We start from the raw sequence: 57,477 nt of genomic DNA on the forward strand, positions 1-57,477 counted from the left end.
GCCGATCTCTGATCCGGGGTGATCTCTGGCGTATCTTTGTTTAAAATGAACACTGATCCCGATTAACGACGTTGGTTCAGCAACCCTGCTGGGCTAACTTTTTTTTGCCTAAAAAAGTGCTGAGCACTGAAACAGGTATTGAGGTGAGTAAAGCTATGGAAAAGGTTCCAATGACAGTACGCGGCGAAAAAATGCTGCGTGAAGAGCTGGAAGCACTAATGAAGCGTCGTCCTATTATCTCTCAGGCCATTGGCGAAGCGCGTGAGCTGGGAGACTTGAAAGAGAACGCTGAATACCATGCTGCCCGCGAAGAGCAGGGGATCTGTGAAGCTCAGATCCGTGACATTGAATACAAACTCTCTGTTGCGCAGGTGATTGATGTCTCGAAAATGGCCAACACCGGCAAAGTGATTTTCGGAACCACAGTGACTCTGATTGATGTCAATACCGACGAAGAAATCCGCTATCAAATCGTGGGTGACGATGAGGCGGATATCAAGGCGGGTCGGATTTCAGTGAACTCGCCGATTGCCCGGGGTCTGATTGGTAAGATGCAGGACGATGAAGTCACCATTACCACGCCGGGTGGCCAGCGCGAGTTTGAAATCGCTGAAGTGGCCTATCTCTGATAGCGCTCGGCCGCGATATTGTTAAGGAATGTTAAGGTTGCTGGCAATTCATGGCAATTTTGCCATGATAGCGGTATAAAAAAGGCCGCATCGGCGGCCTTTTTTATTTGCGAGGAAGCTCGATTTTACGTTCTTCGCTCTGGCGGTATAGCACCAGGGTCTTACCGATCACCTGAACTTTCTCCGCTTTGGTCTCACGCACGATCGCATCAACGATCAAGTCTTTGGTCTCGCGCTCTTCAGCCGCGACTTTTACTTTGATCAGTTCATGGTGATCCAGCGCGAGTTCGATCTCAGCCAGGACGGCTTCGGTCAGACCGTTTGCACCCATAAGGACAACAGGTTTCAGGTTGTGAGCAAGGCCTTTCAGGTATTGCTTCTGTTTGGTGCTTAGATTCATGATGGCTCTATTTTGCTAATCAGGGTTGAAAACAGGGTATTCTAACGCCATCTAGTCTAGATGACTAATTTGTTTAGTATGTGTCACGGCAACGTGGGCCATTATACTTTATAAGTACGCTAACTCATTAGGTAAATCATGAGTAAAAAAAAGCATTCGGCCAGCTCTGGTCGTTGGCTGAAAGAACACTTCGACGATAAGTATGTTCAGGAGGCTCAGAAAAAAGGGTATCGCTCACGGGCGATTTTTAAAATTGAAGAGATCCAGCATAAAGACAAACTGCTCAAACCCGGGATGACCGTGGTCGACTTGGGGGCCGCGCCTGGGGGCTGGTCGCAGTACGCCGCCGAGATCGTCGGTGATGAAGGGCAGGTGATTGCCTGCGACATTCTGCCGATGGACTCACTGCCTGGCGTGAGCTTCCTGCAGGGGGATTTCCGTGAGGAAGCGGTGCTGGATGCGTTGCTTGAGCGTATTCAACCGGATATGGTCGATGTGGTGCTCTCTGATATGGCACCGAACATGAGCGGCAATTTAGCGTCGGATCAACCTAGAGCAATGTATCTTGTTGAACTAGCATTAGATATGTGTAGACAAGTACTTGCACCAAACGGCAGCTTTGCGGTGAAAGTATTCCAGGGGGAAGGCTTTGACCAGTATCTGGCTGAAGTACGGAGCATGTTCAAAGTGGTCAAAATCCGGAAACCGGATTCTTCGCGGGATCGTTCTCGTGAGGTTTATATTGTAGCTACAGGTTACAAACTGTAGTACCCTAAAATTAATCTTTTAGTTATCGCGAGGTTAACACCTTGAGTGACATGGCAAAAAACTTGATTTTGTGGTTAGTCATCGCTGTGGTTCTGATGTCTGTCTTTCAGAGCTTCGGTCCGGGTGATGCGGCTGGCCGTCAAGTCGACTATACAACCTTTGTCCGTGAAATCGGTCAGGATCAGATTAGGGAAGCGCGATTCAGTGATCGTGAAATCACCGTCTTTAAGCGGGATAACACGCGATACGTTACTTATCTGCCTGTCCTAAACGATCAAAAGCTACTAGACGACCTAATTAACGCGAATGTGAAAGTTGTCGGAACCCCACCGGAAGAGCCGAGCCTGCTGGCATCGATCTTCATCTCCTGGTTCCCGATGTTGCTTCTCATTGGTGTGTGGATTTTCTTTATGCGCCAGATGCAGGGCGGCGGTGGCAAGGGTGCCATGTCGTTTGGTAAGTCGAAAGCGCGCATGATGAGTGAAGATCAGATCAAAACCACCTTCAGCGATGTCGCCGGCTGTGATGAAGCCAAAGAAGACGTCAAGGAGCTGGTGGACTACCTGCGTGATCCGAGCCGCTTCCAGAAACTGGGCGGTAAAATTCCGACCGGTATTCTGATGGTTGGTCCTCCGGGTACCGGTAAAACGTTACTGGCCAAAGCGATTGCCGGTGAAGCCAAAGTTCCGTTCTTTACTATTTCAGGTTCTGACTTCGTCGAAATGTTCGTCGGTGTGGGTGCTTCGCGTGTCCGTGACATGTTCGAACAAGCCAAGAAGGCTGCCCCTTGTATCATCTTTATCGATGAGATTGATGCCGTGGGTCGTCAGCGTGGCGCGGGTGTCGGTGGTGGTCACGATGAACGTGAGCAAACCCTGAACCAGATGCTGGTTGAGATGGATGGTTTTGAAGGGAATGAAGGGATCATCGTCATTGCGGCAACCAACCGTCCTGACGTGCTGGATCCGGCGTTGCTGCGTCCTGGTCGTTTCGACCGCCAGGTGGTGGTTGGCCTGCCGGATGTTCGCGGTCGTGAACAAATCCTGAAAGTCCACATGCGTAAGGTCCCGCTGGACGGTGATGTCAAACCGGCTTTGATTGCACGCGGTACCCCGGGCTTTTCAGGTGCGGATCTGGCGAACCTGGTCAACGAAGCGGCACTGTTTGCTGCGCGTGGTAACAAGCGTACGGTCTCAATGGTTGAGTTCGAGCTGGCCAAAGACAAGATCATGATGGGCGCCGAGCGTAAGTCGATGGTCATGACGCAAGAGCAGAAAGAGTCGACGGCTTACCACGAAGCGGGCCATGCCATCATTGGCCGTCTGGTGCCAGACCATGATCCGGTGTACAAGGTGTCAATTATCCCGCGCGGTCGTGCGCTGGGCGTCACCATGTACTTGCCGGAGCAGGATCGCGTGAGCCATTCTCGTGAATTCCTCGAGTCGATGATTTCCAGCCTGTATGGCGGCCGTCTGGCGGAAGAGCTGATTTACGGGGTGAATAAGGTCTCGACCGGTGCGTCAAACGATATTGAGCGTGCGACCGACATCGCCCGTAAAATGGTGACGCAGTGGGGCTTCTCTGAGAAGCTGGGTCCATTGCTGTACGCCGAAGATGAAGGCGAGGTGTTCCTGGGCCGCTCTGTGACCCAGACCAAGCACATGTCTGATGAAACGGCGCGTGCGATTGATACCGAAGTTCGTGCAATCGTTGATCGCAACTATGAGCGTGCGCGTGAAATCCTGGAGCAAAACATGGATATCATGCATGCGATGAAAGATGCGCTGATGAAGTACGAAACCATTGATGCCGGTCAGATTGATGATCTGATGGAGCGTAAAGCGGTGATCCGCGCGCCGAAAGGCTGGAGCGATGAAAGCGATACGCTGAATGCCGAGAAGGCGGATGAGGCGAAAGACGCTGAAGCCCCTGCAGAGCAAAATCCGGCGGCTGAAGGCGCTCAGGCACCTGCTGCTGAAAACAAGGAAGACGACAAGCCACAAGCTTAGTCGTCACCGTGACTCCAAAAACCCCGAGCTGCCTCGGGGTTTTTTTATGGTTGTTTGAGATGGGAGGTAACGAAAGATGATCCTGACCAGTAAAGATAAAACCCTCGACTTAAGTACACCTCATGTCATGGGGATCCTCAATGTAACGCCGGATTCGTTCTCAGACGGCGGTCAGTTTAACCAGCTCGACAACGCCCTGTTTCGGGTTGAGGAGATGCTGGCGGCAGGCACGACGTTTATCGATATCGGCGGCGAATCGACGCGCCCGGGGGCGGCTGAGGTGTCGACCGATGAAGAATTGGCCCGGGTGGTGCCGGTCATTGAAGCCATCCGGCAGCGCTTTGACTGTTGGATCTCGGTTGATACCAGCAAAGCGCAGGTCATGACGGAATCAGTCCAGGCCGGAGCGGATTTGATCAATGACATCCGCGCCTTGCAAGAGCCGGGGGCCTTGAAAGCCGCAGCCAAAGCGGGCGTACCGATTTGTTTGATGCATATGCAAGGGCAACCGCGTACAATGCAGCATCAGCCTCATTATGAAGATCTGCTGCGCGATGTGGGTGGTTTTCTGGCCGGGCGGATTGCCTCTTGTGAGCAAGCCGGCATCCCGCGTGAGCGGCTGTTGCTGGATCCGGGATACGGATTTGGCAAAACCCTGGAGCACAACTACCAATTGTTGGCGCACCTGGATAAGTTTCATCAGTTTGGTTTACCACTGCTGGTTGGCATGTCGCGTAAATCAATGATTTTTAATCTACTTAATAAAAAACCTGCCGAATGTTTGGCCGGCAGCCTGGCCTGTGCGGCCATAGCTGCGATGAAAGGGGCGCAAATCATTCGTGTCCACGACGCACAGGAAACCGTTGATGTGCTGAAAGTGTGTCAGATGACGCTGGCGCAGGAATAAAGAATCAATAGCTAGGAGCTGAGAATGGCTGAACGTAAGTATTTTGGTACGGACGGAATTCGTGGTTTGGTGGGGCAGTCACCAATCACCCCGGACTTTGTACTGAAACTTGGTTGGGCGGCAGGTCGTGTCCTGTCGAAGCAGGGCACCAAAAAAGTCCTGATCGGAAAAGACACCCGGATTTCCGGCTATATGCTGGAATCGGCGTTGGAAGCCGGCCTGGCGGCTGCGGGGTTACAGGCTGCTTTTACCGGTCCGATGCCCACACCAGCTGTGGCTTACCTGACGCGGACGTTCCGCGCAGAAGCGGGGATTGTGATTTCAGCCTCCCACAATCCGTACTACGATAACGGAATTAAATTCTTCTCCTCGGAAGGCACAAAGTTGCCGGATGAGATTGAGTTGGCAATTGAAGAAGAAATGGACAAACCGCTGACCTGTGTTGAGTCAGCGATGCTGGGCAAAGCCAGCCGTATTAACGATGCTGCGGGTCGCTACATCGAATTCTGTAAGGGAACCTTCCCGTCTGAGCTGAGCCTGTCAGGCTATAAAATTGTGGTGGACTGTGCCCACGGTGCGACCTACCATATTGCGCCGAACGTGTTCAAAGAGCTGGGTGCTGAAGTCATCACCCTCGGTTGCGAACCGAACGGTACCAATATCAACGACAAAGTCGGGGCGACGGATGTGGCGGCGCTGCAGGCTAAAGTTCTGGCTGAGCAGGCCCACTTCGGGATTGCGCTGGACGGTGACGGCGACCGGGTCATCATGGTGGATGAAGACGGCAATAAGGTCGATGGCGATCAGATTGCTTATATCATTGCCCGGGATGCGCTGCGTCGTGGTGAACTCAAAGGCGGTGTGGTCGGCACCCTGATGACGAACCTGGGGATGGAAGTCGCCCTGAAAAACCTGGGGATCCCGTTTGTGCGGGCGAAAGTGGGTGATCGCTATGTACTGGAAGAGCTGAAAAACCACAACTGGCTGATTGGCGCTGAAAACTCTGGCCACGTGATCCTGCTCGATAAAGTCACGACCGGTGACGGTATTGTCGCGGGTCTGCAGGTCATGGCTTCAATTGTTGGCAGCAAGATGTCGCTGAAGGATCTTTGTGACGGCATGACCATGTATCCACAGGTACTGGAAAATGTCCGTTTTGCCGGGGATGCCAATCCGCTGGAGTCGGAAGCCGTGCTGGCTGCCCAGGCCGAAGTTGAAGCACAACTGGGCGACAATGGTCGCGTGCTGCTGCGCAAGTCGGGTACTGAACCGTTGATCCGAGTGATGGTTGAAGGCAAAGATGCTGATTTAGTGAAAGAATCTGCACTGGCTATTGCCCAGGCCGTGAAAGAGAACTGCTAAGACAAAGGGCGGCCAAGAGTTGCCCATTTTTTATGGTCTTGCCTAATTCTTGTTCAAGTGATTCACGCTTATGACTTTTTCGTTAAATTTTGCTTGTCATCGGATGAGGCTTTCGCTAGTATTCATCCCGCTCCTTCAGTGAGGGGGTGCGCTGGCGCTGCTGCAGCAAGGCCGGCACAACAATTTAACCATAGGTGGAACCCATGTACGAAATTCTACTTGTGATTTATCTGTTGGCTGCGCTTGGTGTTATTGGCCTGGTTTTGGTTCAACAAGGTAAAGGCGCAGATATGGGAGCTTCATTTGGGGCTGGCGCTTCAGGGACACTGTTCGGCGCGAGCGGCTCTGGAAACTTTTTGACCCGAATGACTGCAATTTGTGCGACGGTGTTTTTTGCCATCAGCTTGGTTCTGGGAAACATGAGTGCCAAGCAAGCAAAAGAAACCAGCAGCTGGGAAGACTTAAGCGCTCCAGCCACTGAACAGGTTGCAAAACCAACTGAGAATGCTCCGGCTCATAGCGACATTCCTCAGTAAATAAAGAATTTAGCCGAGATGGTGAAATTGGTAGACACGCTAGCATGAGGTGCTAGTGCCGTAAGGTGTAGGGGTTCAAGTCCCCTTCTCGGCACCATGATTCGTTGCTTGAAACAGCAACACCTGGACGATATAATCGTCAGCGATTACGGACGCGGGGTGGAGCAGCTTGGTAGCTCGTCGGGCTCATAACCCGAAGGTCGTTGGTTCAAATCCGGCCCCCGCAACCACTTTCCGAAAAAGCGACTATGCTATCAATAGCGTCGTTTTTTCTGTCATGGCCCAGTGCTGTGGCAATCAGGGTCCAGTGATAATAAACCCCGTAATTCGGGGTTTTTTATTATCTGAAAAATGACCATTCAGGTATCTACTGGGCTTTAGTGCCCTTTTTTTGTTTCCGGGGGGTTGTCTTGACAGCTTTAGAGATGCAATTAACTGAATTGCTTGAAGCACCTGTGGTTGCTTTGGGCTATGAGCTGGTCGGCCTGGAGTTTATCCGTGCCGGTGAGCACTCGACATTGCGTGTTTTCATTGACCATGAAAATGGGATTACGGTGGAAGACTGCGCTGATGTGAGCCGCCAGATTAGCGCGGTGATGGATGTTGAAGATCCGATCACTGTTGCCTACAACCTGGAGGTTTCCTCCCCTGGTCTGGAAAGGCCGCTGTTTAAAGCAGCGCATTATCAGCAATTTATTGGCCACGAGGTCAGCCTGGTATTGAAAATGGCGATGAATAACCGCCGCAAGTGGAAGGGTGACATTGCTGCCGTTGACGGTGAGATGATCACATTAAAAGTCGATGGCAATGAAGAAACCTTTGCACTGAGCAATGTTTCCAAGGCCAACCTGGTTCCAAAATTCTAACCGCTAAATTGGGGCATTAGAAATGAACAAAGAAATCTTGGCTGTCGTTGAAGCGGTATCCAATGAGAAAGCTGTACCTCGTGAGCGTATCTTCGAAGCACTAGAGATCGCGCTGGCTACAGCGACTAAGAAAAAATACGAAGCAGAAATTGATGTCCGAGTGGCGATTGACCGTAAAACGGGCCACTTTGACACGTTCCGTCGCTGGAAAGCGGTTGAGGAAGTGGCTCATCCAACGCTGGAAATGACTCTGGAAGCGGCACAGTACGATGATGAAACCATCGAGCTGGGTGACTATGTCGAAGAGCAAATCGAATCGGTAACATTCGACCGCATCACGACGCAAACGGCCAAGCAAGTGATCGTTCAGAAAGTTCGCGAAGCTGAACGTGCGCAGGTTGTGGAGCAATTCATCGACAACGAAGGTGAGCTGATCACTGGTATCGTCAAGAAAGTGAACCGCGACGCCGTGGTGGTTGACTTGGGCAACAACGCAGAAGCGGTGATCCAGCGTGATGACCAACTGCCGCGTGAAAACTTCCGTCCGGGTGACCGCGTTCGCGGCTTGCTGTATGCTGTACGCCCTGAAGCGCGCGGTTTCCAGCTGTTCATGACACGTTCGAAGTCGGAAATGCTGTCTGAGCTGTTCCGCATCGAGGTGCCGGAAATTGGCGAAGAGTTGATCGAACTGATGGGTGCAGCCCGTGATCCGGGTTCTCGCGCGAAAATCGCGGTGAAAACCAACGACAAGCGTATCGACCCGGTTGGTGCGTGTGTGGGGATGCGTGGTGCCCGTGTTCAGGCGGTTTCCGGTGAACTGGGTGGCGAGCGTATCGATATCGTGCTGTGGGATGAGAATCCTGCACAATATGTGATCAATGCGATGGCGCCGGCTGAAGTGAGCTCCATCATTGTTGATGAAGACAACCACACCATGGATATCGCGGTTGAGAAAGACAACCTGGCACAGGCGATTGGCCGCAGCGGTCAGAACGTCCGCCTGGCGTCACAGCTGACGGGTTGGGAACTCAACGTGATGACCGTTGAGGATCTTCAGAAGAAACACCAGGAAGAAGCACAAGAGTCCATCGAAGTGTTTACCAAGCATCTGGATATCGACGAAGATTTCGCTACGGTACTGGTTGAAGAAGGCTTCACCACACTGGAAGAAATTGCTTACGTTCCGGTTTCAGAGCTGCTGACTATAGATGGCCTGGATGAAGGCACTGTTGAAGATCTGCGTAACCGTGCGAAAGAAGCGCTGACGACCCTTGCTCTTGCGCAGGAAGAGTCTTTTGAAGGTGTTGAGCCTGCGGAAGATCTGCTTGCCCTGGATGGCCTGGAGCGCGATATGGCGTTCAAACTGGCGGCGAAAGGTGTATGCACGCTGGAAGATCTGGCTGATCAAGGCACCGATGATCTGGTTGATATCGAGGGCATGAACGAAGCGAAAGCGGGCGAGCTGATTATGGCCGCACGTAATATCTGCTGGTTCAGCGACGAAGCCTAAATTTTATAGCAAGGGAGGAGCAGCATGTCAGAGGTTACCGTTAAAGCATTAGCCGAGGAAATTGGAACACCGATTGATCGTTTGCTTCAACAGTTTGCCGATGCTGGTATCAGCAAGAAAGCTGAAGAAAGCGTAAGCCAACAAGAAAAGCAGTCGCTGTTAGCCCACCTGAAGAAAGAACACGGTGGTGCGAGCAGTACTGACGAGGCTCCGACACGCCTTACTCTGCAACGGAAGACCCGTAGCACGCTGAGCGTGTCGGGTTCAGGTGGCAAGAATAAAAGTGTTCAGGTCGAGGTGCGCAAAAAGCGCACCTATGTCAAACGCTCTGCTCTTGAAGAAGAGCAGCGTACTGCTGAAGAAGCAAAGCGTCAGGCTGAAGAAGCTGCGCAGCGTGAAGCGGAAGAAGCCGCAAAACGCGCAGCGGAAGAGCAGGCTAAGCGTGAGGCAGAAGAGGCGGCGCAACGTGCCGCTGAAGAGAAGCGCTTAGCTGATGAGAAAGCTAAGCAAGATCCAGAAGTTAAGGCCAAGCGTGACGCAGAGGATAAGCAGGAGCGTGAAGCTGAGGAACAGCGTTTAGCCAAAGATAAGGCCAAACGCGCCGCTGACGAAATGGCTAAGAAAGAAGCAGAGGCGCTCCAACGTCGCCGGGAAGAGGAAGCCAAGCGTAAAGCCGAAGAAGAGAGTCAGCGCCAGCTAGAAGAGGCACGCAAGATGGCAGAACAAAACGAGAAAAACTGGTCAAAACCTGATCAGGATACAGTAAGTATGGAAAAATCTGATTACCACACGACAACGTCCAGCTACGCACGCGCAGCTGAAGACGAACAGGATCAGAAAGAAGAAGGCGCTCGCCGCCGTAAGAAAAAGAAAGCTGGCGCGAAAACTGACGAGCGCAGTGAACGTGGCTCTGGTGCCCGTGGTGGCCGCAACCAGCGTCCACGCGGCAAAAAGCAGATGGCGAAGCCGACTTCTATGCAGCATGGTTTTGACAAGACCGCAACGGTTGCCAAACAAGATGTTGTGATCGGCGAAACCATCGTGGTTTCTGAGCTGGCCAGCAAAATGTCAGTGAAAGCGTCAGAAGTCATCAAAGTGATGATGAAGATGGGCGCAATGGCAACGATCAACCAGGTGATCGACCAGGAAACAGCAGCGCTGGTTGCTGAAGAAATGGGCCACAAGGTTGTTCTGCGTAAAGAAAACGAGCTTGAAGAAGCCGTTCTGTCTGATCGCGATGAAAACCTGACGGCCGTACCGCGTGCGCCGGTTGTGACCATCATGGGCCACGTTGACCACGGTAAGACTTCGACGCTGGATTACATTCGTAAAGCCCATGTTGCTTCTGGCGAAGCCGGTGGTATTACCCAGCACATCGGTGCATACCACGTTGAAACAGACAATGGCATGATCACCTTCCTGGATACGCCGGGACACGCCGCCTTTACGGCCATGCGTGCACGTGGTGCGCAGGCGACGGATATCGTTGTTCTGGTTGTGGCGGCGGATGATGGCGTGATGCCTCAGACGATCGAAGCGATCCAGCACGCCAAAGCGGCCGGTGTTCCGCTGATCGTTGCGGTGAACAAGATCGATAAAGAAGATGCCAACCCGGACAATGTGAAGAACGAGCTGGCGCAGTATGACGTGATCCCAGAAGAGTGGGGTGGCGAGAACATGTTTGTTCATATCTCTGCGAAGCAAGGGACCAACATTGATGGCCTGCTGGAAGCGATTCTGCTTCAGGCTGAAGTGCTTGAGCTGCAAGCGGTAGCTGAAGGCATGGCGAAAGGTGTGGTTGTTGAATCACGTCTGGATAAAGGTCGTGGCCCGGTCGCTACCGTTCTGGTTCAAGAAGGTACGTTGCGTAAAGGCGACATCGTTCTGTGTGGTCTTGAGCACGGTCGTGTTCGTGCGATGCGTGACGAACTGGGTCGTGAAATCGAAGAAGCGGGTCCGTCGATTCCGGTCGAGATCTTGGGTCTGTCTGGCGTACCGTCTTCTGGTGATGAAGCCACCGTGGTTCGTGACGAGCGTAAAGCCCGTGAAGTAGCGCTGTACCGTCAAGGTAAATTCCGTGACGTGAAACTGGCGCGTCAGCAGAAAGCGAAACTGGAGAACATGTTCTCGAACATGACTGCCGGAGAAGTTGCTGAACTGAACGTGGTACTGAAAGCTGACGTTCAGGGCTCTGTTGAAGCAATCGTTGACTCACTGCGCAAGCTGTCTACTGATGAAGTGAAAGTAAACATCGTGGGCTCTGGTGTAGGTGGGATCACCGAAACTGACGCTGTCCTGGCGGCTGCTTCGAATGCGATCGTTCTGGGCTTCAACGTCCGTGCGGATGCGTCTGCGCGTAAGACGATTGAAACTGAGAACCTGGATCTGCGCTACTACTCCATCATCTATCAGCTGATTGATGAAGTGAAAGCAGCGATGGGCGGCATGCTGTCTCCTGAGTTCAAGCAGGAAATCATCGGTCTGGCTGAAGTCCGTGACGTGTTCAAGTCGCCTAAGATTGGTGCAATTGCCGGCTGTATGGTGACGGAAGGCCTGATCAAGCGTAACAACCCAATCCGCGTCCTGCGTGATAACGTAGTGATCTACGAAGGTGAGCTGGAATCCCTGCGTCGCTTCAAAGATGATGTTCAGGAAGTCAAGAACGGCTACGAGTGTGGTATCGGCGTGAAGAACTACAATGATGTTCGCGTGGGTGACCAGATCGAAGTTTACGAAATCGTTGAAATTCAGCGTACTCTTGACTAATTATCAAGGTCATAGCCTTCTGTAAGGTTTACATATTATCCATGGGGAGCTTCGGCTCCCCATTCTTTCAAGAGAGTTATTCTCGAGGAGAGGCATGAATGTCTAAAGAATTTAGCCGCACGCAGCGGGTTGCCCAGCAATTACAAAAAGAGCTGGCTGTGATCCTGCAGCGTGAAATCAAAGATCCACGCATCGGGATGGCGACCATTTCCAGCGTTGATGTTTCGCGTGACATGGGTTACGCCAAAGTGTATGTCACCTTCCTGACCGTGGGTGAGCAGACTGCGGAAGACAGCCTGGAAGCCTTGCGTGAAATGGCACCGTACATCCGCTCGCTGCTGGGCAAGCAGATCCGTCTGCGCGTGACGCCGGAGCTGAACTTTATTTTTGATAAGTCGCTGACCGAAGGGATGCGCATTTCCAATCTGGTCACCAAGGCTGTCCGTGATGATGAAGAGCGTCGCGGTGGGAAAGAGACGGAAGACGAGGAATAAACCATGGCACGTCGTCGTAAGGGGCGCCCGGTTGACGGGGTGATCCTGCTGGATAAACCAACCGGTATTACCTCCAATGATGCGCTGCAAAAAGTGAAGCGTATCTTTTTTGCGGAAAAGGCTGGTCATACCGGCGCGCTGGATCCGCTGGCGACCGGGATGCTGCCGATCTGTTTCGGGGAAGCCACCAAGTTTTCCCAGTTTCTGCTGGATTCGGACAAGCGCTACCGGGTGATTGCCAAGCTGGGCGAGCGGACGGATACTTCGGATTCTGACGGCGAAGTGGTTGAGACCCGCGACGTGAAGGTCGACCGGGGCCAACTGGAGCGTTGTATCGCCAAGTTCCGCGGCACCACCGATCAGATCCCGTCCATGTACTCGGCCTTGAAATACCAGGGGCGCCCGCTGTACGAGTATGCCCGTGAGGGCATTGAAGTGCCGCGTGAGTCCCGGAAGATCACCGTGTACTCGGTCGAATTGCTGCGCTTTAGCGACAACGAAGTCGAGATGGAACTGCATGTGTCGAAAGGCACCTACATCCGTACCATCGTCGATGATCTGGGCGAGATGCTGGGTTGTGGCGCGCACGTGACCTACCTGCGTCGGACCGGGGTATCGAACTACCCGCTCGATCGCATGGTCACGCTGGAACAGCTGGATGCGCTGCTGGCTCAGGCACAGGAGCAAGACATTGCGCCGCGCGAGCTGCTGGATCCGCTGTTGTTGCCAACCGATACCGCGGTGCAGGATTTGCCGGAAGTGAATATCCTACCGATGCTGGCTACGTATATCCTGCACGGGAATCCGGTCCAGGCCGGCCGTGTGCCGGCGACTGGCACCCAGGTTCGGATCACGGTTGGTGAGCCGCGCGAGTTTATCGGCGTCGGTGTGATCGACGAAGAAGGCATGCTGGCCCCGAAACGGGTGATGGCCAACAAGCCGGCTTAACCGCCTTTCGGGGGGATTTCAGCGTGTTTTTCAGCGCGCCGAAATCCGTACGATTGAACAGAATCTTTGCTTGTAGTTCCGCAAGGGGCCAAGTATAATTCGCGGCTCGGGTGTCGGCTGAATCAGAGATTGGCTGCCACAAATTAGAAACAATATTTGTATTAGGAATGAGTTATGTCTCTGAATGCAGAAACTAAAGCAGCAATCGTTGCTGAATACGCGCAAGGCGAAAACGACACAGGTTCTCCAGAAGTTCAGGTTGCACTGCTGACAGCACAAATCAACCACCTGCAAGGTCACTTTGCGAACCACAAGCACGACCACCACAGCCGTCGTGGCCTGCTACGTATGGTTTCTCGTCGTCGTAAGCTGCTGGACTACCTGAAAGGTAAGAATCTGGACCGCTACCAAGACCTAATCAAGCGTCTGGGCCTGCGTCGCTAAGATTGCTTTGGAGAAAGGAGCCTTATGGCTCCTTTCTTTTTTTAGGGCGTCGGATGTTCCGGTCGCCTGAGCCCCGAAACGGGGTTCGCCCCTGACACGGGTGGCTTGAAAGTGGATCACGAGTCGTTTTCGTCGACCTTGAGGTCGCGGCTAATGACAGTTCTTAGCTTGGTCGAGAACTATCATTAGTCGCGATACGTGAAATCACTGCAAAGTTGCCTTTCATCACATGACGCTTTTTGCCGGGTCGGATATACTTAACGGCGCAAACAGAAAGCGGAATAAATAAAGGAAATTCAAGTGAATCCTATCGTAAAGACTTTCCAGTACGGTAACCACACGGTTACCCTTGAAACTGGTGTAATGGCTCGTCAGGCGACAGCCGCAGTGATGGTAAGCATGGACGATACCGCGGTATTCGTCAGCGTTGTGGGTAAGAAAGAAGCCGTTGAAGGCCAGGACTTCTTCCCGTTAACTGTAAACTACCAAGAGCGTACGTACGCTGCGGGTAAAATCCCAGGTGGTTTCTTCAAGCGTGAAGGCCGTCCATCTGAAGGCGAAACCCTGACTGCTCGTCTGATTGACCGTCCTATCCGTCCGCTTTTTCCTGATGCATTCAAAAATGAAGTCCAGGTAATTGCAACTGTGGTTTCTGTAAACCCGGACGTGCAACCAGACATCGTGACCATGATTGGTACGTCTGCGGCACTGGCGATTTCCGGTATCCCGTTCAATGGCCCAATCGGTGCGGCACGTGTGGGTTACATCAACGACCAGCTGGTCCTGAACCCAAGCAACACTGAGCTGGCTGAAAGCCGTCTGGACCTGGTGGTTGCCGGTACGGACAACGCGGTACTGATGGTTGAATCTCAAGCCGATCGCCTATCTGAAGAGCAAATGCTGCAAGCCGTGGTTTACGGCCACGATCAACAGCAAGTTGTGATCAACGCGATTAAAGAATTCGCGGCAGAAGTTGCGACACCAGCATGGGATTGGGTTGCGCCGGTTGAAAACACCGAGCTGAAAGCCCGTGTTGCTGAGCAGGCGGAAGCACGTCTGACAGACGCATACCAAATCACTGAGAAAATGGCACGTTACGAGCAGGTCGGTCAAATCAAGAGCGACGTAGTTGAAACGCTGCTGGCTCAAGACGAGGCACTGGATGAGCGTGAAATCCGCGACATGCTGAGCTCGCTGGAGAAGAAAGTGGTTCGTAGCCGCATCATCGCCGGCAACCCGCGTATCGACGGCCGTGAAAAAGATATGGTTCGTGCGTTGGACGTTCGTACTGGCGTGCTGCCACGTACCCACGGCTCTTCTCTGTTCACCCGTGGTGAAACACAGGCGCTGGTCACTGCCACACTGGGTACCCAGCGTGATGCACAAATCATCGACGAGCTGACCGGTGAGCGTAAAGATCACTTCCTGCTGCACTACAACTTCCCTCCATACTGTGTGGGTGAGACGGGTTTTGTGGGTTCTCCGAAGCGTCGTGAAATTGGCCACGGTAAACTGGCCAAGCGTGGTATTGCTGCGGTGATGCCATCTGCGGACGAGTTCCCGTACACCGTGCGTGTGGTTTCTGAAATCACCGAATCAAACGGCTCGTCTTCTATGGCGTCTGTTTGTGGTACGTCTCTGGCGCTGATGGATGCAGGTGTGCCAATCAAAGCATCTGTTGCCGGTATCGCGATGGGTCTGGTGAAAGAAGGCGATGACTTTGTGGTTCTGTCTGACATTCTGGGTGACGAAGACCACCTGGGCGACATGGACTTCAAAGTGGCTGGTACTGCGGACGGCGTCACTGCACTGCAGATGGATATCAAGATTGAAGGGATCACTAAAGAGATCATGCAGATCGCGCTGAACCAAGCGAAAGGTGCCCGTTCTCATATCCTGAGCGTGATGGATGAAGCCATCAACGCGCCACGTGCAGACATCTCTGAGTTTGCGCCGCGTATCCACACCATGAAGATCAACCCTGAGAAGATCAAAGATGTGATCGGTAAGGGCGGTGCAGTGATCCGTCAGCTGACTGAAGAAACAGGCACGACGATTGAAATCGAAGACGATGGCACCGTGAAGATTGCAGCGACCGAGGGGACTGCTGCGAAAGAAGCGATCCGTCGTATCGAAGAGATCACTGCGGACGTTGAAGTTGGCCGTATCTACACCGGTAAGGTCATGCGTATCGTTGACTTCGGTGCTTTCGTTTCTGTGATTGGCGCCAAAGAAGGTCTGGTCCACATTTCTCAAATCGCTGAAGAGCGTATCGAGAAAGTTGCGGATCACCTGGAGCTGGGTCAGGAAGTGAAAGTGAAGGTTCTGGAAATCGATCGCCAGGGCCGTATTCGTCTGAGCATGAAAGAAGCTGCGACGGAAGAAGCCAAGCCAGAAGCATAAGGCTTTTGCAAAAACCATGATATAAAGGGGCTTATTGCCCCTTTTTCATATCTGAGAATCCGTTAGCTTACGTGGAATGGCATCCGGCGATCACGCGATTGGTCCGGATGATGGATGCCCAACAATTCTGGCTGAACATCGCACCTTGCTGTTGTTTGGGTATAAGCTAGTAAGAAGATTCGTCAGTTTGTATTCACCTCAGGGAGAATTGCATTGATTGCAAACAGGTTCAAAGTCGCCGTTGTCGCGATTTCTATGATGATGGCAGGCTGCAGCGCTGCCCCCCAATCGAATTGGGTTCACCCGCCAATGGCCGTGCCGTTCCAGCCGACGATCCAACAGCAGATCCAGCTGGCCCGGATCGACCAGTTGCTCAAGCGCAATGACCTGGATGACGATACGCTGGCTCAGGTGTACTACGAGCGGGGCCTGCTGCATGACAGCCTGGGATTACGTGATTTGGCGCGTCTCGATTTTAACCAGTCACTGTCGCTGAAACCGGATCAGCCGGACGTGTTCAACATTCTCGGGGTCTATTTTACCCAGAGTGCCCATTTCGATGCCGCGTATGAAGCCTTTGATTCAACGCTGGAACTGAACCTGCGTCACCCGTATGCCCAGAGAAACCGCGGCATTGCCTTGTACTACGGCGGCCGCTACGACCTGGCACATGAAGATTTGATCGCGCACTACCAGCAGAATGTGAACGATCCCTACCGGGTGATCTGGCTGTACTTGGTGGAGCAGGTACTGATGCCCGAGACTGCCGACGAGAGGCTGCGCCAGCGCTTCGAGGCTAGCGAGCAGCAGGACTGGGGCTGGCAGATCGTCCGTCTGTATCTGGGCGATGTGTCTGAATCTGAGTTTCTAGCGCAAATCAGCCGGGAGAGCGAAGACAATGCCATGCTGGCTGAGCGTCTGACCGAAGGTTATTTTTACCTGGGCAAGCAGTACCATCATCGCCAGGATTACCAGTCGGCCCTGATGCTGTATAAGCTGGCGCTGTCCGGCAATGTGTATGAGTTTGTCGAGCATCGCTTTGCGTTGCTGGAGCTGAGTCGGTTGATGGCCGAAGCCCAGGTCGCGCAGGGACAACCGGATGAATCGCTTGAAGAAGCGTTGCCGCTGGACAGTGAATAACACCTGTCGTCGACTTTCCCCGGATAGTCGCTATCAAAAAAGCCGCAGTGATTGCGGCTTTTTTGATCGTCAGTGGTCACTCTAGCGGATTTCCAGTCCGGCCAGGTTGTGCCAGTAGCCGTTACACTGGTGCCCGCCCGGCAGCGGATGGTGCTGCGGGTCCTGCTCATTGGCGCGGAACTGATCCAGCAGCGGCAGGGTTTCGGTGCCGAGCGGACTGAGGCGCACAACATCGACCAGATCGGCCATGCTGCTGAGGTCGTTGATCAGGTTGTAACAGTAGCCGGACTGGGTCTGGATCCCGTTCAGGGTGAAGACTTTCTGACTCTCCTGGCTGTTGACGGTGATCCCGTTGGGGTAGCGGATGCAGCAGGTTTCGCAGTCATCCTTGGCGCGATCTTCGGCCCGGGCTGTAAAACAGCGGGCCGAGTAGGCCAGCGGCAGGTAACCGTAGCTGAAGACTTCGGTTTCAAACTGATCGCGGATCCCCATCGTTTCGCATTCTCGCACCACCTGTTGCAGCCAGTCGCGCGAGAGCTCAACGGGCATGCACCAGCGCACCATCCCTTGCTTGAGCAGCAGCCGCAGGGTCTGGGCGTTGTAGCAGTTGATGGCCGGACCGGTGATAAAAGGCACCCCATTGTCCCGGGCGAGCTGGATCGCGGAGACATCATTGGCTTCAATCATGAACTCCCCGTTCTCAATGTATTTCTTCATCACATTGACTTCGCTCGGGGCTTCGAGCAGTGCCATGGTTGAGAGGACGACTTGCTTGCCGGTCGCCGACAGGGCCCGGGCCAGTTCCAGCCAGTGGGCGGGTCTGAGCTCGCGGCGTTTGGAGCAGACGGTTTCTCCCAGATAGACGATGTCGGCGCTGCTGTCCTGAACCTGCTGATAGAAGGCTTCGACCTCGGTTTTGGGCCAGAAGTAAAGCAAGGGACCTAAGGCGTATTTCATAGACGGCTCCTGTTACTGCCATTTACGGTGGTAGGCGCCCAGCGTGGTCTGGGTCCCTTCGGAAACATTGCCCAGGCAGGCATCCCAGGCCGGCTCGACCTGGTAGCTGTCCGGGTTGGCCCGGTAGCGATCGATGGCGGCGCGCCAGGTGCGGGTCACCTGCTCGACATAGGCCGGGCTGCGCTGGCGGCCCTCAATTTTGACCGAGGCAATGTTGGCCTGGAACAGCTCCGGCAAGATCGCCAGTGTATTGAGGCTGGTCGGCTCTTCCAGAGCGTGGTAGCGCTGACCGTCGACATCGAAGCGGCCTTTGCACAGGGTCGGGTACCCGGCATTTTCCCCCTCGGCGTAGCGGTCAATCAGGACATCGTTCAGGCGTGACTCCAGCCCCTGCGGCGTTTCCTGCCAGCGGACGAATTTCGCCGGGGAGCAGGCCCCGACCGTGTTCGGGGATTCGCCGGTCAGGTAGGACGACAGATAGCAGCGCCCTTCAGACATGATACACAGGCTGCCGAAGGCGAAGACTTCCAGCTCGACCGGGCTGTTGCGGGCCAGTTGCTTGACCTGATGGATCGACAGCACCCGCGGCAACACCACTCGCTTGACGTTAAAGTTCTGATGATAAAAATCGATTGCCGCAGTATTGGTGGCCGACGCCTGGACCGACAGATGCAGTTCCAGATCCGGATAGCGATTGGCGGCATAGTCGAGCACGGCCATATCGGCCACGATCAGGGCATCTACGCCCATAGCCGCTGCGGTATCGACGGCCTTTTGCCAGCGACCGAAGCCGTCCGGGTGGGCGAAGGTGTTCAGGGCGATGTGGAGTTTGCGCTGGTGGTCTTTGACATACGCGACCGCTTTTTCCAGCTTGCGATCAGTAAAGTTCAGACCGGCGAAATGGCGGGCATTGGTATCATCCTTAAAACCGATGTAGACCGCATCCGCGCCGTGATCAATGGCAGTTTTTAGCGCCGGCAGGTTTCCGGCGGGGCATAGTAGCTCCATAGTTTTTCTACCCGTGAGGATGGACAGGATGGCGGAAATACTAGGGGGGGAATGCGGTGCGTATTTTGATGTCAGGCAGGTTTTGTTGAATTAAGTAACTTATTTCTCACATTTTATCCTTTGGAAGTAGAGACGGCCTGGTGACGGCCGGGCGGTATCGCCCGGATCAGTCGGTATGGCGGCTGTGCTCTAACAGGATTGCATCAAGCTCGTTTTTCGGCTGCGGCTTGTAGAAATAAAAGCCCTGGATCGAGTCACAGTTGAGGTTCGAGAGCAGGGTCGCCTGCTGGCGGGTTTCCACCCCTTCGGCAACAATGCTCATGTTCAGCGCTTTGCCGAGGTTGATAATGTTCTCGATCAGCGTGACCTGCTTGGGAATGGCTTCGATATCTTTGATAAACGCCCGGTCGATCTTGAGCTCATCGAGCGGGAAGCGGGCCAGATAGGACAGCGACGAATAGCCGGTGCCGAAGTCATCGATCGACAGCGAAAAGCCGAGTTGTTTGATCGCGTTCAGCATCTGGATCGTATGATCGCTGTCACTCATCACCGCGCTTTCCGTCAGCTCGAAGGTGATATCACTCGGGTCGACGCCGGTCGCCTGCTTCAGTTTTTCGACAAAGCTGATTAGGTTCGGGTTGCCGAACTGCTGCGGCGAGAGATTGATCGCCACCCGGCCGTTCAGCAGCCCCTGCTGCTTCCACTGACGCACCGTGGTGAACACTTCGCGCATCACCACCTGGCCCAGTTGCTCGATCAACCCGGAGCGCTCCGCGACCGGAATAAACTGTGCCGGGCTGATATAGCCTTCGACCGGATGTTTCCAGCGCACCAGCGCTTCGGCCCCGTCAATGACGAAATCCCGCGCGCCGACCTTCGGCTGGTACCAGACTTCCAGGCCGTTCTGTTGCAGGGCTTTTTGCAGCTCGATTTCGAGCCACAGCTGCATCCGCGCTTCCTTGTTCATCTCTTCGCTGAACTTGACCAGTCGGTTGCGGCCGCGATTTTTGGCCTCATACATGGCCGTGTCAGCGTTTTGCAGCAGGATCCGGGCATCATTGCCGTCACCCGGATAATTGACCATGCCGACGGAGCAGGCCAGATGTTTGCTGAAATGGTGCAGGTCGAACGGCTGGTTGATCAGGGCAATGATCTGCTGGGCCATCTGATCCCCCATCCGGGTGTGATCGGGCTCGGGCAGGATCACCGCAAACTCATCCCCGCTGAGGTGGCCGATCACGGCGCGCTCGGGCAACAGTCGGCGCAGTCGCTGGGCGATCTCCTGCAGCACCCGGTCGCCGATATGATGGCCGAGCGAGTCGTTGATATTTTTAAAGTTGTCCAGGTCAAGGTAGAGCATGACCAGCGGCGTCTTGTGCTGGATCAACTGCTCCAGACGGCGACTGAACCCGTGGCGGTTGTACAGGCCGGTCAGCGGATCGGTATGGACCAGCTGCTCCACCTGACCTTGCTGGCTGATTTGCTCGGAAATGTCCTGCAGCAGGATCAGCTTGGCCGGTGAGCCGAGCAGGGAAATATCGGAGACGGTCACCTGGAGCGTTTTCTCGGTGCTGCACCGGGGGCTGGTCTGACACCGGCGCTGCTGCTGATGGCCGAGCTCACTGAGCTGGCTGCCGAGGACCCGCTGGGTGTGGCTGTCGATCAGCAACCGGCCCAGCTCTTCACCGACCAAATCCTGCACCGACTCAAACCCGAGCAACGCGGCGGCAGCCTCGTTGGCTGAGATGATCAGATCGCCTTCGACAATACAGCTGCCGTCGGTGATCAGGTGGTTGAGCTGCGCCAGCTGATGCTCCAGCTCCTGGAGGGAGTTCACCAGCACCTGACGCTCGGAGGTATCGGCCGAGTGCAGCACGACGTACGGGATATTGCCTTGCGCATCTCGCAGCGGAGCCAGGCTGAAGTGCAGGCTGGTCTCGTGGCGGTTATCGTTGAGCACCACTTCGCCTTCGACTGATTCGCCCTGAAAGGCCCGCTCATAGTAGGGGCGCAGGGTCTCATAATAAGCCCGGCCCAGAACCTCGGCATCACTGCGGCCAATCAGCTCGTCGCGCGCCATCCCGCTGACTTCGCAGTAGCGGCTGTTGACGACCAGATAGTGATGATTGGGATCGAGGACCGCAAACAGAAAAGGGCTGTTGTCGGTTAGCAGCGGAAACCAGTAGTTGAGTTGCTCAGTCGGCATGGATGATGCGTCTATCCCGTTGCGCTGACGCAGACGGCGCCAGTTGAAAAATAATGGCTACTATAACCTGCGACCGTCGTCGAATTCCAAACTTTGCCGCTATAGAGTTGATTTTTTTGATGCAAGGCATAAAAGCCATCGTCCTTGTTGCCATACAATCAATCCATTGTGGCGACTGAAACAGGAAAAAACAGTGATTGCTCAATTACAAAAACAGATGGTTCAGCATGCGCCGGCGCTGCTGCGGATCCCGGCCCGGCTGACGCCGTTTGCGGTCCAGAAAAAAGTGATGCTGGAAGGGCTGGCCCTGGTGTTTCGCGAAGCCCTGGAAGACGGGGACTTTGCATTCCTCGAGGGTCGCTGGCTGAAAGTTGCGGTGCGGGATCTGGGGTTGTGCTGGTATATCAGCTACCGGGATGAGCAACTGGTGGTGGCAGATCAGATCGCCCAAGAGGATGTGAGTTTCAGCGGTGACTGCAACGATCTGGTATTAATTGCTGCACGCAAGGAAGATCCTGATACACTCTTTTTCCAGCGTCGCCTGCGGATTGAAGGCGACACCGAGTTGGGACTGGAAGTGAAAAACCTGATGGACAGTATTGATCTGACCTCGCTTCCGGCCCCGATCCAATTTTTATTGCAGCAGTCGGCGACCTTCATTCAACAAGGGATGCAGGCCCCGCCGGTTGCCAAAGAGGTCATGAATGCTCATTAGAACTGAAGCGCCGGCAGATATTCTGGCCGTAGATGCCTTACTGAAAACCGTGTTCGATACGGATGCCGAAGCGGATCTGGTGATGAGGCTGCGGGAGAATGGTCACCGCTCTTTGTCGCTGGTGGCCTGTAACGACGACGGTGAGGTGGTGGGCTATATGCTGTTCAGCCCGGTTACCGTCGATGGCAATGACGACAACTGGCAGGGGCTGGCGCCGATGGCCGTGAAGCAGGACTACCAGCGCCAGGGAATTGGACTGGCGTTGCTCGAAGAAGCCAAGAGTACGCTGGCGGAGCTCGGTTATCCGGCAGTCGTGGTGCTGGGGCACAGCGACTATTATCCCAAAGCCGGTTTTGTACAGGCCTCGGCGCACGGCCTGCAGTGTGCCTGGCCGGTGCCGGAAGAAGCCTTTATGGTACTGGAGCTGATCCCGGGCAGCCTGTCAGTTCGGCAGGGCACCGTGGCCTACAGCCCGGAGTTTTCGGCGCTGAGCTAAACGGCGGGCACGACCCGTCGCGGCCGAAGGTCTGCGGCGGTGAATTTCGTGCCTTTCGCCTGAATTAATTTTGCGTCGGCGCGCCAATTTGCCTGATGATCTGGTAGTATCGCCTGCCGAAATGAGGTCTTCAGGCACAGATGGTACGAGGATGAAGCAGCGAGACATACAGATCTTACACGAGATGGGGCTGACTTACTGGCAGATCAGAAAGCCGGACTTTTTTCCTGAGCTGGAAATGCCGGTGATCGACTTGCCGGAAAGCTGCAAGCTGCTGTTCGTGTGTGAAGACGAGCTGGATGATCATGATCGCTGGCTGTTCGGCCGGATCCTCAACAGCATGAAGCTCTCGCCGGAGCAGGCACTGATGCTACCGCCGCAAGGCGTGGCGCAAATCCGGGTCCATCACCTGACCTGGTGCTGGCTGGCGGGCTGTCAGGCGCCGCATCCGGCGGGCTGTCAGGTGCTGACCTCCATGTCGCTGAAACAGATGCATACCAACCCCGCAAGCAAGAAAGCCTTGTGGCAACAGATTTGTTCTTATGAGTCATAACATTGTATCCCTAGCGCCGCACCACCTTGATGCGGTGTGGCAAATCGAGCAGCATGCTCATGCCTTTCCCTGGTCAGAATCCCTGATCCGTCAGACGCCGAGTAAAATTGCCGTCAACCTGGCGCTCGAAGTCGGGCAGCAGGTGGTGGGCTATTGCTACGGCCAGCTGGTGGCCGGTGAAGCGACCCTGCTCAATATTGCCGTGGCACCGGAGTGCCAGGGGAAGGGGTACGGCAAAATTCTGCTCGACGGATTTATCGATCGGCTGACCGAGCTGGGCGCCGAAGAGATCTGGCTCGAGGTGCGTGCCAGCAATTCCCGGGCGTATCAGCTCTATGAGTCGGTGGGCTTTAACGAGATCAACCGGCGCTACGGCTATTACCCGACAGCAACCGGGCGGGAAGATGCGCTGATCATGACCTACCTGGTCCTCTAGCCCGGATTCCGGCAGGCCAGGCGGGTACCCGTTAGGCCTGTTGCTTTGCGCGAAGATTGCGTATAATTCCGCCATTGTTTATGCCAGACACGCCCTTTTCGGCCTGAGTGCCAAAGGTGCGGGCTCCTTCCTCAAATACTGCGCAAAAAGAGGCCGAGATGTAACTCACTGTTGTGAAAACAATTTTACCTGCTTGCGCAGGACGTCAGACCGGTATTTCCGCGGCACCGGACCCGATACGGGCCGGAATTCATGCGGCGTCAATCAAACTGGGATGGCTCGAATTCAGGAGCCGAACGATAGGGTACCCGATGCGGGACCATCGTTGCTCGATGTGGAAATCTCTCACAGGATTATCAAGATATGTCATTTCTTACTGAAGTGGGCAAGCGTCGTACGTTTGCGATCATTTCTCACCCGGATGCGGGTAAAACCACTATCACGGAAAAAGTACTGTTATTCGGAAACGCGATCCAGAAAGCCGGGACGGTGAAAGGCCGCGGCTCGAACCAGCACGCTAAGTCGGACTGGATGGAGATGGAAAAAGAGCGTGGGATCTCGGTCACCACCTCGGTGATGCAGTTCCCGTACAACGACCGTCTGGTCAACCTGCTCGATACCCCGGGACACGAAGATTTCTCGGAAGATACCTACCGGACTCTGACGGCGGTGGACTCGTGCCTGATGGTGATCGATGCCGCGAAAGGGGTTGAGGATCGGACCCGCAAGCTGATGGAAGTGACCCGTCTGCGCGATACGCCGATCATCACCTTCATGAACAAACTCGACCGAGATATCCGCGACCCGATGGAGTTGCTCGATGAGGTTGAAAGTGAGCTGAAGATTGCCTGTGCGCCGGTTTCCTGGCCGATTGGCTGCGGGAAAGAGTTCAAAGGGGTGTATCACATCCACCGTGATGAAACCATTTTGTACGCAACGGGCCAGGGCCACACCATCCAGGAAGAGCGGATTGTCAAAGGCCTGGATAACCCGGAGCTGGATGAAGCCGTGGGCGCGGATCTGGCTGAGCAACTGCGTGAAGAGCTGGAACTGGTGCTGGGTGCCTCGCACGAGTTTGACCGCGAACTGTTCCTGCAGGGCGAGCTGACGCCGGTCTTCTTCGGGACCGCACTGGGTAACTTCGGGGTCGACCATATGCTGGACGGTCTGACTGAGTGGGCCCCGGCGCCGATGCCGCGTCAGGCCAACGAGCGTCAGGTGGAAGCGAATGAAGAAAAATTCTCGGGCTTCGTCTTCAAAATTCAGGCGAACATGGATCCGAAGCACCGCGACCGGATTGCGTTCATGCGTATTGTTTCAGGCACCTACAGCCAGGGCATGAAAATGAACCATGTCCGCCTGGGCAAAAGCGTCAGCATTTCCGACGCTGTGACCTTCATGGCCGGTGATCGCTCCCGTGCCGAGCATGCGTATGCCGGGGATATTATCGGCCTGCACAACCACGGCACGATCCAGATCGGGGATACCTTCACCCAGGGCGAGAAGCTCAAGTTTTCCGGGATCCCGAACTTCGCGCCGGAGCTGTTCCGTCGGATTCGCCTGAAAGATCCGCTGAAGCAGAAGCAACTGCTGAAAGGTCTGGTTCAGCTGTCGGAAGAAGGGGCCGTTCAGGTGTTCCGTCCGCTGCAAAACAACGATCTGATCGTTGGTGCGGTCGGTGTGCTGCAGTTTGACGTGGTCGTGGCCCGCCTGAAAGCGGAATACAACGTAGAAGCGATCTACGAGAGCGTCAACGTTGCGACGGCCCGCTGGGTGGACTGCGGCGACGACAAGAAGCTGGAAGAGTTCAAACGCAAGAACCAGGCGAACCTGGCGCTGGACGGCGGGGACAACCTCAGCTACATCGCGCCGACGATGGTGAATTTGAACCTGGCCAAAGAGCGTTTCCCGGAAGTCGATTTCCGCGCAACCCGCGAACACTAATTCGCACTGCAAAGATTGAGCGCTGTCGCGCGATGAAAGCCGTCACAATTGTGGCGGCTTTTTTATTGCGCAGAATTCCCACGGGCCGCCTTGCACCCCGAATCCTGAGCAAACCCCGAGCGGGGTCGCGGTTATTGTGCTGATTTAGAACTACCATTGATTGCATATCAAAAGGAGGAGCGATGAAGATTGTGACAGCGAACGAGATCCGGGTGGACGTCGGCGAGCCTTACCCGCTGGGGGCAACCCTGCGCGGGCAGGGGGTGAACTTCAGTCTGTACTCCAAAGATGCCACCCGGGTGATCCTGCACCTGTTTGATGGTGCCGATGCCCCGGAGTCGTTTCAGCAGATCGAACTCGATCCGCTTGTGCATAAACGCGGGCATTACTGGTTTGTGTTTGTCAGCAACATCGGCCATGGCCAGGTGTATGCGTTTCAGGTCGACGGGCCGTGGAAGCCGCAGGTCGGACTGCGTTTTAATGCCAACAAAATGCTGATTGACCCGTACAGCCAGGCGATCAGTATCGGCGCGCATTACGATCGTCGGCAAGCGATTGGGGAAGCGTCCAACCTCGGCAGCAGTCTGCGCAGCATGGTGGTCGATCAGCAGGCGTTTGACTGGCAGGGGGACAAGCCGCCGCGCCACTCGATGACCGACACCGTGATCTATGAGATGCATGTCGGTGGCTTTACCAAGCACCCTTCCTCCGGGGTGGCCCCGGAAAAGCGGGGCACGTTTGCCGGGGTGATCGAAAAAATTCCTTACCTGCAGTCACTCGGTGTAACGGCCGTTGAGCTGATGCCGATCCAGCAGTTTGATGTCGACGATGCCCCGAAGGACCGGCAGAACTACTGGGGCTACAGTCCGATCAATTTTTTCTCCGTGCATACCGATTACAGCGTGGCGAAGGATCCGTTGGCTGCCATCACGGAGTTCAAAACCCTGGTGCGCGAGCTGCATAAAGCCGACATTGAGGTGATCCTTGATGTGGTGTTCAACCACACCGCGGAAGGGGATAACAGCGGGCCGACCTTCTGTTTTAAGGGGCTCCAGAACGGCGCCTATTACATTGTCGATAAAACCTGCGGCGAGTATCGTAACTACAGCGGCTGCGGCAATACCTGTAACGCCAACCATAGTGTGGTGCGACGAATGATCATTGATGCGCTGCACTTCTGGGTGACGGAAATGCGGGTCGATGGGTTTCGTTTTGACCTGGCCTCGGTGCTGGCCCGTGACAGCCTGGGCACGCCGCTCAAAGAGCCGCCGCTGCTGTGGTCGATTGATTCCGACCCGGTGCTGTGCAGTACCAAAATTTTCGCCGAAGCCTGGGATGCGGCCGGGCTCTATCAGGTGGGCTCCTTCATCGGCGATCGCTGGAACGAATGGAACGGTAAATTTCGCGATGATGTCCGCGCCTTCTGGCGGGGGGATACCGGCACGGTGAGCCGCTTTGCCTCCCGGATGCTGGGCTCGCCCGATATCTATTGCAGCGATCGCCACTCGCCGCACCGCTCGGTTAATTTTATCTGCGCTCATGACGGGTTCACCCTCAACGATTTGGTCAGCTACAACGAAAAACATAACCGGGATAACGGCGAGGACAACCGCGACGGCGATAATCACAACTTGTCAAACAACTACGGGATTGAAGGGCCGACCACGAATCCGGAGATCGAGGCGCTGCGCAACCGCCAGTGCAAGAACATGCTGGCGACCCTGCTGCTCTCGCTCGGGACACCGATGATTTCGATGGGGGATGAGGTCCGGCGGACGCAGCGGGGCAACAACAATGCCTATTGTCAGGATAACGAGAGCAGCTGGTTTGACTGGCGGCTGGTGGACCGGCATGCCGATCTGCTGCGTTTTGTCCGGCTGATGAACCGGATCCGGCGCTACGAGGAAACCATCGACTGGCACATGCATGTCTCGCTCAACACCGTGCTCAAAAGCGTCGGGATTGACTGGCACGGCCTGAAACCGAATCAGCCGGACTGGTCGGCCCATTCCCATTCTCTGGCCTCGACGGTGATCCACCCGATCAGCGGTGATGAGTTGTATGTGATCTGCAATGCCTACTGGGACCCGCTGATTTTTACCCTGCCGGACCGGGATTATCAGGACTGGCACCTTTTAGTGAATACCGCTGCGCCCAGCCCGGCTGATATCTATCCCATTGAGCAAGCGCCGCGTTATTATGACGAGACGATTTTGGTGACCGGGCGTAGTATGATCGTCATGGTTGCCAAGCCCGGCCATAAGTAGGCTCTATGTATAAGCAGGCTCTATGCGTGAGTGAGGCTCAATGAGCGAAAAGTCATGAATGATACGTCAAATGGGGAGAAGTCGATGCTGAACTGGCTGAAGCGGGGGATTGCCCGCTACGATCAATGGTGTGAACGCCTGGGGTTGGTTCCGGAAAACCGCCGCTGTTGTACGCCGATTCGTTACGATGAAGACGATCCACGCCATCCGTTGCAGCGTCGTGCCCGGTGCCAACTGAAAAACAGCGAATCCCGGCAGGATTAAAGGCGAGGCCATGATGATCGACAGCCACTGTCATTTCGATTTTGCGCCGTTTGATGCTGACCCGGCGGGGTACTTGGCCAAGGCTCGCCAAGTCGGGGTCGAGGCGCTGGTGATCCCGTCCGTCGGTGAGCGCAACTGGCAGGCGGTTCAGGCGCTGAGCCACCAGTTTGACTCAGTCTATTATGCGCTGGGCCTACACCCTTTTTTCAGTGCAGAGCACAGCGAGGCATCGCTGGCGTCTCTCGCTGAGCGTTTGGCGCAGGTGGCAGGCGAGGGCGCACAGCACGATCGCAAATGTGTGGCGGTCGGCGAGTGCGGACTTGATTTTGCCATTGCGCAGGCCGATCGCGATCAACAGCTGGCGTTGCTGCAACAGCAACTGATCCTTGCCAATACCTACCGGTTGCCGGTGATCTTGCACTGCCGTAAAGCCTTCCCGGAGCTGGTTGCCTTATTAAAGCAACATCCGCCGATTGCCGGGGGAGTCTATCATGGGTTTAGCGGCAGTCTGGCCCAGGCCGAGCAGGTGGTGGCGCTGGGGCTGAAGATCGGCGTCGGCGGGACCATTACCTATCCGAGGGCGAACAAGACCCGCAACACGGTAGCAGCATTGCCGCTGGAGGCGCTGGTGCTGGAGACTGATGCACCGGATATGCCGGTGGCCGGCCATCAGGGCGAGCCGAATCGTCCCGATCGGTTGTGTCATGTGATGCAGTCGCTTGTGGCGCTGCGGTCGGAATCTGCTCAGGAAATTGAATCGGTCACTTGCTTAACCACAACTGAACTCTTTGGCCTTTCTGTGTGAGGACGGTCACTGAATAAAAACGGTTGCGCAATTGGTTGCGTTAATTGCGGCACGTATAGTGATTTATGTCACAGCTGTGATTAAACTTTCACTTGGTTTCCGCATAAAGTGTGACGTTAGCATTACTTTATCCCGAATGGGGTTTGTATAATGCAGCGGACTCTTAAATGAGCCGAATTGTCGAGACGCCAAACTTAAACTTAAAGGGATGCCATAAACTATGAGCCTGTTTATGAGCCTGGTTGGGATGGCTGTGCTGCTGGGTATTGCAGTACTGTTATCTGATAACCGCAAAGCTATTAATTTACGTACTGTGGGTGGGGCATTTGCCATTCAATTTACTCTGGGTGCTTTCGTACTCTACGTTCCGTGGGGTAAGAATGCACTGGGCGCGGCAAGTGGCGCCGTTCAGAGTGTGATTGACTATGGTAATGTCGGTATTGAGTTCCTGTTCGGTAACCTGGTGAACTTCTCTGTTGAAGGCATTGGTTTCATCTTTGCATTCAAAGTGTTGCCAACGGTTATCTTCTTCTCTGCACTGATCAGCGTGCTGTACTACCTGGGCGTGATGCAAGTTGTCATCAACGTACTGGGTGGCGGTCTGCGTAAAGTGCTGGGTACATCAAATGCGGAATCCATGTCTGCAACAGCTAACATTTTTGTTGGTCAAACTGAAGCGCCGTTGGTTGTGCGTCCGTTTGTACCAAAAATGACGCAGTCTGAGCTGTTTGCGGTGATGTGTGGTGGTCTGGCGTCTGTTGCCGGTGGTGTACTGGCGGGTTATGCAGCCATGGGTGTACCGCTGGAGTACCTGATTGCAGCCTCGTTCATGGCAGCACCAGGTGGCCTGTTGTTCGCAAAAATCATCAAGCCTGAAACCGACACGCCAATCGAGCAAATCACTGGCGATGACGTGCAAGGCGACGACAAGCCTGCAAACGCCATCGATGCGGCGGCAAGCGGTGCCTCTTCAGGTATGCAACTGGCGCTGAACATCGGTGCGATGCTGCTGGCGTTCGTGGGTCTGATTGCCCTGATCAACGGGATGCTGGGTGGTATCGGTGGCTGGTTCGGTATGCCTGAGCTGACGCTGGAACTGATCCTGGGTTACGTGTTCATGCCGCTGGCTTACCTGATTGGTGTGCCATGGGCAGATGCCAACATCGCGGGCTCTTTCATCGGTCAGAAACTGATCCTGAACGAATTCGTGGCTTACCTGAGCTACGTTCCTTACCTGGGCGATGCAGCGCCGGTTGTCCTGTCTGAGAAGACCAAAGCAATCATCTCGTTTGCCCTGTGTGGTTTCGCGAACCTGTCTTCAGTCGCAATTCTGCTGGGTGGTCTGGGGAGCATTGCCCCGAACCGTCGTCACGACATTGCACGCTTCGGTATGAAAGCCGTTGCTGCAGGTACGCTGTCGAACCTGATGTCTGCGACCATCGCTGGTCTGTTCATCAGCCTGAGCGCGATGTAAGACATTCCTCAACTGAGGATGCCAAACGCCACAGCCTTGCTGTGGCGTTTTTGTATCTGTCGTCTCGGGGATGCCCAAAGTCCAAAGTCCAAAGTCCAAAGCCCAAAGTCCAAAGCCAAGCAACTTGGCGCATCAGTATCCGCGGGATCTGCCGGGAACTCGGATTGCCTGGCCGGTTGACCCCGTTCCGCTAGTGTCACCCGTCAGGTTCTGCTCTGGTGTCTGCCTCTGCCTCTGCCTCTGCCTCTGCCTCTGTTTCGGAAAAAGCACAGCCACAGCCATCAACACCCTGGGTAAACATTTCCGAACCCGGCGGCAGGGAAAAGCCATAAAATCGATTGCGCTCCGATTTCTGCCGCTGGGCATTGTTTACCATGGGCGGTAGTGAACAAGCGACACCTCAGGTGCAGCAGACTACACTTTTCTTGGTGCTGTGACAGACAGAGAGAAGTGTATGAATACCATGTATGAAGTTCTGCTGGCGCTGATGGCCGGGTTTATCGTCGGGGTTTTGTTTTCAGCGATTAAGCTGCCAATCCCGGCACCACCGGTACTCTCCGGGGTGATGGGGATCGTCGGGGTATACCTGGGCGCGATTGCCTACCGCTGGATTATCGAGCACTTTTTCACCTCCTTATAGCGCAGGCGGTACGCTGCAGATTGTGTTCTCGCGGTAAACAGATTGTCCACTACAGGAAACGTATCTTTGATGGTGGGGTGTTCATCAGCTTGCTATGATGGGCCGGAACCATCAAAGATTGACGGTAGCTGTTTCAGTAGATTTACGTCGTGGTGAGATGCTTGTCACGATTTGCTGAATGGCACGACGGCAGGGTAACCCGGAGGGCCGGATATCCTGCGCGGTGAAAAGGAAATCAATCAGGTTGCGCATGCCGAAATGACAGCCTGAGTCTTCAAGGAATCAAGTCCGCTCATTGAACTGTTCGCGATAGGCGCACCGTGTGCGGTGGCGCTACTGTTCGCCTCAGGCGGATGGAACAGTTTCTATAAGCTTGGTAGAAAATAACTGGACTGGAGATAGTCATGAGCGATTTAAAAGCTGCTGCACTGCGTGCACTTCAACTAATGGATCTTACCACTCTGAATGACGACGACACCGACGCCAAAGTCATCGAGCTGTGTAAGAACGCCAAAACGCCTGTAGGCAATACAGCAGCGATCTGCATCTACCCACGTTTCATTCCTGTAGCGAAAAAGCAACTGCGTGAGCAAGGGACGCCGGAAGTGCGCATTGCCACGGTCACGAACTTCCCGCACGGCAACGACGATATCGCCATTGCCGTCGCTGAAACTAAGGCTGCTGTGGCTTACGGTGCCGATGAGGTGGATGTGGTTTTCCCTTACCGTGCCCTGATGGCCGGTAACGAAGAAGTCGGTTTTGAGCTGGTGAAGCAGTGTAAAGCCGCTTGTGGCGACATCCTGCTGAAAGTGATCATCGAAACCGGCGAGCTGAAAACGCCTGAGCTGATCAAAAAAGCCTCTGAGATTTCGATCAAAGCCGGTGCGGACTTCATCAAAACTTCAACCGGTAAAGTGCCGGTGAACGCAACCCCGGAAGCGGCAGAAATCATGCTGACCGTGATCAAAGACATGGGCGTTGAGAAGACCGTTGGCTTCAAGCCTGCCGGTGGTGTTCGCACCGCTGAAGACGCCAAGCAGTTCCTGGATATGGCTGACCGTATCCTGGGCGCTGACTGGGCTGACAACATGCACTACCGTTTCGGTGCCTCCAGCCTGCTGGCGAACCTGCTGCACACGCTGGGCGAAGGTGAAAAAGCTGCGGAAGGCGGCTACTAATCTTCCCTGAATCAGGTGGCCCCGCGCCACCTGATTTGTAATACCCACCGCTTCCGTGACACAGAAATGGTTTCTGGTGGGTACGAATCCCGTGACTGTTTATCGATTGTGCTTGCCCCGCAGAGGTCTGAGCGTGGCATGAGTGCGACCGGATATTGTGAAGAGCGGGCGATTGCGCCCCGCCGAAAAATGGTCACCAGCCCTACACGCTTCTCTGATTGGGGGAATCCCATGTATTTACCACAAGAAATTATCCGCAAAAAACGCGACAACATTGAGCTGACCGCGGACGAAATCAACTTCTTTATTCAAGGCATTGCCAAAGACACCGTCTCTGAAGGCCAGATCGCCGCTTTCGCCATGGCCGTATATTTCAACGACATGACCATGGCTGAGCGCGTGGCGCTGACCTGCGCGATGCGCGACTCCGGCATGGTGATCGACTGGAGCCACATGAACTTTGACGGCCCGATTGTCGACAAGCACTCCACCGGTGGGGTGGGCGATGTCACCTCGCTGATGCTCGGCCCGATGGTTGCGGCCTGTGGCGGTTATGTACCGATGATTTCCGGCCGTGGCCTGGGCCATACCGGCGGCACGCTGGACAAGCTGGAATCGATCCCGGGCTATAACATCACCCCGAGCAACGAGGTGTTCGGTCAGGTGACCAAAGACGCCGGCGTGGCGATTATCGGCCAGACCGGTGACCTGGCCCCGGCGGACAAGCGCGTGTACGCCACCCGTGATGTCACCGCAACCGTCGATAATATTTCTCTGATCACCGCCTCGATCTTGTCGAAGAAACTGGCCGCCGGGCTGGGCTCTCTGGTGATGGATGTCAAAGTGGGCTCGGGTGCCTTCATGCCGACCTACGAAGCCTCGGAAGCGCTGGCAAAATCCATCGTGGCGGTGGCCAACGGTGCCGGCACCAAAACGACGGCGCTGCTGACGGACATGAACCAGGTGCTGGCCTCGACTGCCGGGAATGCGCTCGAAGTTCGCGAAGCGGTGCAATTCCTGACCGGTGAATACCGCAACCCTCGCTTATTTGAAGTGACCATGGCATTGTGTGCTGAAATGTTAGTAAACAGTGGCTTAGCCGACGATCTGACCCAAGCACGCGAGAAGCTGCAAACGGTGCTGGACAACGGCGAAGCTGCCAAGCGATTCGGCAAGATGGTCGCCGGCTTGGGCGGCCCGGCGGACTTCATGGAAAACTACGACCAGTATCTGGAAACGGCGGACATTATTAAGCCTGTGTTTGCCGAGACCACCGGTTATGCCTACGCCATGGATACCCGTGCGCTGGGGATGGCTGTGGTGGAAATGGGCGGTGGCCGTCGCGTGGCTTCCGATACCATTGATTACGCGGTGGGCCTGAGTGACATGATTAGCCTGGGCGCTGAAGTGAATGCCGAGACGCCGCTGGCCGTGATCCATGCCCGCACTGAAGCCCAGTGGGAAGACGCAGCTAAAGCGGTTCGCGCCAGCATTACGGTGGCGGATGAGAAACCGGCTGCAACCCCGGAAGTTTATCGCCGTATTCGCCTTGAAGATCTTTAATGGAGTACACATGAAACGTTCAATTATTCTGGTTCTTGACTCATTCGGTATCGGGGCCACGGAAGATGCCGTTGATTTCGGCGATGTGGGTTCAAACACCCTGGGTCATATCGCGGAGCGTTGTGCCCGTGGTGAAGCAGACAACGGCGAGCGTAGCGGTCCGTTGCACCTGCCGAACCTGACCAAGCTGGGCCTGGGTAAAGCATGTGAAGAGTCTTCGGGTGTATTCCCGGCGGGTCTGGATGCCGATGCAGAAATTACCGGTGCCTACGGTCACGCCAAAGAGCTGTCTTCGGGCAAAGATACCCCGTCCGGCCACTGGGAAATTGCCGGGGTACCGGTGCTGTTTGACTGGGGTTACTTTACCGATCACAGCAACAGCTTCCCGAAAGCGCTGCTCGATCGCATCGTCGAACGTGCCAACCTGCCGGGCTACCTGGGTGACTGCCACGCTTCCGGCACTCAGGTGCTGGACGATTTGGGCGAAGAGCATATGAAAACCGGCAAACCGATCTTCTACACCTCGGCGGACTCGGTGTTCCAGATCGCCTGTCATGAAGAGACTTACGGCCTGGATAACCTGCTGGAACTGTGCCAGATCGTGCGTGAAGAGCTGGAAGACTACAACATCGGCCGCGTGATCGCCCGTCCGTTCATCGGCCCGGGTAAAGGCCAGTTCGAGCGTACCGGCAACCGTCGCGATCTGTCGGTTGAGCCGCCGTCAGCCACCGTGCTGCAAAAGCTGGTGGAGGAGAAAAACGGTGAAGTGGTCTCGATCGGGAAGATTTCTGATATCTACGCCGGTTGCGGGATCACCAAGAAAGTCAAAGCCACCGGGATCCCGGCGCTGTTTGACGCCACCATGGCAGAGATCAAGCAAGCGGGTGACAACACCATCGTGTTCACCAACTTCGTTGACTTCGATTCCGCTTACGGCCACCGCCGTGATGTCGCCGGTTATGCAGCCGCCCTGGAATACTTCGACAAGCGCCTGCCGGAAATTCTGGACCTGCTGGCCGAAGACGACGTACTGATCCTGACCGCAGACCATGGTTGCGATCCGACTTGGGAAGGCACTGACCACACCCGTGAGCACATCCCGGTGCTGGTCACCGGTCCGAAAATCAAAGCTGGCTCACTGGGTCGCCGTGAGACGTTTGCCGACATCGGCCAGAGCCTGGCAGAATACTTCGGAATTTCAGATATGGACTACGGCAAGTCGTTCCTGTAACGCTGCCGGTCGCAGTTTCGGAGGATGCAGTCTATCCTTCGAAACAGCACTTTCGATTGCAAACTTGTGTTGAATCATCAACATTCAACAGAAAACAGTAAGGAATAAACAATGGCTACTCCTCACATTAATGCTGAAAAGGGTGATTTTGCTGATGTTGTACTGATGCCGGGCGATCCGCTGCGTGCCAAGTACATTGCAGAAACCTTCCTGGACGATGCGAAAGAAGTCTGTAACGTGCGCAACATGTTCGGTTACACCGGGACCTACAAAGGCCGTCGTATTTCCGTCATGGGTCACGGTATGGGGATCCCGTCGTGCTCGATCTACGGCACGGAGCTGGTCAAAGACTACGGTGTGAAGAAAATCATCCGAGTGGGCAGCTGTGGTGCGGTGCGTGACGATGTCAACCTGCGTGATGTGGTGATCGGCATGGGCGCTTCCACGGACTCGAAAGTGAACCGGATCCGCTTTGGCGATCACGACTTCGCGGCCCTGGCTGATTTCGATATGGTGAAAAACGCCGCAGCGGCAGCCAAAGCCAAAGGTATTGATGTCAAAGTTGGTAACCTGTTCTCTGCCGATCTGTTCTACAACCCGGATTTCGAGTTCTTCCAAACCATGAAGCAGTACGGCATCCTGGGTGTGGAGATGGAAGCGGCCGGCATCTACGGCCTGGCGGCCGAGTTTGGTGCCAAAGCACTGACGATCTGTACCGTGTCGGATCACATCCTGCGCGGCGAAGCGACCACCTCTGAAGAGCGTCAGCTGACCTTCAACGAGATGATTGAGATCGCGCTGGAATCTGTTCTGCTGGGTGATGCTGAAGAAGCGTAATCGCGGCGCAACAGAGATGGTGATTGAAAAAGGGCTTGCCGGTTGGCAAGCCCTTTTTGGTTGTTGGTTTTTTTCTTTGGGGGCTGATATTGGCGCTTAGTCCTGCTTGTTCGAAGTCAGCAGGAACGGGAAGTGCCAGATATCCTTGCGGCGGCCAAAGGTATAGGCCAGAAGGAAGCCAATCATCAGCCCGGCCAGGATCAGCCCGCGAATGGTGTTGGTCATATAGTCGACCTGGCTGGCGGCTTTTTCCAGCAGCAGGCCTTGTTCTAAGGTGATCCGGATAAACCCGACGACCTGATCTTCGGTCATGATTGGCTCGACAACCTGCTGGCGGCCAAAGCTCGCCACCGACAGTGGTGTCGACATGCCGGTGACCTGCTCCAACGGCATGGCCTCTTCGGTCTGGGCGACCGTCACCCCTTCCAAGTCATAGATGCTGGCATCGAGGATCAAAGGTTCTTCTGACAGCCGCTGCACCAGGGCTTGCAGCTTGTTCTGATCTTTGTCCAGCATATCCTGGGCAGCCGTCGCTGCTGCCTGGCGGACGACCATGCGCGACAGCGTTTGTGTTTGCTCGCTCAGGGCGCGGTAGTTACGCAGGTTGAGATCGGCGCCGTACTCGAGCATGGCAACCAGGCCGCCGAGGCTGGCAGCCAGCACCAGCACCTGCCAAAGGCGCCGCAGGCGCATTTTTTTCAGAATCATCATAACCGTGTCTATGGAACTCTAACCGAATGTCATATTGGGACTTGCCCTGTTAAATTGCAATAGGGTACTTTGATAGCAGTGAATCTCAAACATGGATGTCCCAAGTGCTTACAGTAAAAAAACATACCACCCTGCATACCCAGTTCCCACAAGTTGTCACGGCCTCGAACCTGGCGCGTCAGCGTGCCCATACCTTAGTGTACGGCCGCCGGATCACGGCTGAGCTGGTGGATCTGATCGGCGTCCATCAGGGGGAGCCGTTGCAGGTGGTGGCGGCCTGGAAGGTCGGGCCGTACGATGCGCTGCTGCTCGGTGATACGTTGTCGGCGTCGTTGATCGAGGCGCTTACTCATTATGAACTCGATTTTGCCGATACGCGCGATTTACCGGATCTGTCCGAGCCGGGTGTGGTGGTGATGGACATGGACTCGACTGCGATCGAGATTGAGTGTATTGATGAGATCGCGGTGCTGGCCGGTGTCGGTGAGCAGGTCTCGGCCGTCACCGAGCGGGCGATGCAAGGCGAGCTGGACTTTGAACAAAGCCTGCGTCAGCGGGTGGCAGCGCTGGAAGGAGCCGATGCTTCGATCCTCGAATCGGTGCGTGCCGAGCTGCCGTTGATGCCGGGGCTGCCGGAGCTGGTGAAGACCCTGCAGCATTACGGCTGGAAAGTGGCGATTGCCTCCGGCGGGTTTACCTATTTTTCGGATCACCTCAAAGAGACCCTGGCGCTGGATTATGCCCGCTCGAACACCCTGGAGATTGTCGACGGCAAGCTGACCGGCCAGGTGCTGGGTGAAGTCGTTGATGCGCAGGTGAAGGCAGATATTCTGCACATGCTGGCCGAAGAATATGACGTGGCCCCGCACAACACGGTAGCCATCGGGGACGGGGCCAACGATCTGCTGATGATTAAGGCAGCCGGGCTAGGCATTGCTTACCATGCCAAGCCGAAAGTGCAGGCGGAAGCGCCGAGCAGCATTCGCCATGCCGATTTGGGCGGGGTGATGTGTATTCTGTCGGCGTCATTGCTGCCGCAGGGGATCGGCTGGTAATGCCGTTCTCTTCAGAAGACGCTGTTTAGTTAAGACAGTGATGGTTGCAATCATTCTAGGGCTGTCATCAACCAAGGGCGAGTGGATTCACTCGCCCTTGGTTGTTGATGGGGGTTATCGAGACGACATACGGCCCTGCCGCGATTCAGACGATTTCGAGTCGGATCAGCACTTCATCGCTGATGTCATAGATCTCGCCGCAGCCGATCAGGGAGGTGAACTCATTCTCCAGCGCCCGGGCCCGGTGCAGGGTCATCCGGGCCAGCTCGCCGAGCTCGATGCCGGTCAGGGCAGTCATCGGCTCTAGCACCGGCACAGCGGTCACCCGCAGCGCCATGAACTCGCCTCTGGCCCGGGCCTGTTTGATGAACTGGATCCGCTCATCAATGCTTTCAAACTCGTCAATGAGCTGGCTCTTGAGCCGCGAGACCTGATCGCCCTTGCGCTCAATCCACAGATACAGCTCGTGAATGTAGGGCTTGCGGATCTCCACCGGGCGCATCGGCTCGGCCAGCATCCGGTTGAGGCGGTTTTTGAAAATCGGCTCCATGGAAAACAAACTGCCGCCGGCAACCTGGTTGAACAGCTTGGGCAGCGCCGGCAACGGGAAGTTGCAGCCGAATGCCTTGGGCTTGATCTTGTGGTTTTCTTTTTCAGTAAAATACGGAATGGTATTGAGCCGGGTCAGCAGCATCTGGTGCATCGCCAGCAGCAGCTCCCCTTTGGGCAGCGGCTCTGCCACCACCGGCAGGGCGCGTTCATTTTGCTGGATCAGACGGCGCAGGTATTGCTCCCCCTTCATCGCAATCGCTCCGCTGCCGGTCGTCATCTGGATATTGGTGAAATCCGGGCTGACCCGCACCACGGTGTAGGGGATCTGGCTCAACGGCGCTTTCTTGTCCCGCTTTTGCAGCTCGCCGAAGGTGATCGATACCTTGTCGCCCCGCTTGATCGGCAGGGGATAGCTGAGGTTCAGGTTCAACCCGTGGATCGACAGGTCGATACTGGTGCCTTCAACCGTAGGGTGGTCTTCGTGCTGCATGAGTACCTTGGTTTCAAACTGAAACCGTGATTCACTGCGCTGCGGTTTGGGGTCAAAGAAAATGGCATTGGCGGTCGCCACCGGATTGCGCGGGTGGCGGTAGTTCTGCAAAATTTTGCCCGGCAGGCTGGGTTTGACCGCCAGGCGATAGTCCGATTGGGCGTGCTCGTTGGTCAGATCCTGCAAAATCCCGATGTGGGTCAGCTTGTTGAGCTGCTCATACATCTCCGGGGCAATTTCCTGTAACCGCTCCAGATCATCCGGGCTGATCGGCTGGATAGTCAGGCGGCTGACCTTCCAGCTTTTACGGGCAGCCCCGATATGCCAGAACAAATGGCGCTGCTCCTTGGTCAGCTCCGGCAGTGCGGCAGAGTAGAAGTAGCTCTTATTGTCATGCTCGTGGCTGAAGCTGTAAATCAGCGTGCTGCACTGTTTGAGGCCCGGTTTCCCTAGGCTGGCCATACGCTCTTTGGACAGCAGGTGGTTGATCACCGGCTGGTTGCGCTCATCGTGCCAGCCGTCCCAGATATGGCGGTTGTGGTTGGTCAGCAGGCAGTATTTGAGCTGGTCCCCGGCAAAAAACAGCGGCATGCTGGTGGTATGCTTGAGATAACAGTGCTCATAGCCTTTGGTGCGCACCTGGATCACGCGGTCGTCGTAGTTTTTCCGGGCGCGCTGCTGCGGGGTCTGCTGGCTGCGGTCAATGGCCTCGCGGATGGCGGTATTGTCACTGATCCGTTTCAGTCGCAGCCACCGGAAGCTGTCGTTATCCTTGCTGTCATCAATGCCGACAATCCGGTATTCGGTTTCCAGGTTGAGGCGTTTATCGCGGTAATCTTCCGCCAGCTTGGGGAAGGTGGCCTTGATGGTTTGCCCCAGGGCGTATTTAAACGCGGACGGGACTTTGAATTTTGCGCCGGAATAGGACAGATCCGATGTCGTGCCATGCACGTGCTGGTTAAACGGCAACTGCAGGTTGACCGGGGTGCTCATGCGCAGCCGGTTTTCCTGACGGGTCAGGTAGTGGCCGAAGCGGATCAGCGAGGCGTCAAACTGGGTATCGCGCAGGGGCGCGCTGGTTTCCGTGACGGCTTGTTTATTCTGCTGGTGCAGCACCCGGAAGTTATTGCGGGTATTCATCAGCGCTTCATACAGGCCGACCCGGTACTTGCCGCCGAACGCTTTGATGCGTTTGTGATAGGTATTGAGCGCGACGTCATCGAGCCAGTGTACCAGGCCGTTGAGCTCATAGGGGCGGCATTCACCGTTCACCCGGCCCCGGAGATCGACGATCTGGTAGCAGGGGGCCATGATCCGGTTCAGCTCCATTTTGATCTGGAGTTTCATCGGGCCTGTGGCATCCTGCGTCATCATCTGGAAGACATCATCGAAATCTTCACTGTCGTAGACGGGAATGAGCTGTTCAAGCAGTCCTTTTTGAGTATCCGGCAACATAGGCTTTTTGATATAGGAGTCCTTCCGTTATTATCTGCATTTTGCAGCAAAAGTTTAGCGCAGTAGTAACATTTATGACGTTACGCTGTTTTTAATGTGTTTCGGGTCAATAATTGGCTGGAAAATAAGACAAAATATAGGTGAGACATGGCAAAAACCAAGCGCGCATATGTATGTAGTGAATGTGGTGCCGATTTCCCCCGTTGGCAGGGACAATGCAGCGCCTGTGCCGCCTGGAATACCATTACCGAGTTCACGATCCCGAAAACCCGGGCCGCGGTTGGCGGCGCGCCGGCGGCGACCAGCAGCTATGCCGGCTCGGCGACCAAGGTCCAGCGTCTGTCTGAGGTGGAAAGCAAAGATTTGCCGCGTTATACCTCCGGCATTTCCGAGCTCGATCGGGTCTTGGGCGGCGGCATTGTGCCGGGCTCGGTCCTGCTGCTGTGTGGCGATCCGGGTGCCGGGAAATCAACCCTGCTGCTGCAAAGCATCGGGGCAGTCGCGGCCACCAAGCCGTCGCTGTACGTCTCGGGGGAAGAGTCGATCCATCAGATCTCCCAGCGGGCCAAGCGACTGGGCACGCAGAACCTCGACAACATCAACGTGGTGGCGGAAACCTCGGTGGAGCAAATCCTGCACCATGTGACCCAGCAGAAAGCCGAGTTTGTGATCATCGACTCGATCCAGACCATGACCGTAGCCCACAATGAATCGGCCGCCGGCAGCCCGAGCCAGGTCAAGGAATCGGCAGCGGCGCTGACCCGGTTTGCCAAGACCGAAGGGGTGACCTTCATGATTGTCGGCCACATCAACAAAGACTCGAACGTGGCCGGTCCGATGCAGCTGATCCACATTGTCGATGGCCTGTTTGCCCTCTCTTCTACCTCGGATGAAAAATTCCGGGTGTTACGGACCTCGAAAAACCGTTTCGGTGCCGATTCCGAGTCCTGCTTTTTCGCGATGACGGAAACCGGGATGAAGCAGGTGAAGAACCCGTCGGCGATCTTCCTCAGCCGCTCGAACAAGAACCACGCTGGTTCGGTGTGTACCACGCTGTGGGAAGGCACCCGGCCGCTGCTGGTGGAAGTTCAGGCGCTGTGTAACAGCTCGGTGACCGAAGTCCCGCGCCGCCTGACGGTGGGCTATGACTCTAACCGCCTGGCGATGTCGATTGCGGTGCTGGCCCGCCACGGTGGGGTGATGCTCTCGGACATGGATATCTTCGTGAACTGTGTCGGCGGGATCAAGATTGACGAAACCTCGGCAGATATGGCGGTGTTGCTGGCGATTTTCTCCAGTTTCAAGAATGCGCCGTTGCCGCAGGACGTACTGGTGTTCGGCGAGCTGGGCCTGAACGGTGATATCCGTCCGGCGGCCAACGGGATGGAGCGGATCCGCGAAGCGGCCAAGCAGGGCTTTACCCGGGCGATTGTGCCGAAAGCTAATTTCAGCCGCCAGATCAACGGCATTGACATTATTCCGGTCGAAGATCTGAAAGAGGCGCTGGAAGCCTTCGAGCGAGTTGCGATGTAAGTGCTGTGGCGGTGATGGCGCCGCTGAAAACAGAACAGATTAAAAAACGAGAGCCTAAACGAGAGCATAGTGTGCTCTCGTTTTTGTTTGGTGGGCAAAAACAACAGCCCCGGTGCTATTGTAATGTGGCCTCAGCGCTGGCGGCAGATTCACTGACCGGCTGGTTTCTGGCGGTGGTGATGGGCCGGGTATCCACCGGTGCTTGGGTCAGCTGAACCTGCATCGAGACGATGGTGTTGACCATGTCCAGCAGGGAAGCCCACTGAACCGTGGTTTCTTTCTCGAACAGGGTATCGAAGTTGTCCGGGGTCCACTGTACGAACGGGCGCGGGTTCAGGGCCCTGCCGAGGAAGCGGATCTCATAATGCAGGTGCGGGCCGGTGGAGAGGCCGGTATTGCCGGACCAGGCAATCAGCTCGCCCTTGCGCACGAACTGGCCGCGCTTGACGTTAAAGCGGCTCAGGTGCGAATAGGTGGTGGCAAAGCCCAGGGAATGGTTGAGCTTGATAAAGTTGCCGGAGCCTTTCTTGCTCGGACGCACGGCTTCAATCACGCCGTCCGCCGGGGCATAGATGGGGGTGCCGGTGTTGGCGGCAAAGTCCAGGCCGCGGTGGTACTTGCGTTTGCCGGTGACCGGATGGACCCGGGTGCCGAAGCCTGATGACATGCGGATCCCCGGGGTCGGACTGCCATTCGGCAACAGACGAAACAGGGTGCCCCGCACCGCGGAGCTGACGGCGGCACTGTTGACGCGTTGTGCCAGCGGCACATCTTCGCCGTCGCCCGATTGCAGCCCGAGAATGGTCTCGACATCATCGACCCGCTGGGTCAGGGTTTTGAGCGCATATTTCTTTTCTTCCAGCTCCTGGGTCAGGCTCTGGTTGGCGGCATTTTCTTCCGATAATGACGCGATCAGCTCCTGGGTGCGGAAGCTGAGCTGGCTCAGTTGGTGGCTGGCCGCCTGGTTTTGCAGATAAAGCTGATAGACGCTGTAGCTGCCGGCCCCGAGCATGAGCAGAAACGTGCTGAACATCAGGATGAGATTGCGTTTATTGTAATGGTTCAGCCAGTCCCGGGCAGTAACGCGCTGCGTCGGGGCTGACGGTCGATGGTTGTCGGACATGGTTTATGGTTGCTTTTATTTTGTTTTTGTCAGGTATTCTGCTGCTGTCAGAATTTTTATTGTTATTCGCGCCCGTGCTTGTTCGCACTAGGGGTTGTGCAGGTCGGTCAGGTGTTCAAGCTCGCGCTTGAGCAACGTATCGGTCCCGACGTTGAGTTCGACGAGCCGTTTGAGATGACTGACACTGTCAATATCAAAATGGTGGATCTGCAGGCGCAGATAATGGCTGTCGTAGTGGACCAGCCGGGCGTCCATGGTCAGGGTGATGTCACTGTCGTGGAGGGTGAAGCGCACGCGGTAGGTTGGATCGGTCGTCGTGTCGGCTTCGGGTGCCCAGTCAGGCGGGCAGGTGAGCAGCACCCCTTGCAATGACAAATCGCGCACTTCTGCCGCCCAAACACGTGTCCCTTGCTGAAGCTCAGCCTGTGCTTGGTATAAAATTCGGGTAAAGTGTCGACGTTCGGTCATATGCAGGACTTATTGATGTTTTTATCCGCTTAAGTGTAATGAATATTGAGACTTTTCTCCAGAAAATAGCTCACAAAATATGCCGTCCCGGCGCATTTTTGTCGCAAGATAGCGACAGAAAGCACAATTTATTCAGACATCAAAAAGGGCTGCCGAAGCAGCCCTTGTCAGCTTTTGATCTTGTTCGTTTTAGATCTTGTCCGCGTTTGACCGTGTTGGCGGTCAAAAGCCGTGCCGGTTATTTGGCAATACGCTTGTACTTGATGCGGTGTGGCTCAGCAGCCTGCGCACCCAGCGTTTTCTTCAGCCAATCGGTGTATTCGGTGTAGTTGCCTTCGAAGAAGTTCACCTGACCTTCATCACGGTAGTCCAGAATGTGGGTCGCGATACGGTCCAGGAACCAACGGTCGTGCGAGATCACCATGGCACAGCCCGGGAATTCCAGCAGGGCTTCTTCCAGGGCGCGCAGGGTTTCTACGTCCAGGTCGTTGGTCGGTTCATCGAGCAGCAGCACGTTGCCGCCGGCTTTCAGCAGTTTCGCCAGGTGAACACGGTTACGCTCACCACCGGACAGCTCGCCGATGCGTTTTTGCTGGTCGCTGCCTTTGAAGTTAAAGCGTGACACGTACGCACGGGATTGCAGCTCGAAGTTGTTGATGCGGATAATATCCGAACCTTCCGAGATCTCCTGGTAAACCGTGTTGTTGTCGTTCATGCTGTCGCGGAACTGCTCTACAGAGGCCAGTTTCACGGTATCACCCAGCTCGATAGAGCCGGCATCCGGTTGCTCGGAGCCGCTCAGCATCTTGAACAGGGTTGATTTACCGGCACCGTTGGCACCGATGATGCCCACGATGGCACCTTTCGGTACGCTGAAAGACAGGTCGTCAATCAGAACGCGATCACCGAACGATTTGGTCAGGTTGTTGACGTCGATGACCTTGTCACCCAGACGCTCACCCGGCGGGATGAACAGCTCGTTGGTTTCGTTCCGGCGCTGGTGGTCGGTGCTGGTCAGCTCTTCAAAGCGAGCCATACGCGCTTTGGATTTCGCCTGACGGCCCTTCGGATTCTGACGAACCCACTCCAGCTCTTTCTCGATGGTCTTCTGACGTGCTTTCTCTTGGGAAGCTTCTTGCTTCAGACGGGCATCTTTCTGCTCCAGCCAGGAGGTGTAGTTGCCTTCCCAAGGGATCCCTTCACCACGGTCCAGCTCGAGGATCCAGCCGGCAGCGTTGTCCAGGAAGTAACGGTCGTGCGTGATGGCCACGACAGTCCCGCTGTAATCGACCAGGAAGTGCTCCAGCCAGGCAACCGACTCTGCATCCAGGTGGTTGGTTGGTTCGTCGAGCAGCAGCATGTCTGGTTTTTCCAGCAGCAGGCGACAAATCGCCACACGGCGGCGCTCACCACCCGACAGGTATTTGACTTGGGCATCCCACTCCGGCAGGCGCAGGGCATCGGCCGCACGCTCCAGTTGGTTGTCCAGGTTGTGACCGTCTTTCGCGGCGATCAGAGCTTCCAGCTCGCCTTGCTCTTTGGCCAGGGCGTCGAAGTCCGCATCCGGCTCGGCGTACGCAGCGTACACAGCGTCCAGACGGGTCAGGGCGTGCTTCACATCGCCCACGGCTTCTTCAACCACTTCGCGGACGGTTTTTTCTTCATCCAACACCGGCTCCTGCGGCAGGTAGCCGACATTCAGGCCCGGTTGCGGACGTGCTTCACCTTCGATATCGGTATCGATCCCGGCCATGATGCGCAGCAGAGTTGATTTACCGGAACCGTTCAGGCCCAGAACACCGATCTTGGCGCCAGGGAAGAAACTCAGGGAAATATCTTTCAGAATTTGGCGCTTAGGCGGGACGATCTTGCCTACGCGCGACATGGTATAGACGTATTCAGCCATATCCGTTTGCGATCTCTAAACTAAATGAAAGGGGTATTTTACCTGTTCTGGACATAAGTTTAACAGCTATGTTCATAATTAGCGGTTAAGATAAACACAGACTGCGCCGGGCCCGGTATTGCGGCGGTGTTCAGGAGCATTGTAGTTCTGTTCATGAACATTGCGGCTCTGTTCAGGATGCCGCGCAGAAATGGGCCTGCATGCACAGGATGTGTTGCCTGGAGTCGTAAGTAGGATGATGTTGTGATTTGCTTTTTTACCCGTAAATTACTACCGATGGTTGTGATCTCGGTAGGCCTGTTAAGCGGTTCGACGGGGCTGGCGGCTTCGCTGGAGCAGCAGCGTGAGTGGTATGAGCAAGCCGGGGAGGCGCTGAACCAGGACGAGATCAGCCGCTATCGCCAGTTGCGCAGTAAGCTCGACGGCTACCCGCTGGTGCCGTATCTCGACTACCGTGACTTCTCGCGCGAGCTATCGGAGAAAACGCCGGCCGAGGTGGAAGCCTTCATGGCCAAGTACCAAAGCCTGCCGTTCAGCACCAGTATCAAGACCCGCTATCTGGAAAAGCTGGCCGAAGATGAGCGCTGGCAGAACTTTATTGAAATTCAGCCGATGCCGCCGCGCGGGGAAGTGCTGCGGTGTCATTATTACTATGCCCAGAGCAAGCTCGGCAATGCCGAGATGGCCTGGCAGGGTGCCGCTTCGCTGTGGCTGACCGGGAAATCCCTCAGTGATGCCTGTGACCCTCTGCTGAACAAATGGCAGGCGGCCGGGCGCAGAACCAATACCCTGATCCTGGACCGGATGTTACTGGTGTTCGAAGAGGGGGGACGCAGCCGCCTTAACTACCTCAACCGCCAGCTGTCCGGCAAGGGCAAGACCCGGGGCAGCGATGTGCTGGCGCTGTTTGACGATCCGGAGAAAGTCGCCGAGTTTGCCAAGCGCAGCCGGGTGACGCCGTTTCACCAGAACCTGACGCTGCTGGCCTACAAGCGCCTGGTCCGAAAGGATGTCCGCGAAGCGGTGGCGCAGTATGAGCGCGCCATGACCGGCCAGCGCTTTGGCAAGCACAAACGCCAGCAAATGGCTGATTACACTGCGGGCTGGCTGTTCTCGACCGATGATGACGACTTGATCCGTTGGCGCGACGACAAGCTGAAAACCAGCAAGAGCACCCGCCTGCTGGAGCGCCGGATCCGGCTGGCGATCCGCGATGCCGATTGGGAAGCCGTCGCGCAGTGGCTTGAGCGTCTGCCGGCAGCAGCCCGGTCAACGCCGCGCTGGACCTTCTGGCGTGCCCGCCTGATGGCGCAAAACGGCGATCAGCAGGGCGCGGCCGAAGTGTATCGCTCGATCCTGGGTCAGCGGGACTTCTACAGCGCCGCCGCAGCCACGGTGCTGGGCAAACCGATCCTGTATCCAATCAAGAGTCCGGCCAAGCCGCGGGGCTTGATCAAGCAGTACGGCCAGACGCTGAGCCGGATCAAAGAGCTGATTGCGATGGAGAAAGAGTTCGCTGCCCGGCGCGAATGGGATTATCTGCTTGATGGCATGGACAGTGAGCAGGTGCTGATGCTGGCCACCTATGCGGCCGCCAATAAGTGGCATCACCTGGCGGTGCAGGCCACCATTTCCGGCCAGCTGTGGGATTACATTGAGCTGCGGTTCCCGGTTGCCCATAAGTGGTGGTTTGACTTTTTCAGCAAAAAACGTGAGTTGCCGGCCACCACCATGATGGCGCTGGCACGTCAGGAAAGCGCGCTCAATGTCGATGCGGTGTCGCCGGTCGGGGCGCGCGGCCTGATGCAACTGATGCCGGCGACGGCCGAAGAGACTGCCCGCAAGCTGGGCCGCAGTTACGAAGGCAAGGGCAGCCTGCTCGATCCCGGGGTGAATATTCGCCTTGGCAGTGGCTATCTGAAAATGATGCTGGAGCAGTACGACAACAACCGGATTTTTGCATTTGCCGCCTATAACGCCGGACCCGGACGGGTGAAGCGCTGGCGGGCGGAAACCGACGGCGAGCTGGACGTGTACGCGTTTATTGAGGCGATCCCGTTTAACGAAACCCGGGGCTATGTGCAAAATATCCTGATGTTCGAGGTCTATTATGGCGATTTGATCGGCAAGAAAACCCCGCTGCTCAAGGCCAACGAGCTGTCGGCCAAGTACTAGACGCGCGCGGTTGAGCGCCGGAATGGGCGTTGTGGCTGATCCGGAAGGCACCATGGCTTGGTTGTCCTTCTGGATCAGGATAGAATCCGGGGCAGAGAACCATCCCTATATGATGAGGTTGACATGTCTTCCACCCCAGAAACGCCCGATTTCACTGAGTGGCAGCAAGTGCTGGATATTTTCCGCCAGGCCACCGACGAGCAAAAAGATGAGCTGTTACTGAAATTGTTGCTGACCCCGGATGAGCGCAGCGTGCTGCTCACGCGGATCAACATTTTCCACGAGCTGCTCAACGGTGAGCGCAGCCAGCGTAAAATCAGTGAACTGCTGGGGGTTGGGGTGGCGACGATCACCCGGGGCTCCAATGAGCTCAAGCACCATGACGACAGCACCAAAGCCTGGTTGTCTGAGCTGTTAAAAGCCCAGCACGTGCATCAGGACTGAGCATCAAAACAATCCTTCTGAAAAACACAAACCCTGCCACTTGGCAGGGTTTGTTGTTTCCGGCGTTGCGGGCCGGGATTTACGCCGACACGCCGGATGTTTCTTGGTCCTGGGCCTGGGCTGGGAACAACTCCGGATGGGTAAACGGGATCAGCGCCAGGATCAGCGCCTGCTGATACACCGAGCTGCGGCTCAGTTTGTGATTGGTCAGCATCGCAATCGCGCCGCCTTTTTGTTTCACATTGTTCTGGTTGAACATCTCATCCATCACATCGCCCAGCTCAAGTCCCTGATGGATTTTCTCCATCGCCGCCGGGGGCAGCGGCAGGGAAGCCGAGCGGGATTCGCCGCGCTGGGTGTGGTTTTCGATCACCATCCAGGCAAAGGTATACGGGCCGTCGATCCCGGCTTCGATACTGACATAATAATCGGCACCCGGCTTGGCGCGGCGGGCATTGACCACCCGGTTGCGGGCACCGGCCAGGGTTTCGTCGGCGCACATCGGTTGATCGCGCACGTCGCTGGCGACATTCACCCCTTCAAAATCAAAACACAGATCAGGAAATACTTCGGAAAAAGCGTCAGCAACGGCAGCAATTTTGGCTGGATTCGCTGAGGCGACAATCACTGATAACATAAACTTACCTCCACCTCAGCTATTGTACGGACAGTCGGCGCGAAGTCACGCCGCTTGTGTCGGCCGGTTAGCGATCGTAAGCCCAGTCGGACTGGATGATGTAGCCGTGGATCTGGAATTCATCGTTGTTGACGAACAGGTTCGGGAAGTCCGGCTGCGAGGTCGAGAACACCACGCCGTCGGCCAGTTGGGTCATGTGATAGAAATCCGGCTCGCTGCCGCGCACCGAGGCAAATACCGGCTGCTTCGGACGGTAGCTGGCCTTGCGAGTCGCCAGCGCATAGCTGCCGACCGGCGCGCATTGGGCGATGTTTTCATTGTCGACCAGCAGGCCCAGGCAATCGTCCCGATCCAGGTGATGAGGGATCGCCCGCTTGCTGACCACATCCACCGAGGCACCCCGGGTGTAAGAGATGAAATCTTTACGGTGAATAATCGGAATATAGGTGCTGGTGGAGCCATTGGCCGATTCGCTGCTGATGGCCGTCGTCGCCTGCGTGCCGGTGTCGATTTGCCCGGTCAGCAGGTAGCTGATCGAGGTATTCAACGTTTGGGCAATTTTCTCCAGCTCGCGGACTTCGATGCCGTATTTACCGGACAGCTTGCGGCTCATGGTGCCTTGTTGCAAATTGAGCGCTTCACCGAGTTGTTTCTGGCTGATGCCCTGGACTTTCGCCAGGCGCTTAATTCTCTCTAAATATTCCATAATCTATCGCATCCTGCTCACAATGGTTCAATGCAAATCGCATTCGTAAAAGTTATAAAAGATTTTACTTAATACGACCTGAGAGGAAGCATCGGGAAATCAAAAGTGCGATTGATTTCGTTAAAGGAATATACCTGCAGGTCATGATGGGTAAAAAACGGGACAAATTTCAATTTGAAAAATAAGCGCCATAAAAACCACAATGTTGAACAGCAGATCACTGTTTTGACATGTATCCAAATTTTGTTGCAAACAATCCGTTGCAAATCAGGGGTGTAGAGTGGGTGAAAAATGCCCGCTGGCACGTGGTCAAATCATCAATTTATTGAAAACAATACCCCTTGCGCATGGTGTGCTGGGGCTGTGATGCCGTAGTTGAGAAATCGTTGAAAACATTGCGATTGGTGTAGAATGCGAGGCCGGTTAGTACGAACTCAAACTCAGAAGCAATGGATCAATGATGACTGACAATTCAGATCTTCTTATCGACATGGACGAAGTGCAGCAGCTTTGCGGCGCTACGACTTTTGCCAAGGGGGCTGACCTAGCGCTCTCCGGCGTGGTACGCAATGTCAGTATCAACGGGGATACAATTTCGGCGCTCGTTGATGGCTCTTACACCTATCAGGTACAGGTCAATACCGGGAGCACTCTGGGCTGCTCCTGTACTTGCCCGGCAGCTGAGTATCAGACCATGTGTAAACATGCGGTTGCCGTGGTGCTCACGGTGAGTGAAGCCGATGAGCAAACCGGTAGTGAAAGCGCGCTGATTCAAGACCATCTTGCCCAACTGGAGAAAAGTGAGCTTTTAGATATGCTTATGGCTTATCTGGTTGAAGACCCCGCAGCGTGGAATCGGTTGTTGACGAAAACTCGTCTCAGTGAGGAAAAGCTGTCGTATCGGGATCTCCAGTCGATGGTGACGAAAGCTTTGCCCCGTTGTGAGATCTGGAGTTGGCGTGATATCGATGATTACTTTGTGGATGCCGAGGGGCAACTGGACATGGTGTTTGACGCCGTGGATAAGTTGGCGGTGCCACAGCAGTGGCAGCTGATGTATGACGTTGTAGAGCGGCTGAATTTAGTACTTGAGCGTATTGATGACTCCTATGGGGCACGTTTTGGTGTCGAGGCGCTCATCTGTCGCAAAATGCCGGAAGTTTTCGCCAGATTAGACTGGCCCGAACAGCAGAAAGCCCAGTGGTTGTTTGAACACCTGACATCTGATGAGTTTGATTTCTTTCCATCCATTGAAGAGCATTTCGCCAATGCATGGAAGGATAATCCGCATTATCTGGCGCTGTGTCGTGAGGCGATAGAGAGCTGCGATGTCAGAGATGAGTCCCCATGGCTGCTGCAAACTTACGCGAAGCCGTTGATCGACAGTGCGAAAGATTGGCGGGAAGTTGCCGACCTGAAACAAAAAATAGCGACGCGGACGCATGATTTTCTCGAAGTGTGCGAGATATATCTGGCACATGATGAGCCGTTGGATGCAGAGTATTGGCTGAGCAAGGCACGACATTCGGCCTCGAAGTTTGAGCTGGTGGAATGTGATCGGATGGCGGTCAAGATCCACGTCCGGCAAGGCGAGTTAAAGCCGGCATGGCAGCTGGCCAATGATATTTTTGAGTTGCACCCAAGTTTTCAGGAGTATCAACAACTGGCACGGTTTAAAAAGACACACAATATTGAGGACGATGCATTCCTTGCCCGGGTAGAGCAAAAGTTTCAGGCGATCTACCGCCCTGGTAACTCCGATTATGCCTCCAGAGATAACGATGCGCTGGTTGAATTCTACATGGATACCGGCGCGTTGGTGAAGGCTTGTGACTGGGTGGCGCGTCACCGGATCAATACGGAGGTGCTGCTTGAACTTGCCAACCGAATCGTCGATCAAAAGCCGCAGGAAACACTGAGCTATTACGTGCGTGTGGTCTCCGCCACGATTGAACAAACTAACAATGACGCATACGAAAAAGCCATCGCTCTGTTGCAACAGTTGGAATCCCAGTTGCAAAGCCATCCCGATACCTTGGCTGTCTTTTACGTCCAGGTCGAGCAACTGGCGCAAATTTATAAGCGCAAGCGCAACATGCTGAAGCTGTTTCAAACCCATTATAACGATTATCTGTAAGCAATCTGCTGTGCTTAGTGCAGAGATTGTTGGGTATGTTGTCACTGATGGCCTTGAGGGCACCAAGGCCGTGATTGAATCCATGATTGTCGCTAAATGGCAACCTGACCCGCCGAACCGACTTTGCCTTGTTCATGGTCGAAGCCATCGACAACCCGGCGCTGATCCACCAAATCCCGGCGATTGTGGGAGCGGGGGAAGCGGGAGGACAGTAGATAATTTAGGAATATATTTGTTGATATATGCCCCCATCACAATGCATTGAAATGTTTATGACCATAAGAGAAATGTTTTTATCGTTGTCCTATACTCTTTATGTGGATCTTGATTTTTATGTTATTATTGTTTGATATCAGGTGTTTATTATATGAGGTGTGTTCTTGATGGGAGTGGTAAATTAAATATTTTTTTGCTCATCCTTGATTGTTTTCTTGTTGGGTAATCAGTATGGTGGGTAAATATGCCTAACATGAGGTTATTTAAATCAACGAATACAAAGGTTGAAGTTTTTTTAAGGAAAAACCTTTTTTATAAAGGGTTCCGATATCGTCTTCATGATAAGAGACTAAAAGGACGCCCAGATATTGTTTTTCCAAAGTATAAAGCAGTGATTTTTGTTCATGGTTGTTTTTGGCATGCTCATGAGGGATGCTCAATATCACACATACCTTTAAAGCACAGTAGGTACTGGGTTGATAAGTTCAAACGAAACCGAGAGCGAGACCATCAGGTATATCAATGGTTAACTAACTATAAATGGCGAATTTTAGTTGTATGGGAGTGTGCAATCAGGAAATCTGAGTTTTTTAATTTTGATGAATTAATTGACTTTGTTAGTTGTTGGTTAAAAAGTGGAGCGGGTTCTTGTGAGGTAAGTGGAAATGATGAGCTTCCTAATTTGAATATAGATATTAAATGTAAGGTTGAAGTTGTTCGTTATTAATATGCGAGCTAGGATTTTAATCTGGGTTAATATACATGTTGAGCTTGAATTTCGCCACGTTAATAAATACTTTTAGCGTGGCGAATCTTGTTGTTTTTTATTCGTTATCATGCTCCTGTTTTATTGTTTCATTTATGTGTTTTCAGGAATAGGTGCTGTCTATTGTTTACTTTGCCATGCTCGATAAATGGTAAATTGGCAATAAGTGTTTCTGGTATGTTTCTTCGACTACCACTGTTTTGTAGTGCAGCATCGACATGAACCACACCTTCGGATAGGAGCTTTTCAAAAACAATTCTTGTTCGTCGATGGGATTCTTGGAGCACTTGACCATCTGAACAGGTTATGTTGAAACCATTATTATTTACATTATTCACAGTAATATCCGATCTTCCAGATAAGCTTTTTAGAGTATTACCGATGTATTTTTTGAAAAGTGGAATGATATCTGCGTCATAATCCATAAGGTTATCCTCTCTCGTATTCAATTACACAATCTACTTCAAAAAAGTCTGGTGTAATGTGATTTGTGTATTAAAAACATTGGTTTGTGAGCTGTAAGTGATATGAGGTACGTGTAGTGTTAGGCCTGTTCTCTACAGGGAACGTAATCAGTGCTACCATGCTGTTTTATGGATGTTTAATGATGAAAGGCCATGAAGTTAGACGGCATACCTCTACTGTCATTTTTCACCGGTGCAGGGTTCCTGGATATAGGCTTCTTGCAAAACGGGTTCCATACTCTCTGGCATAACGAAAACTACTTGCCATTTGTTAAGGGGTTTGAAACAGGGATATCTTCGCTTGGGTATAGCGGCTCTTCGGCGAAGGTCCAGAATACGCGGTCTGTATTGGAGATTGGCCCGAATGAGATCCTGAGTGAAGCCTTTGGCGGCAATAAACCGCCAGGTTTGTTTGGGATAATCGGTGGCCCTCCTTGTCCTGACTTTTCTGTCGGCGGTAAAAATAAAGGGGAAACGGGGAGCAACGGCAAGCTGTCAGAAGTATACGTAAACCGTATTCTAGAAATTAACCCTACCTTCTTCTTGTTTGAGAACGTTCCGGGCCTTTTGCGCACAAGCAAGCACCGTGAATTCTTGGCAAACCTTCTAGATAAATTGACCAGAAGGTATGTGGTCGACATCAAAATACTGAATGCGCTTGATTTTGGGGTTCCCCAGGACCGCGAGCGGGTTTTTATTGTTGGTTTCCGGAAAACCTATCTGCGTCCGCTTCTGCTACCGCCGAGCTACAAGAAACTTGTCTCTATATCGGGGGCGCTTCCCAGGCTGCGCAGCCACACAATGAACGCTTTTTTTGAGATGTATGAAAACTGGTTTCCATGGCCTATACACCCTGAGTTCCATGGCGCCAAGTCCCGCTTTATCTGGCCCAGTGAGCCAGTTGAAAAGGGAGGGGTACCCGAACGCCCCCCTTGCCCCGAGCCACTGATGGTCGGGACATATATTTGCGATGAGGCCCGCTTTTCGCTACCCAACAGCGGTGAGTGGCTTTCCCCCAGGAGTGGTAAGATCGGCGAAGTGCTTGAAGGTGATGTATCCCGCAAGAGCTTCAAGAGGCTGCACCGCTACAGATATAGCCCGACAGCGGCTTATGGCAACAACGAGGTGCACTTGCACCCGGTGCTTCCGCGGCGCCTGTCTGTGCGGGAGGCCATGCTGCTCCAGTCTGTACCCAATGAATACCGGCTCCCTGAGGATATGACATTGACGGATAAGTTCAAGACGATAGGGAATGGTGTCCCTGTGAAGCTGTCTGCTGCCATATCTGGGGCTATTTTGAGTTTTCTCGAGGAATTACATAAATGAAGCCTTTTGACCTGACGCCGGATCCAAAAGTCCTTATTGCCCTGACACATACGCCGCTTAAGCCTATGGATGCGCTTTCCGAGCTGATAGACAACGCCATCGATTCCTTTGCCCTTTCGAGGAACTCCGGCTTCGGGGTTTCTAACCCGATGGCAATCATTGACCTCCCTTCCCGCAAGGAGCTGGAAGATAACCTGGGGGTGATCCGTGTTCGTGATAACGGTATCGGTATGTCTCCGGCCATGGCAGAAAAAGCATTGAAAGCCGGCTTTTCCGGCAATAACCCATATGACAGCCTTGGCCTTTTTGGTATGGGGCTCAATATTGCCACAGGCAAGCTCGGCAGCCGGACAACGGTTATAACTGCCCGTAAGGGTGACCAGAAAGCCCTCAAGGTTGTTGTGGATCTTGTTGCCATCCAGGAAAAATCGAGCTTTGAGGTTACCCCTGAGCTGGTCGACAAGCCGGAGGGCTTTGAAAACGGTACCATTGTCGAAATATCGAACTGGTGGCCGAAAGGCAACGCGAACTCAGGCTTTGTACAAAAGCTGGTTGGCTACGGCCGACCGAGGGTCCGCTCGGAAATCGGCCGCCGCTATTCTACCCTGCTTAAGCAGAAATCAGTCAATATTGTTGTCAATGGTGAACATTGTAAGCCTTTCCACCATTGTGTCTGGGGCAGCAAGCGCTTCGTCGAGCGCAAAGGGAGTGGGCGGATTTATGCAAGGCGTGAGTTTTCCGAAGTTATTGGTACCCAAAAACGCTGTACCGAGTGCTTTGCGCTCGTCCCGGAAGAGAAAGATGCCTGCCCGGTGTGTACCTCCCTGTCGCTGAGGACTATAGATGAAACGGTCAGGGGTTGGGTCGGGATCCAGCGCTATGACGACGAGTCCCATTTCGGGATTGACCTGATCCGGAACGGGAGGGCTATCAGGCTGCTTGAGAAGTCGGCCTTCTTTGAGTTTGTTGATGAGTTCGGGAACGCAATCAAGGACTACCCGATAGATGGTACCTATGGCCGTATCGTCGGCGAGGTCCAGATGGACCACGTACCGGTTGACTTCATGAAGCAGGACTTCCAGCGGAGCAGCCCCGAGTGGCTGGCAGCTATTGCTTTCCTTCGTGGCGAGACGTCGCTCCAGCCCGGCAAGACGAACGGGGTCCCGAATGACTCCCCTGTCTATACCCTGTACCAAGGCTTCCGCCGGGTCCGCCAGTTTGGCAAGAAAGACCTCTATATGGGGTACTGGGATGAAGCATCAAATACGGCAAAGCGTATTCCCCGCAAGACAGAAGAAGAATACCTCAGGAAGTTTAACGAGGGGGTGCCTGGCTACTTTGACGATGACGAATGGTGGAGCTTGGTCGAGGGGGCGGATACCAAGCCTGTCGAGTCACTGGTTGAGTGCCCGGAATGCTCGGCTGAGAACCTCCAGTCTGCCGAGCAGTGCCTGGTATGCAATGCCATTTTGATCGGCAAGCCCTGCCTTGAGTGCGAGGGCGAAATCCCGCTATCTGCCTTGTCATGCCATTTATGCGGGGCGTCCCAGGTCCCCGAGGTTGTCGAGCCTTGGCTGTGCCTGGTCTGCAATACGAAGAATATCGCAACAGCGGATAACTGCTCCAAATGCAGCTCCGCCCGCGGCACGCCCAACAAGCTTTCTCCGGAATACCTAAAGGCAAACTCGGACTATGACGAATCGCTTTCTATCCCGGGGTGCTCGGTCAGGCTGGCTGATGATACCAATAGCCAGCCGATCGATGTCGAGTGCTATTCTGTGCATAGGCCAATGGTCCTCAATGACAAAGGGACTGTTTTGCCTGTGATAGTTAACAAGGGGGAAGCTGTAGAAATATTTGTCGATAAAACACACCCGCTCTTTAAATCCCTATCTATCAAGCCTGAGGAAATGATTGCCAGCGAGGTTGCCTATTACAAGCATGTATCCAATGGCCGCCTGACGGGGACGGTCTTCCAGCCAGCCCACTCCCTGAGCAACCTGGAGTGGGAAATCCTAAATAAATACTGGTCCGGGGTGTTATCCGATAGCTCGGCTAGCGTCAGGGAGGATGTTGAACTATTTTTTGCCGAACTGTCTACCCGCCTGCCAGGTATCCTGGCCTGCTCCTCTGAAGAAATCTTTGAGGAACTGGTTGAAAAGGACAAGAAGGAGCTGGTCGGGAACCTTATCGACAGGGGCGAGGACATATCGAAAATGGAGCAGTTCAAATCAGATGGATCATTTATGCGCTTTGTCGGTGTCAGCGCCATAGTCTCTATTTTTGGCAAGCATACGGCATGCTTTTTTGACGGGGCTGTCTGGGGCGAACCATTCTCTTCTATAGTGGATATCCCTGACTCCGTGATGGATGATTTCCGGCAGCAGGCACGCAGCCGCTACCTGAACTGCCTTGAGGATTGTGCCAGTTTCCTTGGCTCCCAGAATATAGACCCGGTCCTGGTGAAGAGGACCCGGGCTAGCCTGGAGTTTCTCCAGAAAGGGCTTGAGGGCTAGGATGTTTTTCAACGAAGTAAGCATCCATGGCTCATGGCAGGCGTTTGAGCGCCTTGTATGCCGCTACCTGGCCCACAAGGGGTTCTCCGGGGTAAGGCTGGTTGGCCAGACACGCGACAAGGGGGCGGATATTATTGCCCACAAGGGCGGGAAGCGCTGGCTTATCCAGGTAAAGCACTGGAAATCTAGGATTGGTGTGGATGTGGTCGATACAACCCTTGAATCCCTGCGTTATTACCGTGCTGATGTACCTGTGATTGTTGCGCTGAATGGTTTCCAGGACAAAGCAGCAAGGCAGCAGCAGGCCTTGATGGCCCAGGGGATCCCGTTCCAGCTGTGGAGTGCCAGCCAGTTGGTGAAAAATGCATCCCGCCTTCCCGATGGCTACCCTTACGGCTGCCCGGGCGAAGTCTTTGAGCGGCGCGACTACCAGGAAAATGCGATCCAGCTACTGGTGCAGGAGTTCCACCGCCCTGAAGCAAACCGTGCCTTGGTCGTCATGGCAACGGGCCTTGGCAAGTCGCATGTCACATTCGAATTCCTCCGGCGGGTATTGTCAGGGGGGGAAGTCCGGGTCCTTTTCCTGGCCCACACCAACGACCTTGTTTACCAGCTCGAGCGCTCGTTCTGGCCTTACCTGAAACCATCGCAGGAAACGTTGGTATGGAATGGCTATGAGCGCCCTGGCGCGGATGAGCTCGGGCGGGTCCCGTTTGTCTTCGCCTGCCTGAATACCGTGTCGTCATATGTACAAGGTGGCAACCAGTTACCGCTGTTCGATGTTGTCTTTGTTGACGAGTGCCACCACGTCGGGGATGACGGGATGTATGCCGGTATATTGGATGCTGCAGATGCGGGCCGCCCCGGGGGGCCTTTCCTTGTCGGTGCCACGGCGACGCCGTGGCGGCCCGATGAAACAGACCTGAAGGGGATATTCGGTAACCCGGTTGTCAGCATTGACCTGGTGAAGGGGCTGAAAAGTGGCTTCTTGTCGAATGTCGACTACCGGATGTTTACTGACAATATTGACTGGGAGGCGCT

50 protein-coding genes and 2 tRNA genes are annotated in these 57,477 nt (G+C 54.7%); 40 read left to right on the forward strand and 12 right to left on the reverse strand.

Translation table 11 applies throughout. The features are described 5' to 3' along the window. Nucleotides 1-155: 155 nt before the first annotated feature. Nucleotides 156-629 (forward strand): transcription elongation factor GreA, encoded by a 474-nt coding sequence (gene greA / locus VV869_RS16160; protein ID WP_337735953.1) that lies wholly within the window; start codon nt 156-158, stop codon nt 627-629. 103 nt (nt 630-732) lie between these two features. Here the strand turns inward: greA and yhbY are convergent, their stop codons facing one another. Continuing rightward, entirely contained in the window at nt 733-1,029 is a 297-nt protein-coding gene (yhbY, locus tag VV869_RS16165; protein ID WP_261600869.1) for a ribosome assembly RNA-binding protein YhbY, read from the reverse strand. A gap of 138 nt (nt 1,030-1,167) precedes the next feature. On the opposite strand from yhbY, the gene rlmE reads away from it, so the two are divergent. From rlmE to nlpI, 15 genes are all read left to right on the forward strand, one after another. Further along, on the forward strand, nt 1,168-1,797 hold the full coding sequence (gene rlmE / locus VV869_RS16170; protein WP_337735955.1) for a 23S rRNA (uridine(2552)-2'-O)-methyltransferase RlmE: 630 nt from the start codon (nt 1,168-1,170) through the stop codon (nt 1,795-1,797). Between the two features lie 50 nt (nt 1,798-1,847). Beyond that, the gene (gene ftsH / locus VV869_RS16175; RefSeq protein ID WP_337735956.1) at nt 1,848-3,806 is read left to right on the forward strand and encodes an ATP-dependent zinc metalloprotease FtsH; all 1,959 of its coding nucleotides are present in this window, start codon (nt 1,848-1,850) and stop codon (nt 3,804-3,806) included. Nucleotides 3,807-3,882: 76 nt separating this feature from the next. After that, nucleotides 3,883-4,713: a dihydropteroate synthase gene (gene folP / locus VV869_RS16180; protein ID WP_337735957.1), complete on the forward strand. Its 831-nt coding sequence runs from the start codon at nt 3,883-3,885 to the stop codon at nt 4,711-4,713. A gap of 24 nt (nt 4,714-4,737) precedes the next feature. Further along, the gene (glmM, locus tag VV869_RS16185) at nt 4,738-6,075 is read left to right on the forward strand and encodes a phosphoglucosamine mutase (protein WP_337735958.1); all 1,338 of its coding nucleotides are present in this window, start codon (nt 4,738-4,740) and stop codon (nt 6,073-6,075) included. Between the two features lie 203 nt (nt 6,076-6,278). Beyond that, nucleotides 6,279-6,611, forward strand: coding sequence for a preprotein translocase subunit SecG (gene secG, locus VV869_RS16190; RefSeq protein WP_337735959.1), 333 nt, complete (start codon nt 6,279-6,281; stop codon nt 6,609-6,611). Nucleotides 6,612-6,623: 12 nt separating this feature from the next. Further along, a tRNA-Leu gene (locus tag VV869_RS16195) sits at nt 6,624-6,708 on the forward strand. Between the two features lie 56 nt (nt 6,709-6,764). Then, a tRNA-Met gene (locus tag VV869_RS16200) sits at nt 6,765-6,841 on the forward strand. A 180-nt stretch (nt 6,842-7,021) separates the two neighbouring features. Then, complete coding sequence (gene rimP, locus VV869_RS16205; RefSeq protein ID WP_337735961.1) at nt 7,022-7,477, forward strand: ribosome maturation factor RimP; 456 nt, start codon at nt 7,022-7,024, stop codon at nt 7,475-7,477. 22 nt (nt 7,478-7,499) lie between these two features. After that, complete coding sequence (nusA, locus tag VV869_RS16210; RefSeq protein ID WP_337735962.1) at nt 7,500-8,987, forward strand: transcription termination factor NusA; 1,488 nt, start codon at nt 7,500-7,502, stop codon at nt 8,985-8,987. Between the two features lie 24 nt (nt 8,988-9,011). After that, the gene (gene infB / locus VV869_RS16215) at nt 9,012-11,753 is read left to right on the forward strand and encodes a translation initiation factor IF-2 (protein WP_337735963.1); all 2,742 of its coding nucleotides are present in this window, start codon (nt 9,012-9,014) and stop codon (nt 11,751-11,753) included. Between the two features lie 98 nt (nt 11,754-11,851). Continuing rightward, nucleotides 11,852-12,247: a 30S ribosome-binding factor RbfA gene (gene rbfA, locus VV869_RS16220; protein ID WP_337735964.1), complete on the forward strand. Its 396-nt coding sequence runs from the start codon at nt 11,852-11,854 to the stop codon at nt 12,245-12,247. A 3-nt stretch (nt 12,248-12,250) separates the two neighbouring features. Further along, nucleotides 12,251-13,195: a tRNA pseudouridine(55) synthase TruB gene (truB, locus tag VV869_RS16225; RefSeq protein ID WP_337735965.1), complete on the forward strand. Its 945-nt coding sequence runs from the start codon at nt 12,251-12,253 to the stop codon at nt 13,193-13,195. Between the two features lie 174 nt (nt 13,196-13,369). Next, entirely contained in the window at nt 13,370-13,639 is a 270-nt protein-coding gene (gene rpsO / locus VV869_RS16230; protein ID WP_039458488.1) for a 30S ribosomal protein S15, read from the forward strand. A 300-nt stretch (nt 13,640-13,939) separates the two neighbouring features. After that, entirely contained in the window at nt 13,940-16,042 is a 2,103-nt protein-coding gene (gene pnp / locus VV869_RS16235) for a polyribonucleotide nucleotidyltransferase (protein ID WP_337735966.1), read from the forward strand. Between the two features lie 213 nt (nt 16,043-16,255). After that, nucleotides 16,256-17,182: a lipoprotein NlpI gene (gene nlpI, locus VV869_RS16240; protein ID WP_337735967.1), complete on the forward strand. Its 927-nt coding sequence runs from the start codon at nt 16,256-16,258 to the stop codon at nt 17,180-17,182. Nucleotides 17,183-17,263: 81 nt separating this feature from the next. Here the strand turns inward: nlpI and VV869_RS16245 are convergent, their stop codons facing one another. From VV869_RS16245 to VV869_RS16255, 3 genes are all read right to left on the reverse strand, one after another. Next, nucleotides 17,264-18,139, reverse strand: a complete 876-nt coding sequence (locus VV869_RS16245; protein ID WP_337735968.1) for a U32 family peptidase — start codon at nt 18,137-18,139, stop codon at nt 17,264-17,266. A gap of 12 nt (nt 18,140-18,151) precedes the next feature. Then, a complete protein-coding gene (ubiU, locus tag VV869_RS16250) occupies nt 18,152-19,147 on the reverse strand; it encodes a ubiquinone anaerobic biosynthesis protein UbiU (protein ID WP_337735969.1) in 996 nt (331 codons plus the stop codon). 166 nt (nt 19,148-19,313) lie between these two features. After that, nucleotides 19,314-21,353: a sensor domain-containing protein gene (locus VV869_RS16255; RefSeq protein WP_337735970.1), complete on the reverse strand. Its 2,040-nt coding sequence runs from the start codon at nt 21,351-21,353 to the stop codon at nt 19,314-19,316. A 193-nt stretch (nt 21,354-21,546) separates the two neighbouring features. On the opposite strand from VV869_RS16255, the gene ubiT reads away from it, so the two are divergent. From ubiT to deoD, 14 genes are all read left to right on the forward strand, one after another. Further along, nucleotides 21,547-22,068 (forward strand): ubiquinone anaerobic biosynthesis accessory factor UbiT, encoded by a 522-nt coding sequence (ubiT, locus tag VV869_RS16260; RefSeq protein WP_337735972.1) that lies wholly within the window; start codon nt 21,547-21,549, stop codon nt 22,066-22,068. Next, the gene (locus tag VV869_RS16265) at nt 22,058-22,564 is read left to right on the forward strand and encodes a GNAT family N-acetyltransferase (protein WP_337735974.1); all 507 of its coding nucleotides are present in this window, start codon (nt 22,058-22,060) and stop codon (nt 22,562-22,564) included. The genes ubiT and VV869_RS16265 overlap by 11 nt, the downstream gene beginning before the upstream one ends. Before the next feature lie 151 nt (nt 22,565-22,715). Next, a complete protein-coding gene (locus VV869_RS16270; RefSeq protein ID WP_337735975.1) occupies nt 22,716-23,117 on the forward strand; it encodes a DNA polymerase III subunit psi in 402 nt (133 codons plus the stop codon). Beyond that, nucleotides 23,107-23,553 (forward strand): ribosomal protein S18-alanine N-acetyltransferase, encoded by a 447-nt coding sequence (gene rimI / locus VV869_RS16275; protein ID WP_337735976.1) that lies wholly within the window; start codon nt 23,107-23,109, stop codon nt 23,551-23,553. The genes VV869_RS16270 and rimI overlap by 11 nt, the downstream gene beginning before the upstream one ends. Before the next feature lie 363 nt (nt 23,554-23,916). Further along, nucleotides 23,917-25,497, forward strand: coding sequence for a peptide chain release factor 3 (gene prfC, locus VV869_RS16280; protein WP_337735977.1), 1,581 nt, complete (start codon nt 23,917-23,919; stop codon nt 25,495-25,497). A gap of 182 nt (nt 25,498-25,679) precedes the next feature. Next, complete coding sequence (gene glgX / locus VV869_RS16285) at nt 25,680-27,764, forward strand: glycogen debranching protein GlgX (RefSeq protein WP_337735978.1); 2,085 nt, start codon at nt 25,680-25,682, stop codon at nt 27,762-27,764. Nucleotides 27,765-27,818: 54 nt separating this feature from the next. Continuing rightward, nucleotides 27,819-28,028, forward strand: a complete 210-nt coding sequence (locus VV869_RS16290; RefSeq protein ID WP_337735979.1) for a hypothetical protein — start codon at nt 27,819-27,821, stop codon at nt 28,026-28,028. A gap of 10 nt (nt 28,029-28,038) precedes the next feature. Further along, entirely contained in the window at nt 28,039-28,833 is a 795-nt protein-coding gene (locus VV869_RS16295) for a TatD family hydrolase (protein ID WP_337735980.1), read from the forward strand. 220 nt (nt 28,834-29,053) lie between these two features. Then, the gene (locus VV869_RS16300) at nt 29,054-30,307 is read left to right on the forward strand and encodes a NupC/NupG family nucleoside CNT transporter (RefSeq protein ID WP_337735981.1); all 1,254 of its coding nucleotides are present in this window, start codon (nt 29,054-29,056) and stop codon (nt 30,305-30,307) included. Nucleotides 30,308-30,770: 463 nt separating this feature from the next. Further along, nucleotides 30,771-30,947 (forward strand): XapX domain-containing protein, encoded by a 177-nt coding sequence (locus VV869_RS16305; protein WP_337736004.1) that lies wholly within the window; start codon nt 30,771-30,773, stop codon nt 30,945-30,947. A gap of 404 nt (nt 30,948-31,351) precedes the next feature. After that, nucleotides 31,352-32,125 (forward strand): deoxyribose-phosphate aldolase, encoded by a 774-nt coding sequence (deoC, locus tag VV869_RS16310; RefSeq protein ID WP_337735982.1) that lies wholly within the window; start codon nt 31,352-31,354, stop codon nt 32,123-32,125. 231 nt (nt 32,126-32,356) lie between these two features. Further along, nucleotides 32,357-33,688 (forward strand): thymidine phosphorylase, encoded by a 1,332-nt coding sequence (gene deoA, locus VV869_RS16315; RefSeq protein ID WP_337735983.1) that lies wholly within the window; start codon nt 32,357-32,359, stop codon nt 33,686-33,688. Nucleotides 33,689-33,698: 10 nt separating this feature from the next. After that, complete coding sequence (gene deoB / locus VV869_RS16320; protein WP_337735984.1) at nt 33,699-34,919, forward strand: phosphopentomutase; 1,221 nt, start codon at nt 33,699-33,701, stop codon at nt 34,917-34,919. Between the two features lie 111 nt (nt 34,920-35,030). Beyond that, nucleotides 35,031-35,756 (forward strand): purine-nucleoside phosphorylase, encoded by a 726-nt coding sequence (gene deoD / locus VV869_RS16325; RefSeq protein WP_255388449.1) that lies wholly within the window; start codon nt 35,031-35,033, stop codon nt 35,754-35,756. Nucleotides 35,757-35,852: 96 nt separating this feature from the next. On the opposite strand, the gene VV869_RS16330 is transcribed toward deoD, so the two are convergent. After that, complete coding sequence (locus VV869_RS16330; protein WP_337735985.1) at nt 35,853-36,467, reverse strand: YtjB family periplasmic protein; 615 nt, start codon at nt 36,465-36,467, stop codon at nt 35,853-35,855. 95 nt (nt 36,468-36,562) lie between these two features. On the opposite strand from VV869_RS16330, the gene serB reads away from it, so the two are divergent. Then, nucleotides 36,563-37,522: a phosphoserine phosphatase gene (serB, locus tag VV869_RS16335; RefSeq protein WP_337735986.1), complete on the forward strand. Its 960-nt coding sequence runs from the start codon at nt 36,563-36,565 to the stop codon at nt 37,520-37,522. Nucleotides 37,523-37,667: 145 nt separating this feature from the next. On the opposite strand, the gene VV869_RS16340 is transcribed toward serB, so the two are convergent. Next, nucleotides 37,668-40,019: a PilZ domain-containing protein gene (locus VV869_RS16340; protein ID WP_337735987.1), complete on the reverse strand. Its 2,352-nt coding sequence runs from the start codon at nt 40,017-40,019 to the stop codon at nt 37,668-37,670. A gap of 147 nt (nt 40,020-40,166) precedes the next feature. On the opposite strand from VV869_RS16340, the gene radA reads away from it, so the two are divergent. Continuing rightward, the gene (gene radA, locus VV869_RS16345; RefSeq protein ID WP_337735988.1) at nt 40,167-41,552 is read left to right on the forward strand and encodes a DNA repair protein RadA; all 1,386 of its coding nucleotides are present in this window, start codon (nt 40,167-40,169) and stop codon (nt 41,550-41,552) included. A 115-nt stretch (nt 41,553-41,667) separates the two neighbouring features. Here the strand turns inward: radA and VV869_RS16350 are convergent, their stop codons facing one another. The 3 genes from VV869_RS16350 to ettA form a co-directional block, all read right to left on the reverse strand. Then, nucleotides 41,668-42,675, reverse strand: a complete 1,008-nt coding sequence (locus VV869_RS16350; RefSeq protein ID WP_337735989.1) for a M23 family metallopeptidase — start codon at nt 42,673-42,675, stop codon at nt 41,668-41,670. 87 nt (nt 42,676-42,762) lie between these two features. Beyond that, entirely contained in the window at nt 42,763-43,143 is a 381-nt protein-coding gene (locus VV869_RS16355) for a PilZ domain-containing protein (protein WP_337735990.1), read from the reverse strand. A 238-nt stretch (nt 43,144-43,381) separates the two neighbouring features. Next, nucleotides 43,382-45,049, reverse strand: coding sequence for an energy-dependent translational throttle protein EttA (gene ettA / locus VV869_RS16360; protein WP_337735991.1), 1,668 nt, complete (start codon nt 45,047-45,049; stop codon nt 43,382-43,384). A 243-nt stretch (nt 45,050-45,292) separates the two neighbouring features. On the opposite strand from ettA, the gene sltY reads away from it, so the two are divergent. Further along, entirely contained in the window at nt 45,293-47,224 is a 1,932-nt protein-coding gene (sltY, locus tag VV869_RS16365; RefSeq protein ID WP_337735992.1) for a murein transglycosylase, read from the forward strand. Nucleotides 47,225-47,347: 123 nt separating this feature from the next. Continuing rightward, nucleotides 47,348-47,668, forward strand: coding sequence for a trp operon repressor (trpR, locus tag VV869_RS16370; RefSeq protein ID WP_337735993.1), 321 nt, complete (start codon nt 47,348-47,350; stop codon nt 47,666-47,668). 79 nt (nt 47,669-47,747) lie between these two features. Here trpR and yjjX read toward each other — a convergent pair whose 3' ends face one another. Together yjjX and VV869_RS16380 are read right to left on the reverse strand one after the other, a co-directional pair. Beyond that, nucleotides 47,748-48,305 carry an inosine/xanthosine triphosphatase gene (yjjX, locus tag VV869_RS16375; RefSeq protein WP_337735994.1) on the reverse strand — a complete coding sequence of 186 codons (558 nt, stop codon included), beginning with the start codon at nt 48,303-48,305 and terminating at the stop codon, nt 47,748-47,750. A 67-nt stretch (nt 48,306-48,372) separates the two neighbouring features. Beyond that, nucleotides 48,373-49,011 (reverse strand): helix-turn-helix domain-containing protein, encoded by a 639-nt coding sequence (locus VV869_RS16380; protein ID WP_337735995.1) that lies wholly within the window; start codon nt 49,009-49,011, stop codon nt 48,373-48,375. A gap of 457 nt (nt 49,012-49,468) precedes the next feature. Here VV869_RS16380 and VV869_RS16385 point away from each other — a divergent pair, with 457 nt between their 5' ends. The 3 genes from VV869_RS16385 to VV869_RS16395 all read left to right on the forward strand — a co-directional run bounded on the left by VV869_RS16385 (nt 49,469) and on the right by VV869_RS16395 (nt 52,091). Continuing rightward, nucleotides 49,469-51,148: an SWIM zinc finger family protein gene (locus VV869_RS16385; protein WP_337735996.1), complete on the forward strand. Its 1,680-nt coding sequence runs from the start codon at nt 49,469-49,471 to the stop codon at nt 51,146-51,148. Between the two features lie 86 nt (nt 51,149-51,234). Beyond that, nucleotides 51,235-51,363, forward strand: coding sequence for a hypothetical protein (locus VV869_RS16390; RefSeq protein WP_337735997.1), 129 nt, complete (start codon nt 51,235-51,237; stop codon nt 51,361-51,363). A gap of 245 nt (nt 51,364-51,608) precedes the next feature. Beyond that, nucleotides 51,609-52,091: a very short patch repair endonuclease gene (locus tag VV869_RS16395; protein ID WP_337735998.1), complete on the forward strand. Its 483-nt coding sequence runs from the start codon at nt 51,609-51,611 to the stop codon at nt 52,089-52,091. A gap of 128 nt (nt 52,092-52,219) precedes the next feature. Here the strand turns inward: VV869_RS16395 and VV869_RS16400 are convergent, their stop codons facing one another. Next, nucleotides 52,220-52,555 (reverse strand): hypothetical protein, encoded by a 336-nt coding sequence (locus tag VV869_RS16400; protein WP_337735999.1) that lies wholly within the window; start codon nt 52,553-52,555, stop codon nt 52,220-52,222. A 192-nt stretch (nt 52,556-52,747) separates the two neighbouring features. On the opposite strand from VV869_RS16400, the gene VV869_RS16405 reads away from it, so the two are divergent. From VV869_RS16405 to VV869_RS16415, 3 genes are all read left to right on the forward strand, one after another. Continuing rightward, nucleotides 52,748-53,920 (forward strand): DNA cytosine methyltransferase, encoded by a 1,173-nt coding sequence (locus tag VV869_RS16405; protein WP_337736000.1) that lies wholly within the window; start codon nt 52,748-52,750, stop codon nt 53,918-53,920. Beyond that, on the forward strand, nt 53,917-56,436 hold the full coding sequence (locus tag VV869_RS16410; protein ID WP_337736001.1) for an ATP-binding protein: 2,520 nt from the start codon (nt 53,917-53,919) through the stop codon (nt 56,434-56,436). Before VV869_RS16405 ends, VV869_RS16410 begins: the two co-directional genes overlap by 4 nt. A gap of 1 nt (nt 56,437) precedes the next feature. Then, nucleotides 56,438-57,477: DEAD/DEAH box helicase family protein (locus VV869_RS16415; RefSeq protein ID WP_337736002.1), on the forward strand; the 1,040-nt coding region annotated here is incomplete at its 3' end.

Source organism: Photobacterium sp. MCCC 1A19761 (assembly GCF_037389125.1).
GTDB lineage: Bacteria > Pseudomonadota > Gammaproteobacteria > Enterobacterales > Vibrionaceae > Photobacterium.

Bases quoted from the DNA above. Each gene is read 5' to 3' on its own strand.
- greA (WP_337735953.1), top strand. From the start codon at position 156: ATGGAAAAGGTTCCAATGACAGTACGCGGCGAAAAAATGCTGCGTGAA.
- yhbY (WP_261600869.1), bottom strand. From the start codon at position 1,029: ATGAATCTAAGCACCAAACAGAAGCAATACCTGAAAGGCCTTGCTCAC.
- rlmE (WP_337735955.1), top strand. From the start codon at position 1,168: ATGAGTAAAAAAAAGCATTCGGCCAGCTCTGGTCGTTGGCTGAAAGAA.
- ftsH (WP_337735956.1), top strand. From the start codon at position 1,848: ATGGCAAAAAACTTGATTTTGTGGTTAGTCATCGCTGTGGTTCTGATG.
- folP (WP_337735957.1), top strand. From the start codon at position 3,883: ATGATCCTGACCAGTAAAGATAAAACCCTCGACTTAAGTACACCTCAT.
- glmM (WP_337735958.1), top strand. From the start codon at position 4,738: ATGGCTGAACGTAAGTATTTTGGTACGGACGGAATTCGTGGTTTGGTG.
- secG (WP_337735959.1), top strand. From the start codon at position 6,279: ATGTACGAAATTCTACTTGTGATTTATCTGTTGGCTGCGCTTGGTGTT.
- nusA (WP_337735962.1), top strand. From the start codon at position 7,500: ATGAACAAAGAAATCTTGGCTGTCGTTGAAGCGGTATCCAATGAGAAA.
- infB (WP_337735963.1), top strand. From the start codon at position 9,012: ATGTCAGAGGTTACCGTTAAAGCATTAGCCGAGGAAATTGGAACACCG.
- rbfA (WP_337735964.1), top strand. From the start codon at position 11,852: ATGTCTAAAGAATTTAGCCGCACGCAGCGGGTTGCCCAGCAATTACAA.
- truB (WP_337735965.1), top strand. From the start codon at position 12,251: ATGGCACGTCGTCGTAAGGGGCGCCCGGTTGACGGGGTGATCCTGCTG.
- rpsO (WP_039458488.1), top strand. From the start codon at position 13,370: ATGTCTCTGAATGCAGAAACTAAAGCAGCAATCGTTGCTGAATACGCG.
- VV869_RS16245 (WP_337735968.1), bottom strand. From the start codon at position 18,139: ATGAAATACGCCTTAGGTCCCTTGCTTTACTTCTGGCCCAAAACCGAG.
- ubiU (WP_337735969.1), bottom strand. From the start codon at position 19,147: ATGGAGCTACTATGCCCCGCCGGAAACCTGCCGGCGCTAAAAACTGCC.
- VV869_RS16255 (WP_337735970.1), bottom strand. From the start codon at position 21,353: ATGCCGACTGAGCAACTCAACTACTGGTTTCCGCTGCTAACCGACAAC.
- VV869_RS16265 (WP_337735974.1), top strand. From the start codon at position 22,058: ATGCTCATTAGAACTGAAGCGCCGGCAGATATTCTGGCCGTAGATGCC.
- VV869_RS16270 (WP_337735975.1), top strand. From the start codon at position 22,716: ATGAAGCAGCGAGACATACAGATCTTACACGAGATGGGGCTGACTTAC.
- rimI (WP_337735976.1), top strand. From the start codon at position 23,107: ATGAGTCATAACATTGTATCCCTAGCGCCGCACCACCTTGATGCGGTG.
- prfC (WP_337735977.1), top strand. From the start codon at position 23,917: ATGTCATTTCTTACTGAAGTGGGCAAGCGTCGTACGTTTGCGATCATT.
- glgX (WP_337735978.1), top strand. From the start codon at position 25,680: ATGAAGATTGTGACAGCGAACGAGATCCGGGTGGACGTCGGCGAGCCT.
- VV869_RS16290 (WP_337735979.1), top strand. From the start codon at position 27,819: ATGAATGATACGTCAAATGGGGAGAAGTCGATGCTGAACTGGCTGAAG.
- VV869_RS16295 (WP_337735980.1), top strand. From the start codon at position 28,039: ATGATGATCGACAGCCACTGTCATTTCGATTTTGCGCCGTTTGATGCT.
- VV869_RS16300 (WP_337735981.1), top strand. From the start codon at position 29,054: ATGAGCCTGTTTATGAGCCTGGTTGGGATGGCTGTGCTGCTGGGTATT.
- VV869_RS16305 (WP_337736004.1), top strand. From the start codon at position 30,771: ATGTATGAAGTTCTGCTGGCGCTGATGGCCGGGTTTATCGTCGGGGTT.
- deoC (WP_337735982.1), top strand. From the start codon at position 31,352: ATGAGCGATTTAAAAGCTGCTGCACTGCGTGCACTTCAACTAATGGAT.
- deoA (WP_337735983.1), top strand. From the start codon at position 32,357: ATGTATTTACCACAAGAAATTATCCGCAAAAAACGCGACAACATTGAG.
- deoB (WP_337735984.1), top strand. From the start codon at position 33,699: ATGAAACGTTCAATTATTCTGGTTCTTGACTCATTCGGTATCGGGGCC.
- deoD (WP_255388449.1), top strand. From the start codon at position 35,031: ATGGCTACTCCTCACATTAATGCTGAAAAGGGTGATTTTGCTGATGTT.
- VV869_RS16330 (WP_337735985.1), bottom strand. From the start codon at position 36,467: ATGATGATTCTGAAAAAAATGCGCCTGCGGCGCCTTTGGCAGGTGCTG.
- serB (WP_337735986.1), top strand. From the start codon at position 36,563: ATGTCCCAAGTGCTTACAGTAAAAAAACATACCACCCTGCATACCCAG.
- VV869_RS16340 (WP_337735987.1), bottom strand. From the start codon at position 40,019: ATGTTGCCGGATACTCAAAAAGGACTGCTTGAACAGCTCATTCCCGTC.
- radA (WP_337735988.1), top strand. From the start codon at position 40,167: ATGGCAAAAACCAAGCGCGCATATGTATGTAGTGAATGTGGTGCCGAT.
- VV869_RS16350 (WP_337735989.1), bottom strand. From the start codon at position 42,675: ATGTCCGACAACCATCGACCGTCAGCCCCGACGCAGCGCGTTACTGCC.
- VV869_RS16355 (WP_337735990.1), bottom strand. From the start codon at position 43,143: ATGACCGAACGTCGACACTTTACCCGAATTTTATACCAAGCACAGGCT.
- ettA (WP_337735991.1), bottom strand. From the start codon at position 45,049: ATGGCTGAATACGTCTATACCATGTCGCGCGTAGGCAAGATCGTCCCG.
- trpR (WP_337735993.1), top strand. From the start codon at position 47,348: ATGTCTTCCACCCCAGAAACGCCCGATTTCACTGAGTGGCAGCAAGTG.
- yjjX (WP_337735994.1), bottom strand. From the start codon at position 48,305: ATGTTATCAGTGATTGTCGCCTCAGCGAATCCAGCCAAAATTGCTGCC.
- VV869_RS16380 (WP_337735995.1), bottom strand. From the start codon at position 49,011: ATGGAATATTTAGAGAGAATTAAGCGCCTGGCGAAAGTCCAGGGCATC.
- VV869_RS16385 (WP_337735996.1), top strand. From the start codon at position 49,469: ATGATGACTGACAATTCAGATCTTCTTATCGACATGGACGAAGTGCAG.
- VV869_RS16395 (WP_337735998.1), top strand. From the start codon at position 51,609: ATGCCTAACATGAGGTTATTTAAATCAACGAATACAAAGGTTGAAGTT.
- VV869_RS16400 (WP_337735999.1), bottom strand. From the start codon at position 52,555: ATGGATTATGACGCAGATATCATTCCACTTTTCAAAAAATACATCGGT.
- VV869_RS16405 (WP_337736000.1), top strand. From the start codon at position 52,748: ATGAAGTTAGACGGCATACCTCTACTGTCATTTTTCACCGGTGCAGGG.
- VV869_RS16410 (WP_337736001.1), top strand. From the start codon at position 53,917: ATGAAGCCTTTTGACCTGACGCCGGATCCAAAAGTCCTTATTGCCCTG.